This is a genomic window from Metabacillus bambusae (genome assembly GCF_017497975.1).
Lineage (GTDB): Bacteria > Bacillota > Bacilli > Bacillales > Bacillaceae > Metabacillus > Metabacillus bambusae.
Genome location: NZ_JAGDEL010000002.1, coordinates 1 through 57671 on the forward strand (window position 1 = coordinate 1; position 57671 = coordinate 57671).

The 57671-nt window shown below is 36.1% G+C and carries 51 protein-coding genes and 1 riboswitch (1 of these 52 running past the window's edge); of the genes, 13 read left to right on the forward strand and 38 right to left on the reverse strand.

Annotated features, from left to right (window positions below):
* Window positions 1-371 precede the first annotated feature (371 nt).
* Window positions 372-1340, reverse strand: a complete 969-nt coding sequence (locus I7822_RS02695) for a S8 family peptidase (RefSeq protein ID WP_207975249.1) — start codon at window positions 1338-1340, stop codon at window positions 372-374.
* Between the two features lie 153 nt (window positions 1341-1493).
* On the reverse strand, window positions 1494-1625 hold the full coding sequence (locus I7822_RS30140) for a hypothetical protein (RefSeq protein ID WP_260445654.1): 132 nt from the start codon (window positions 1623-1625) through the stop codon (window positions 1494-1496).
* Between the two features lie 511 nt (window positions 1626-2136).
* Between I7822_RS30140 and I7822_RS02700 the strand changes: the two genes are divergently transcribed.
* Both I7822_RS02700 and I7822_RS02705 read left to right on the forward strand, forming a co-directional pair.
* Window positions 2137-2460, forward strand: a complete 324-nt coding sequence (locus tag I7822_RS02700) for a hypothetical protein (RefSeq protein WP_207975250.1) — start codon at window positions 2137-2139, stop codon at window positions 2458-2460.
* Between the two features lie 116 nt (window positions 2461-2576).
* The gene (locus tag I7822_RS02705; protein ID WP_207975251.1) at window positions 2577-3659 is read left to right on the forward strand and encodes a PQQ-dependent sugar dehydrogenase; all 1083 of its coding nucleotides are present in this window, start codon (window positions 2577-2579) and stop codon (window positions 3657-3659) included.
* A gap of 126 nt (window positions 3660-3785) precedes the next feature.
* On the opposite strand, the gene I7822_RS02710 is transcribed toward I7822_RS02705, so the two are convergent.
* Window positions 3786-4109, reverse strand: coding sequence for a hypothetical protein (locus tag I7822_RS02710; protein WP_207975252.1), 324 nt, complete (start codon window positions 4107-4109; stop codon window positions 3786-3788).
* A gap of 62 nt (window positions 4110-4171) precedes the next feature.
* The gene (locus tag I7822_RS02715) at window positions 4172-5359 is read right to left on the reverse strand and encodes an aminotransferase-like domain-containing protein (RefSeq protein ID WP_207975253.1); all 1188 of its coding nucleotides are present in this window, start codon (window positions 5357-5359) and stop codon (window positions 4172-4174) included.
* Between the two features lie 248 nt (window positions 5360-5607).
* Here I7822_RS02715 and I7822_RS02720 point away from each other — a divergent pair, with 248 nt between their 5' ends.
* The 3 genes from I7822_RS02720 (at window position 5608) to I7822_RS02730 (ending at window position 6831) form a co-directional block, all read left to right on the forward strand.
* Window positions 5608-6195, forward strand: a complete 588-nt coding sequence (locus tag I7822_RS02720; RefSeq protein ID WP_207975254.1) for a helix-turn-helix domain-containing protein — start codon at window positions 5608-5610, stop codon at window positions 6193-6195.
* Between the two features lie 76 nt (window positions 6196-6271).
* The gene (locus tag I7822_RS02725) at window positions 6272-6541 is read left to right on the forward strand and encodes a hypothetical protein (protein WP_207975255.1); all 270 of its coding nucleotides are present in this window, start codon (window positions 6272-6274) and stop codon (window positions 6539-6541) included.
* Between the two features lie 113 nt (window positions 6542-6654).
* Complete coding sequence (locus I7822_RS02730) at window positions 6655-6831, forward strand: hypothetical protein (RefSeq protein WP_207975256.1); 177 nt, start codon at window positions 6655-6657, stop codon at window positions 6829-6831.
* Window positions 6832-7313: 482 nt separating this feature from the next.
* On the opposite strand, the gene I7822_RS02735 is transcribed toward I7822_RS02730, so the two are convergent.
* The 12 genes from I7822_RS02735 to I7822_RS02790 form a co-directional block, all read right to left on the reverse strand.
* A complete protein-coding gene (locus I7822_RS02735; RefSeq protein ID WP_207975257.1) occupies window positions 7314-8858 on the reverse strand; it encodes a BCCT family transporter in 1545 nt (514 codons plus the stop codon).
* A 172-nt stretch (window positions 8859-9030) separates the two neighbouring features.
* Entirely contained in the window at window positions 9031-10473 is a 1443-nt protein-coding gene (locus I7822_RS02740) for an aldehyde dehydrogenase family protein (protein WP_207975258.1), read from the reverse strand.
* A gap of 21 nt (window positions 10474-10494) precedes the next feature.
* Window positions 10495-11550 carry a homoserine dehydrogenase gene (locus I7822_RS02745; RefSeq protein WP_207975259.1) on the reverse strand — a complete coding sequence of 352 codons (1056 nt, stop codon included), beginning with the start codon at window positions 11548-11550 and terminating at the stop codon, window positions 10495-10497.
* A complete protein-coding gene (locus I7822_RS02750; protein WP_207975260.1) occupies window positions 11540-12787 on the reverse strand; it encodes a M20 metallopeptidase family protein in 1248 nt (415 codons plus the stop codon). Before I7822_RS02750 ends, I7822_RS02745 begins: the two co-directional genes overlap by 11 nt.
* Window positions 12788-12816: 29 nt before the next feature.
* A complete protein-coding gene (locus I7822_RS02755; protein ID WP_207975261.1) occupies window positions 12817-14019 on the reverse strand; it encodes a cystathionine gamma-synthase family protein in 1203 nt (400 codons plus the stop codon).
* Window positions 14016-15038 (reverse strand): cyclodeaminase, encoded by a 1023-nt coding sequence (locus I7822_RS02760; RefSeq protein WP_207975262.1) that lies wholly within the window; start codon window positions 15036-15038, stop codon window positions 14016-14018. The genes I7822_RS02755 and I7822_RS02760 overlap by 4 nt, the downstream gene beginning before the upstream one ends.
* A 28-nt stretch (window positions 15039-15066) precedes the next feature.
* Complete coding sequence (locus tag I7822_RS02765; protein WP_207975263.1) at window positions 15067-16254, reverse strand: M24 family metallopeptidase; 1188 nt, start codon at window positions 16252-16254, stop codon at window positions 15067-15069.
* 448 nt (window positions 16255-16702) lie between these two features.
* Window positions 16703-17587, reverse strand: a complete 885-nt coding sequence (gene pdxS / locus I7822_RS02770; RefSeq protein ID WP_207975264.1) for a pyridoxal 5'-phosphate synthase lyase subunit PdxS — start codon at window positions 17585-17587, stop codon at window positions 16703-16705.
* 21 nt (window positions 17588-17608) lie between these two features.
* Window positions 17609-19318: a PucR family transcriptional regulator gene (locus I7822_RS02775; RefSeq protein ID WP_207975265.1), complete on the reverse strand. Its 1710-nt coding sequence runs from the start codon at window positions 19316-19318 to the stop codon at window positions 17609-17611.
* Between the two features lie 168 nt (window positions 19319-19486).
* The gene (gene aspA / locus I7822_RS02780; protein WP_243459233.1) at window positions 19487-20923 is read right to left on the reverse strand and encodes an aspartate ammonia-lyase; all 1437 of its coding nucleotides are present in this window, start codon (window positions 20921-20923) and stop codon (window positions 19487-19489) included.
* 4 nt (window positions 20924-20927) lie between these two features.
* Window positions 20928-21932 (reverse strand): hydroxyectoine utilization dehydratase EutB, encoded by a 1005-nt coding sequence (gene eutB / locus I7822_RS02785; protein WP_207975267.1) that lies wholly within the window; start codon window positions 21930-21932, stop codon window positions 20928-20930.
* A gap of 343 nt (window positions 21933-22275) precedes the next feature.
* On the reverse strand, window positions 22276-23103 hold the full coding sequence (locus I7822_RS02790; RefSeq protein WP_207975268.1) for a glycerophosphodiester phosphodiesterase: 828 nt from the start codon (window positions 23101-23103) through the stop codon (window positions 22276-22278).
* A 649-nt stretch (window positions 23104-23752) separates the two neighbouring features.
* Here I7822_RS02790 and I7822_RS02795 point away from each other — a divergent pair.
* Complete coding sequence (locus tag I7822_RS02795) at window positions 23753-24493, forward strand: LysM peptidoglycan-binding and 3D domain-containing protein (RefSeq protein WP_207975269.1); 741 nt, start codon at window positions 23753-23755, stop codon at window positions 24491-24493.
* A 59-nt stretch (window positions 24494-24552) separates the two neighbouring features.
* Here I7822_RS02795 and I7822_RS02800 read toward each other — a convergent pair whose 3' ends face one another.
* Entirely contained in the window at window positions 24553-25179 is a 627-nt protein-coding gene (locus I7822_RS02800) for a metal-dependent hydrolase (RefSeq protein ID WP_207975270.1), read from the reverse strand.
* Window positions 25180-25488: 309 nt separating this feature from the next.
* Here I7822_RS02800 and I7822_RS02805 point away from each other — a divergent pair, with 309 nt between their 5' ends.
* Window positions 25489-25818 (forward strand): MGMT family protein, encoded by a 330-nt coding sequence (locus I7822_RS02805; RefSeq protein WP_207975271.1) that lies wholly within the window; start codon window positions 25489-25491, stop codon window positions 25816-25818.
* A gap of 170 nt (window positions 25819-25988) precedes the next feature.
* Here the strand turns inward: I7822_RS02805 and I7822_RS02810 are convergent, their stop codons facing one another.
* From I7822_RS02810 to I7822_RS02865, 12 genes are all read right to left on the reverse strand, one after another.
* Entirely contained in the window at window positions 25989-26294 is a 306-nt protein-coding gene (locus tag I7822_RS02810; RefSeq protein ID WP_207975272.1) for a hypothetical protein, read from the reverse strand.
* 123 nt (window positions 26295-26417) lie between these two features.
* Complete coding sequence (locus tag I7822_RS02815; RefSeq protein ID WP_243459234.1) at window positions 26418-26618, reverse strand: methionine aminopeptidase; 201 nt, start codon at window positions 26616-26618, stop codon at window positions 26418-26420.
* A gap of 156 nt (window positions 26619-26774) precedes the next feature.
* Window positions 26775-29399 (reverse strand): glycosylhydrolase-like jelly roll fold domain-containing protein, encoded by a 2625-nt coding sequence (locus tag I7822_RS02820; protein WP_207975274.1) that lies wholly within the window; start codon window positions 29397-29399, stop codon window positions 26775-26777.
* Between the two features lie 22 nt (window positions 29400-29421).
* Complete coding sequence (locus tag I7822_RS02825; RefSeq protein WP_207975275.1) at window positions 29422-30066, reverse strand: YesL family protein; 645 nt, start codon at window positions 30064-30066, stop codon at window positions 29422-29424.
* A 109-nt stretch (window positions 30067-30175) separates the two neighbouring features.
* Entirely contained in the window at window positions 30176-31672 is a 1497-nt protein-coding gene (locus I7822_RS02830; protein ID WP_207975276.1) for an ABC transporter substrate-binding protein, read from the reverse strand.
* Between the two features lie 58 nt (window positions 31673-31730).
* A complete protein-coding gene (locus I7822_RS02835) occupies window positions 31731-32615 on the reverse strand; it encodes a carbohydrate ABC transporter permease (RefSeq protein ID WP_372442080.1) in 885 nt (294 codons plus the stop codon).
* A gap of 15 nt (window positions 32616-32630) precedes the next feature.
* On the reverse strand, window positions 32631-33542 hold the full coding sequence (locus tag I7822_RS02840; RefSeq protein ID WP_372442098.1) for an ABC transporter permease: 912 nt from the start codon (window positions 33540-33542) through the stop codon (window positions 32631-32633).
* 498 nt (window positions 33543-34040) lie between these two features.
* Window positions 34041-35186 carry a Gfo/Idh/MocA family protein gene (locus I7822_RS02845; protein WP_207975277.1) on the reverse strand — a complete coding sequence of 382 codons (1146 nt, stop codon included), beginning with the start codon at window positions 35184-35186 and terminating at the stop codon, window positions 34041-34043.
* A gap of 13 nt (window positions 35187-35199) precedes the next feature.
* Window positions 35200-36084: a sugar phosphate isomerase/epimerase family protein gene (locus I7822_RS02850; RefSeq protein WP_207975278.1), complete on the reverse strand. Its 885-nt coding sequence runs from the start codon at window positions 36082-36084 to the stop codon at window positions 35200-35202.
* Between the two features lie 206 nt (window positions 36085-36290).
* Complete coding sequence (locus I7822_RS02855) at window positions 36291-37895, reverse strand: response regulator transcription factor (protein ID WP_207975279.1); 1605 nt, start codon at window positions 37893-37895, stop codon at window positions 36291-36293.
* An 18-nt stretch (window positions 37896-37913) separates the two neighbouring features.
* Entirely contained in the window at window positions 37914-39656 is a 1743-nt protein-coding gene (locus I7822_RS02860; RefSeq protein WP_207975280.1) for a sensor histidine kinase, read from the reverse strand.
* A gap of 279 nt (window positions 39657-39935) precedes the next feature.
* Window positions 39936-40796 (reverse strand): AraC family transcriptional regulator, encoded by an 861-nt coding sequence (locus I7822_RS02865; protein ID WP_207975281.1) that lies wholly within the window; start codon window positions 40794-40796, stop codon window positions 39936-39938.
* 526 nt (window positions 40797-41322) lie between these two features.
* On the opposite strand from I7822_RS02865, the gene I7822_RS02870 reads away from it, so the two are divergent.
* From I7822_RS02870 to I7822_RS02880, 3 genes are all read left to right on the forward strand, one after another.
* Window positions 41323-42477, forward strand: coding sequence for a glucose-1-phosphate adenylyltransferase (locus I7822_RS02870; RefSeq protein ID WP_207975282.1), 1155 nt, complete (start codon window positions 41323-41325; stop codon window positions 42475-42477).
* 242 nt (window positions 42478-42719) lie between these two features.
* Window positions 42720-44255 (forward strand): methyl-accepting chemotaxis protein, encoded by a 1536-nt coding sequence (locus I7822_RS02875; RefSeq protein ID WP_207975283.1) that lies wholly within the window; start codon window positions 42720-42722, stop codon window positions 44253-44255.
* 316 nt (window positions 44256-44571) lie between these two features.
* Window positions 44572-44757, forward strand: coding sequence for a hypothetical protein (locus I7822_RS02880; protein ID WP_207975284.1), 186 nt, complete (start codon window positions 44572-44574; stop codon window positions 44755-44757).
* A 524-nt stretch (window positions 44758-45281) separates the two neighbouring features.
* On the opposite strand, the gene I7822_RS02885 is transcribed toward I7822_RS02880, so the two are convergent.
* Window positions 45282-47273 (reverse strand): methyl-accepting chemotaxis protein, encoded by a 1992-nt coding sequence (locus tag I7822_RS02885; protein WP_307847667.1) that lies wholly within the window; start codon window positions 47271-47273, stop codon window positions 45282-45284.
* Between the two features lie 273 nt (window positions 47274-47546).
* On the opposite strand from I7822_RS02885, the gene I7822_RS02890 reads away from it, so the two are divergent.
* The gene (locus tag I7822_RS02890; RefSeq protein WP_243459256.1) at window positions 47547-47633 is read left to right on the forward strand and encodes a YjcZ family sporulation protein; all 87 of its coding nucleotides are present in this window, start codon (window positions 47547-47549) and stop codon (window positions 47631-47633) included.
* Between the two features lie 135 nt (window positions 47634-47768).
* Here the strand turns inward: I7822_RS02890 and I7822_RS02895 are convergent, their stop codons facing one another.
* The 6 genes from I7822_RS02895 to I7822_RS02920 all read right to left on the reverse strand — a co-directional run bounded on the left by I7822_RS02895 (window position 47769) and on the right by I7822_RS02920 (window position 52278).
* Window positions 47769-48170 (reverse strand): disulfide oxidoreductase, encoded by a 402-nt coding sequence (locus I7822_RS02895; protein WP_207975287.1) that lies wholly within the window; start codon window positions 48168-48170, stop codon window positions 47769-47771.
* An 8-nt stretch (window positions 48171-48178) separates the two neighbouring features.
* Complete coding sequence (locus I7822_RS02900) at window positions 48179-48868, reverse strand: DsbA family protein (protein WP_207975288.1); 690 nt, start codon at window positions 48866-48868, stop codon at window positions 48179-48181.
* Window positions 48869-48905: 37 nt separating this feature from the next.
* The gene (locus I7822_RS02905; protein WP_207975289.1) at window positions 48906-49310 is read right to left on the reverse strand and encodes a DoxX family protein; all 405 of its coding nucleotides are present in this window, start codon (window positions 49308-49310) and stop codon (window positions 48906-48908) included.
* 413 nt (window positions 49311-49723) lie between these two features.
* Window positions 49724-50572, reverse strand: a complete 849-nt coding sequence (locus I7822_RS02910) for a M56 family metallopeptidase (protein WP_207975290.1) — start codon at window positions 50570-50572, stop codon at window positions 49724-49726.
* The gene (locus I7822_RS02915; protein WP_207975291.1) at window positions 50572-50991 is read right to left on the reverse strand and encodes a BlaI/MecI/CopY family transcriptional regulator; all 420 of its coding nucleotides are present in this window, start codon (window positions 50989-50991) and stop codon (window positions 50572-50574) included. The genes I7822_RS02910 and I7822_RS02915 overlap by 1 nt, the downstream gene beginning before the upstream one ends.
* 642 nt (window positions 50992-51633) lie before the next feature.
* A complete protein-coding gene (locus I7822_RS02920; RefSeq protein ID WP_207975292.1) occupies window positions 51634-52278 on the reverse strand; it encodes a hypothetical protein in 645 nt (214 codons plus the stop codon).
* 662 nt (window positions 52279-52940) lie between these two features.
* On the opposite strand from I7822_RS02920, the gene I7822_RS02925 reads away from it, so the two are divergent.
* Both I7822_RS02925 and I7822_RS02930 read left to right on the forward strand, forming a co-directional pair.
* A complete protein-coding gene (locus I7822_RS02925) occupies window positions 52941-53936 on the forward strand; it encodes a S8 family peptidase (RefSeq protein WP_207975293.1) in 996 nt (331 codons plus the stop codon).
* A 275-nt stretch (window positions 53937-54211) separates the two neighbouring features.
* Entirely contained in the window at window positions 54212-55153 is a 942-nt protein-coding gene (locus I7822_RS02930) for an endonuclease I family protein (RefSeq protein ID WP_243459235.1), read from the forward strand.
* Window positions 55154-55235: 82 nt separating this feature from the next.
* On the opposite strand, the gene I7822_RS02935 is transcribed toward I7822_RS02930, so the two are convergent.
* Together I7822_RS02935 and I7822_RS02940 are read right to left on the reverse strand one after the other, a co-directional pair.
* Window positions 55236-55928 (reverse strand): TerC family protein, encoded by a 693-nt coding sequence (locus tag I7822_RS02935; protein ID WP_207975294.1) that lies wholly within the window; start codon window positions 55926-55928, stop codon window positions 55236-55238.
* A 114-nt stretch (window positions 55929-56042) separates the two neighbouring features.
* Window positions 56043-56139: riboswitch (yybP-ykoY riboswitch) on the reverse strand.
* Window positions 56140-56215: 76 nt separating this feature from the next.
* A protein-coding gene (locus I7822_RS02940) for a tripartite tricarboxylate transporter permease (RefSeq protein WP_207975295.1) crosses the window boundary here: on the reverse strand, window positions 56216-57671 show its 3' portion. Its footprint extends 50 nt past the window's final position; the window shows 1456 of its 1506 coding nt (coding positions 51-1506); its start codon lies beyond the right edge, outside the window; its stop codon occupies window positions 56216-56218.

Here is a 57671-nt window from a genome sequence, read left to right on the forward strand (position 1 = left end):
TTCCATTTAATTTCCTCTGGATAAGGGATTCTTGTACCCATAAGAAAAACACCTCCGCTAGAATCATATTGATTAAATACGACTCAGGAGGTGTTTTTTCCTTGTCTCACTTTATGGGGTCACTTCATCGCCTCTATCCTCTCTTTTTTATTGGCTTTGTTAAACTTGGTTGTGATTTCCGCGGGCGGTCCGTGAGCCTCCCGCAGGAGTCTCACGGATCCGTTCCAATCAACAAAGTGCCATAATCATTAACTTGGTTATAGATGTTCTTATATATCGATTTTGAATGTTGTAGCTATTTAGTGCCTTCTGTGTAGGGAAAGTGTAATTGATCCTTAGTTTGATAAGGATCGTCCCACCTTACTTAAAGTTTATTTTGCGGATGTTAAAGGATGATTCTCTGATGGGGTGACTGAACCCGATGCTAAATTTAGAATTCCATTCCCTTGAAAGCGTCGACTATAATCTAGGGAATCGGTTTTTTTAATAAGCTGGGCATAAATCTCAGCCTCTGTTAGCGGACGCTCAAATTCTTTCTCACTTTGTTCAATAATGAGAACTGCTGCTGCAGAAACATGTGGTGTTGCCATCGATGTTCCTGATAACACAGCAAATTCGTTGTTTAAATAGGTTGAAAGAATTTCTTCACCTGGGGCAACAAGATCAATTACTTTATTTGTATTGCTAAACTCCGAAATCTCCTTCTGTAGATTGACTGATCCAACTTGTACAACTTCTGGATATGCACCAGGATATGCAAATTCATCTGTCTCGTTTTTCCCATCGCCTTCATTACCTGCAGCACAAACGACAAGAATATTTTCATCGATCGCTTCTTGAATTGCCTTATGAAGCTCTGGGCTATCTTCACTTCCTCCTAATGACATAGAGATAACTCGTACTCGTTCACCATCTGGTCCAATCCACTTTGTTGCATAGCGGACACCTTCTGTGACCCATTTTGTCTCTCCATACCCTTGACCTGCTAACACTTTCAAGACGAGAACCTTTGCTTTTGGTGCAACGCCGATGACACCCTCATCATTTTCTTCTGCACAAATTGTTCCACATACATGTGTGCCATGTCCGTTATAATCCTCAAAATTTTTAGAATCTCCGTTATCATCTGTTGTAAAATTGTACCCATCAATAATTTGATTTCTAAGTTCAGAATGGGTGGAATCACAGCCTGTATCAAGTACAGAAATGACCATTCCATCACCAGAATACCCTTGCTTCCAAGCAGAAGGTGCATTGATTAGCTCAACACCTGGTGGAATAACCTTTGTGTCTTTTAATACTGTTTGAATGGTATAAGGGACCAGACCTACTTTACTCATTGTGATTCCTCCTTTAAATATAATTAAGGCGACATAATTCCACTTATCCTTTAGTACCAATAATAAATATTTTCAATTTTTTAAATTTTTCCTCATTTTTTGTTAAGTTTTGTATTATAATTTATTCGTAAGCACTTTGTTTTGGCGTTTCCTCTATGGGAAGCGTCTTTTCTTTTTTGTTTTTCTTTTTAAGTCATCGATATTTTTTAACCCTAGTGTGATGGAAGAGAAAAGCGTGGCAGCAGCAACTAACAATTTGATGAGAAGCTCTAACCACTCCAACACAATTATCACCTCCTTTTTACAAAAATAGCCCTACACAGTAATTAGATGACTGGTAAGGCTAGTTTTTTTATGAAGCACAAAAATCCTTTGGGTACTATAAGGATAATTATGGAATATATGTCATTATCATTGTAACATGTCCTATTCTCTCTAGCATTAATATTATGAATTTTCGTACAATAATACTGTAAAATATATTCTCTTGATTTATGATTCCATACTTAATCCCTATGTAAGCATTCCTCATTTGGTAAAAGAGGGAGAATTGTAATAGGTATTGATAATCTAAAGAAACGTGAACTGTTTTTCCGCTGGTAAAAAACTGTTTTAATTTTGGAAATTAATATCCATAACCGGTTAACCTTTACCTGATCGGAACTTGGATATTGTGTTTCATAGTGGAGTTACCCCCATAAAAAAGGAGACGATTATCAATAGTTTATTAGATACATAAAACGAAACTCTATGCATAAGAATGGTTTAATTTAATCGCTACTTAGGAGGGGTAAAATTGGAGTCTGTTGTTAAGGATGCTTTACTGGAATGGAAAGAAGAGATGCTATCACAAAAAATAGAAATTGATGAAGAATACGAAAGGGTCAAATGTGATCTTCAACTCTATTCATATAAATCTGGCATAACCAAGCAAGTCATTCAATCTACAATCAATGACGAAATTATTAATAGTATTAAAACAACTTATCAAATACCATTTGTAGAAAAATACGAAGAGCTTAAACTGTACATAAAGGAATTAGAAGAAAAACGAAAAGTATATCAAATGTTTGTTGATAAGATTGAGAAGGTTAGTGAGACTGGCGAAAATGATTCTTAGACATGAGATAGTCGATGTACGTATTTGTGCACTCGGCTATCTCATTTTTTTGATTCTCCTCGCGAAAATTGTTACTATTATTACAAATAATTTCCAACGATTGGAGACGACATGCTATGTATAAAGGGATAAAAACGCTTATGCTTTTGTTATTCGTTACAGGATGTTCTTTTGGGGATACAACACAAAATAGTAATGACTCTGATAAACAAGTGAAACTAGAGGCTGAAGAAACTATTGCTACTCCAGTAGAAGTTTTAGCAACCAACTTACACATACCTTGGACAATAACAAAAAAAGGTGGAACATTTTTCATAAGTCAGCGCGAGGGTAAAATGATTGAAACAAATCTTGAAACAGGCCTAATAAAAAAACAAGAATTATCGGTTACAAAAGATATTCTTCATGAGGGTGAAGGAGGCTTGCTTGGTTTAGTGCTAGCACCTGATTTTGAATCCTCCGGGCAGGCCTTTGCCTATTATACATATAAAGAGGATTCGGCAACTAAAAATCGAGTTATTGCTCTTCAAAAAGAAGGAGATAAGTGGACAGAAACAAAAGTCTTATTAGAAGGAATTCCAGGTGGCAGAATTCATAATGGGGGCAGAATGAGAATTGGACCAGATGGAATGCTTTATGTTACAACGGGAGATTCTGGGAATCCTGATTTGTCACAAGCCAAAAATAGTCTGGCAGGAAAAATCCTTCGTATGAATCTAGACGGGACCATACCTGATGACAATCCTTTTGAAAATTCCTATGTTTATTCATATGGGCACAGAAATCCCCAAGGATTAGCATGGGATGATGAAGGAAATCTATATAGTTCTGAGCATGGCCAGAGCGCACATGATGAAATCAATCTTATTAAGCCAGGACAAAACTATGGATGGCCAGTTATACAAGGAGATGAAGAAGAACCTGGTATGGTAAAACCTATTTATCACACTGGTGAAAACACGTGGGCACCTTCTGGTATTGACTATCATAATGGGAAGCTTTACATAGCAACCCTGCGTGATTCGAAAATTCGAAGCTTTGATTTATCAACTAAGTCTGTGAACATCCTGCATGAAAATAGTGGGCGAATGCGTGATGTTTACATTGAGAATTCACAATTATATACGATAACAAATAATCGAGATGGCCGAGGTACGCCACAGAAAAATGATGATAAATTGTTAAAAATTGAACTCTAACAGTAAGTAACTGCTAGGATTTGATCACTATTTAGAAAGAGGAACTTTATCATCTTATCTCATTCGAACAATATAAAAAGGATGAACTGAAATTTAAGTTCTTCCTTTTTATTAGAGATATCCAAATTAAATATTAATATGGGAAAATATTAATCCTTCGTTATCTGCAGGATCAAATACTTCAAAAAGTTTCACTATAGGCTTTTTCTCGCTCATTTTTCCAAGATCTTTTTCTAATTTAGGAAGCATCACATTGTTGGCATCTTCTGCATGACTTTTTGTATCCCAATAATTTAATGCTCTATATTCGCTGGCACGATCGTCAAAAAAGTAGACACTGCCTCTAAAGCCCCTTAATTTTCTAGTCTCGGAATCCAATTGCTTTGTTAATTCTTCTGCAGTCCGTCTTTTTCCATTTCCTAAGTTAAAAACCACCAAGCGCGCATACACTTTCCCCACCTCCCGCCTTAAGCATATATTTTAAATATATGTTAGAGTGGTGGGGATAATTCTTAGACCGTTATCGGACTTAGTAAGACATCTACTAAACGGTCCATTCCTAATTTAATTTTTTCAGGTGTGGAATGGCTAAAGTTTAAGCGGAATGTATTGTACTTTGGTTTATCAACATAGAAAGGTGCTCCAGGAACAAAGGCAACACCTTTTTCTACCGCACTCTTGAGCAAAGTTGGTGTATTTAGATGCTCCTGTCCTTCAACCCATAAAAACATTCCACCCTTTGGCTCTTTCCAAGTAAACACTCCTGGCTCTAACTTATTTAAATAGTCTCTCATAATCGTCATTCGATGATAATATTCACTTCTCAAATGTTGTATATGTCCTTCAAGATTAAAGTCACGTAACAAAAAATAAAGTGCCTGCTGATCAATCGAACTTGAATGCAAATCTGCCATCTGCTTAGCCTGTGTCATCATTTTTATGATTGGTGAAGGCCCTGTTACCCAGCCTGTTCGCAATGCTGGAACAACTGACTTTGAGAAAGTGCTCGTATACACTACATGGCTTTGGCCGTGATCAAATGACGCAACTGATGGATATTCTTCCTCGTCATGAAATTTAATATCACCATAAGGATCGTCTTCTAAAACGAGTACATCATATTTATAGCAAAGCTCTAAAAGTTGTTGGCGACGTTCCGTACTCCAAACCTTACCTTCTGGATTTGAGAAAGTAGGGATAATATAAATGAATTTTGGCTGGTAAGTTTTAATTTTTGCTTCCAAATCCCCAAACTCCATTCCGTGTTCATCACTGTTGACCGCAACTACATTTGCCCCATATGATCTAAAAACCTGTAAAGCTGATAGGTAAGTAGGATCTTCCGTTAATACGACATCACCAGTTGAGAGAATCACTCTTGAAAATAAATCAATTGCTTGTTGTGAACCTGTTGTAATCAACATGTTTTCAAGAGGTGTATTCACTCCTTTTCCTTCCATTTTAGTTTTTATCGCTTCTCTTAATGGCTTATATCCTTCGGTTAGTCCATATTGTAAAGACGATTTTCCTGATGCAAAGACTTTTTCATAGGCTATTTGAACTTCCTTCAAAGGAAATGATTCTTCAGAAGGTAATCCTCCTGCAAATGAAATCACATTACCTTGTTGAATAACAGCAAGAATATCTCTAACAGCAGATGATTTAAAGTTTTTTGTTTGTTCTGCAAATGAGTAATTCATAAAAAAGTCCCTTCCTTTTTCGTAGGTTGATAAAATTAAAAATATTCAAATAATTAATCTCGTACTGATGGGAGCTATCTGGTAAAAACTGTACCCATTTCGTATGTTATAATAATATTTCTATATCATATAACACACAATACCAACCTTTCAAGCTTTTAAACAAAATATTCAGAAAACGAATTTCAATAAAATATGTTATAATATATTTAACACATTAATATAACATACATTTTTAGGAGTCTTTTATGGATAAAAACTTTCTATCTAATCAAATTGGTCAGCGTTTACGTTTTTACCGTCAACAACGCCAATTATCTTTAGATGATCTTGCTGAACTAACTGGTGTTAGCAAACCAATGCTCGGACAAATTGAACGTGGAAGTTCTAATCCAACCGTTGCAATATTATGGAAAATAGCTGCTGGGTTACAGATACCGTTTGCTTCCTTTCTTATAAGAGATCCTTCTATAAAGATCCTTAAGGAAGATGAACAACCTTTCTTTAAAGAAGATAACGGTTTATTTGAAACATATAATACGTTTGCTTCTCCTGGAATTCCATTAGAAATTTTTCGAATTCGCATGTTGCCAGGATGTAAGTATATTTCCGCCCCTACTGGGATAGGCGTACTTAAATCGTTAACTGTCCATTCCGGCATTTTGACCATCGAAATTGGGGAAGATAGTGCTATTACTTTAAATAAAGGCGACGCAATGTCCTTCTCTTCTGATGTTTATCAGGTTTATCAAAATCATACTGAAGAAGTATGTGAAATAAACTTGTCAATCTATTATTCCAGCCCACATATCCAGTCTGGACCAGATATAAAATAAAGTGAGACTTCATTCCATATGGTCTTACCGCCCGTTTAAGAATGGGTTAAAATACTTTTTTGAAAGGATGTTACTATTGGAACTCAATGTAGAAACGATCTACTATTTAGAAAATCCTGAGGCAGGTATCATTAAATTCGCGACTGGTTCACAACTAAAATACGGAGATATCGTAAAAGAGGTTTTTGGGGTTGCAGATATAAATGATTTATTAATGATGATTGAATATAATAAATCATTTCAAGAAAGTGTTTGCAAAGCTAAGGGAATTAGAGAAGATGAGATAACGTTGGAAATGATTTTTCGTGTTGCTTCTAAACAAGATTTGGTGCAACTGAAAGATTAAGTCATAGTGAAAAAAATGTTTCGGAATTTAACTGCCATCACCCTACTCCTATTTCTTCATAAAACTCAAAAAAATCTTATAATTTGGAATCCAATATAAGGGGGTGGCTTTTTATGTCATTTATTAAAATATGCAGATCTTGTAAAGGAGAAGGATATATTCGTGATCATTTCTTCTCTATTATTAAAAAGAAGTGTTCTAATTGTAATGGTATAGGAAAAGTTCATGTAGGCTGGGATAATAATCACAATGAATTAAAAAATTTAAATGAATTGAATAAGAATAATTAAAAATCCTAGTGTGGCATCACAAAACATTTATGTATGGTAATAGGATTCAAAATAACTATTTATAGAGAATTTCTAACTATTAATCTTTTTTCCTCTTCTTAAGCTATTTTTATGCAATCAACCTCTTCTATTTTCAACGATCACAACACTTTCACGTGCTCGTTCATTATTATCAAACTCAGTATGTTTTTTTCAATAGGCTGTTTTCGCAAACTTTGTTGCTAAATAACAAGTATTGGGGAGGTTAACTTCCGTTCCAATCAACCTAAAACGGTTTTGTTCAAGAAACTATAAAAAAACAACAATTTTTACCAAAGAGCCTTTCATTATAACAATTTATTTAAATAACCAATGTACAAGTTGGAATATTATTTAATTCAATTGAAAAGGAATACTACCACGGAGAAAAGGCAATACACTCACTTTTCTTTGTTTGTAGTATTCCTTATCATAACGGTCGATATCAAACTATTCTTAACCCCTTATTGGGCTTTCCTTTGCGGTGTTATTTCGCTAATATCTTGTTTATTAGCTTTTTGTTCAAGATACAAGGATTTAAAAAGTGATATACTGATCAAAATCATGATTACTGTAAATGGAAGTGCAGCAATTAATGCTACTGATTGCAATCCTTCTAATCCACTGCTCACAATTAATACTGCTGTAATTGCAGCAATTAAAACTCCCCAGACGGCTTTTACAGCGTTTGACGGATTTTCATTACCATCAGATGACATAATTCCAAGTACGTAAACGGTCGAGTCTACTGATGTGATAAGGAAAATCATAATAAGCGCAAGCATTAGTACTGAAAGTAAGCCGTAAAGTGGAAACTGTTGTAAGAAAACAAATATAGCTGTTGCAACATCCTTCGTAACCGCTTCTGAAAGCGCTGTATTTTGAAACAAATCCATATATAACCCTGTTCCGCCGAAAATGGCCATCCACATAAATGCAATGACAGGAGGGATAATCAATACGCCAATGACAAACTCTCGAATCGTTCTTCCTCTCGATATTCGAGCAACAAACGAACCAACGAATGGCGACCATGTGATAACCCATGCCCAATAAAAAACAGTCCAATCATGTACCCACTTATCACCTGTGTAAGGTGTTAAGAAAAAGCTCATTTCGATAAAATGGTGTAGATAATCACCAACTGCCAGAACAAAGCTTTCTAAAATAAAAACTGTCGGGCCTTTAAATAGGAAAAACAGCATAAATCCAATGACTAATACCATATTCGTGTTACTTAAAAATTTTATTCCTTTATCCAGTCCAGTTATCGCTGATGTCATGTATAACAAAAACATTACGCCAATAATCAAAAGTGGCAGCCATGTACTGTTTGGAATAGAAAACACATAATTCAGTCCAGCATTAATTTGCAAAACTCCCATCCCCATTGATGTAGCAACCCCTGTTACTGTTGCAATGATAGCGAGAATGTTAACAGTCTTTTTTATACTCCTTTTTTTCATGTTGACACCATTAAGCGTTTCACTTACAAGCAATTTACTTTTTTTACGGAATTGAAAATAGGCAAGTGCTAATCCAACGATCGTAAAAACAGACCATTGATGGAATCCCCAGTTAAAAAAGGAGTAACGCATCGCGACACGAGCCGCTTCAGCAGATTGAGGTTCAATACCTTCTAAAGGAGGGTTAGCAAAATGAGTTAACGGCTCAGCTACACCCCAAAAAACAATTCCTGCACCAAACCCAGCGGCAAACAACATACTGATCCAAGCAAAAAAAGAAAACTCAGGCTTCTCATTTTCCTGTCCAAGTTTTATGTTGCCATACTTACTAAAAGCTAGAAATAAACAAAACGCTACAAAGCCTGCAACAGATGCTAAATAAAACCAACCAAATGAATCGTTTATAAACCCCGAGACAGCAGAAGCATATTTAGAAAAGCTTGCAGGAGAGAAGGCTCCCCAAATCGCAAAAAGGACAACGACAATCGCCGATATTTTAAAAACTGGATTGTTAAAAGATATTCGTTCTTTGGTTTTCCTCAAATAAACCACCCTTTATCAGTTTTTATCTAAAAAGGAGCCATTGTAATGAATACTCAAATTGACTATCTGATGTCTGTTTTCGCATTGTGAATATTCAGAATATTTACCGGTTTGAAAGGGAATCATGCACAATTGGCATCTTCCCTCTCAATTCATTAATAGGACATAGTAATTAACATGAAGAAAGTTTAAAACAAACAACCTTCTGTTCTGTCATTTCCTCAATTGCAAATTTGATCCCTTCACGACCAAGTCCTGATTTCTTCGTACCACCGAATGGCATAGCATCTATTCGGTAGTCGCTGCTATCATTAATCATGATCCCGCCTACATCCATCTTAGCAATTGCCTTATAAGCTTTTCTTACATCATTTGTGAAAACACCTGCTTGTAAGCCATAATCAACATCATTTGACTTTTGGATTGCTGAATCAAGATCTGCAACTGCATAAAGTAGAACAACTGGACCAAAGATTTCTTCTTTTGCAATTACGCAATGATCAGGAACATTTGTTAACACAGTTGGTGAGTAGAAAGCTCCATTACGTTCTCCACCTGTTAATAGCACAGCGCCTTTTCCAATTGCTTCATTAACCATATTTTCAACACGAATCGCTTCTTTTTCCGAAATAAGCGGTCCCATATCGGTTAGCTCTGATTGTTTATCACCAACTTGATATTGCTTTGTGCAATGAACGAACGCTTGTTGGAAAGCACCCATAATGCTTTCTTGTACATAAATTCTCTGGACACCTAAACAGTTTTGACCAGCCGCCCAAAAAGCTCCAGAAACCGTTGATTCAACTGCATCCTCTAAATCAGCATCCTCCAATACAATAACGGGAGAGTTGGATCCTAGCTCCATGCTAAGCTTTTTTAAGCCTGCCTTACGAGCAATTTCCTCTCCGGCCTCAAGACCACCAGTAAATGAAATCATTCGAATCGCAGGATGTGTTACTAGTACATCGCCAATCTCATTTCCATAACCAGTTATGACAGATAACACTTTTGAAGGAAGCCCAGCTTCAGCAAATGCTTCAGCAAGTAAAAGAGCACTTAATGGTGTGACAGTTGCCGGCTTTACGATAATCGCATTTCCAGATGCAATTGCCGGCCCTACTTTATGTGCCACAAGATTTAATGGATCATTGAACGGTGTAATGGCACCAATAATACCGATTGGAAAACGATAATAATACCCGACTCGATTTTCACTTCCAGGCATTTGATCAAACGGAATCGTCTCACCATGAATCCGTCTTGCTTCTTCTGCACTTATACGAAGAGTTTGGATACATCTTGCCACTTCCTTCGTGGCTTCGCGAATTGTTTTACTACCTTCTCTTGTGATCGTTCGCGCGTACTTTTCAGTATGCTTCTCGATATAATCCGCTGCCGCGTTAATTATTTGCATACGTTCATGTACAGGCATTGAAGCAGCGATTTTAGCTCCTTCTTTCGCTTCTTCAATGCATGTCATCATATCTTCTGCTGAAGCCGCGGGTACAGTATCGATGATGCTGTTATCCTGAGGGTCACGAACCTCAATCATCCGATCACATTTTACCCAATTACCTGCGAGAAACATCTTTTGACCTGTAAGTTGAGCTGTCATATTATTACCGCCTTTCCATTATTAGATTTTTACTAATTGTTTTTCACGATCAATGGTGATTAAGTCAATTAAGAGGGAAAAACCTGTTTCAACTTTTCCGGCACCTGCACCACTTAAAGTTACAGTGCCTAAAAGATCACATTCGTACGTAATTGCGTTCGTAGCACCGCTGATTGAGGCAAGAGGATCAGTAACATCAACCTTTTCTGGAGCAATTGAAGCAATGACTTCGTTGCCTTCTTTACGAGCCTTGGCTAATAGCTTCCAACGCTTTCCTTCTGCTTTTGCCTCTTCAATATCTTTTAAGGTAATGTCAGTAATCCCTTTGCAAGATACTTCTTCTACTGTTAGTGGTGCATTCATGACATAGTTTGATAAAATAACAATCTTATATCTTGCATCATAGCCTTCTACATCACTAGTAGGATCCGCTTCTGCATATCCCAGCTCCTGTGCTTCTTTTAGTGCCTCCTCGTAAGAGACACCTTCTGTTTCCATCTTTGTTAAGATGTAGTTTGTTGTACCATTTAAAATCCCGCGTATTTCTGTAATCTCATTGCCAGCTAATGTCGTAATCGGCATTCGTAATGCAGGTGTACCACTCATAACTGTTCCTTCAAATCCCCAATAAACACCATTTTTATCGGCAATTTCAGATAGTTCTTTGTAAGCTAGCGCAACAGGGCCCTTGTTTGTCATTACAACATTTTTTCCACTCTCAAATGCAGCTTTACAATGATTGATTGCTGGTTGACCTGTTTTTACATCTGTGTATGAAACCTCAATAATAGTATCCGCGTTTGTATCACGAATTGTTTTGAGACTATCCCAACCAGTCACAAGCCCAGGTGTCTGTGGATAGTTTTCTAAATTACCAGTTTCTTTCAATACTTGTAAAGCCGTTTCGATATCAAGTCCATTTGGATGATAGATTGAGCCTTTCATTAAATCGGAAATTGCTACGATAACAGCTTCAAAATCTTCACCTTGTTTTAATATTTCCTTTTTATCACGTAGGATTTCGGCTAACCCTTGACCTACTACACCAAATCCTATAAATGCTAGTTTATGCGCCATTTGTTTGCACCTCCAAATTATGATTGATCGGTAAGTTTCCTTCACCGTTTAAAAACTTAATAGCAGTTTGTGCGAGGATCACTGCCCCTATTGGCAAGCAAGTCTCATCAATATCAAAAATCGGTGTATGCAAATCTCTTTGCACTCCATCTTTTGGTGCACACCCTAGAAAAAACATAGAGCCTGGAAGTTTCTGTGTTACATAGCCGAAGTCTTCTCCACCAAGTCCAAATGGACGTTGCGTGATCTGAATTTCAGGATAGATCTCAAACATAGCTTCTCTAATCAAGTGATTAACTAGTGGACTATTATTTAGGGCAGGTTCTCCTCTTTCAATATCCAGTGAATATCCACCACCTAGGTGATCAACAATTGAAAACGCTTTCCTTAATTCCGATGCTAATACATCACGAATTTCGGGTGAATAGCTTCGAATCGTGCCTTCAATCAATACCTCTGTCGGGATGATATTACTTGCTGTTCCTGCATGGATTTGACCTATGCTAACAACTGCTGGATCTAAAGCAGAGACTTTCCGGGCAACAATCCCGTGTAGTGCTTGCATAACAGGTCCAAGCATCCATATCGGGTCTGTACCAAGTTCTGGATAGGCTCCATGACCGCCTGTTCCGTATATTTTTGCTTCAAACACATCCACATTTGCCATACTGTACCCATCATTCATTTGCACTTCACCAACTGGCAGCCACGGACACATATGAAGCGCAATAGCAGCATCAACTTTGTCATATACGCCTGCCTGCACCATATAAGGGGATCCAGAAAGTCCGTGCTCATCTGTACTTTCCTCTGCAGGTTGAAAGACGAATTTAATTGTTCCTTTTATTTCACCTCTATTAAACTGATCAGTTAGTATAGTAGCGGCACCTAGTAAAATAGCAGTATGTGCGTCATGACCACATGCATGCATTACACCAGCGAGTCTTGAGCGATAATTAGTTGTATTTTCTTCATGAATCGGAAGGGCATCGATGTCTGCTCTGATCGCAATTGTTGGTCCTTCACCCGAAGTTAATGTGCCGACTACACTTGTTTTAACACCGATCCCTCTTTCCACCTTCATTCCGTCCAGCTTTTCTAACGTTTCAGCAACAATTTGAGAGGTCCCGAACTCCTGAAAGCTGAGCTCGGGATGTTGATGAAACGTACGACGCCATTCAATAAGTTGATTAAACAAGCTACTTCCTTGTATAACCATAGGATGCTCATTTAACATTCACCATTCACCTCATAGAAACTAGTCATCTATTTTACTTGCAAAGTACTCTCAACGTGATTAAATGCTTGTTCAAAGTCTGCAAGTAAATCCTCAATATCCTCAATTCCGCAAGATACGCGAATGAGTCCTTCTGGAATTCCCATTGCCGCACGCTCTTCTGGTGTACATTCAACATGGCTAGTCGTACGAGCAGGTCCTACTGTTGTTTCAACAGCTCCTAGATTTGCTGCACGGTTTGCAAATTGTAATTTGGGTAGAAGATCTCTTACTGTATCTACTCCACCCTTTACTGCAAAACTAAGCATTCCACCGAAATCCTTCATTTGTTTTTTTGCAATATCATGATGTGGATGTGTTTCAAGCCCTGGATAGTAAACAGCTTCCACCATTTCTTTTGTTTGTAAGTATTTTGCAAGTGCCATCGCATTAGCACATTGCTGGCGCACACGAAGGTGAAGTGTTTTCATCCCACGTAATGTTAAGTACGCTGCCATTGGATCCATAGTCGCCCCATTAATTTCACGGAAATGATAAATCTTTTCAACAAGTTCATGTGAGCCGCACACAACACCGCCCAGTGCATCTGCATGACCACCAAGGAATTTCGTTGCACTATGAATCACTAAATCTACTCCTAAAGAAAGCGGGTTTTGGTTGATTGGGGTCCCGAATGTATTGTCAACAATGACAAGTGCTCCTGCATCACGTCCAGCTTTTGCCATGCGCTCAATGTCAGTAATTTTAACTGTTGGATTTGTTGGTGTTTCCAAGTATAAAATCTTACAACCTTTTGCCACTTCTGCTTCAATTGCTTCATGGTTTCCTGTTTCACAAAGAACAACATCAATTTGTTGACGAGGAAGGAACTCAGTAAAGATTTTATTCGTGCCACCGTATGTATCTTTAATGGATACAATACGATCACCAGGTAATAAAAATGTAGACAATGTGTTGCTGATTGCAGCCATTCCTGTTGAAAAGCTTGTTGCTGCTTCTGCACCTTCTAGAATTTTTAATTTATCTTCAAATGCTTGAACAGTTGGATTAGTGTTACGCCCATAAATATGGCCTTTTTTCTTTCCAATCGCAACATCATACCACTCATCCATATCATCATAGTTGTAGGCTACACTTAGAACGACCGGTACTTGTGTTGCACCATGTACTAAATATTCTTTTTCTCCTGCCCATACTGCTTTCGTACCTACTTTAATGTTTTCGTTTGTCATATGACCACTCCTCTTTCGTTTTTTAATGATAATGTCTTATTTTCAACGTTTAATCCTAAATTACGTTTGACCATTTCATTGTAAGCAAACAGTGCGATCGCTGTATCTTGCACCCCTGTTCCAGTTAAATCAGCAACAGTAATTTGATCTTCATTTTCACGGCCTTTCAACTCTTTTGCTGTTAATTGACCGAGTTCAATAATGGACGATTCGTTTGTTACTACACCACTAGTTAAGGCGTGATGCAATTCTCCAAGTCGTGCACATTGTGCTTTCGTGTCACACACAAGCTTATCAGCTCGTGCTAGTACTTCAGCTTCTAACTCTTGCTTATGTTCAGCGTCAGATCCCATTGCAGTTATGTGAAGGCCTGGATGCAGCCATTCTGCTTTGACAATCGGCTCTTTTGCTGGCGTTGTCGTTATGACTAGATCACTGTTTCGAACAATCTGTTCGGCACTGTCTACCACTTGAACTTCAATGCCAATTTCTGCAGCCATGTCTTCTGCGTATTTTTTTGCACGTTCAATTGAACGAGCATACACAAGGATTTTCTTAAAATCTCGTACTAGTTTTAATGCTTTGACCTGGAATCTTGCTTGACTACCAGCTCCAATCACCCCAACTGTTTCAATCTTTTCCCGTGAAAGATAGTTAGCAGCAATCGCTCCCGCAGCAGCTGTTCTAACTTCAGTTAAATAACCATTATCTAAAAGAAGCGCCTGTGGAATACCTGTTTGGCTACTAATCAACATCATAAGCCCGTTCCCACTTGGAAGACCAAGCTTATAGTTATGAAAGAAGCCAGAAGAAACTTTAATCGCAAACATGTCTTTGCCTTTGACATATGCTGTTTTTACGTCTACTTCACCATTTTGATCGTGAACATCAACACGCATAATCGGGGGCATTTCTACTTCATTGTTTGCTAGTTTTGTAAATCCTTCCTCCACAACGGTGATTGCTTCTTGATTTAATTTCACATATTGTTTAAGCTCCTGCTCAGTAAATATAAGCACGGTTCTGCTTCACCTCCTTTAACGATTTCTAGTTTTTTGTTAAAATCCCATCCTTGATAAACAACTCTCTTGGAAGATTTGCAAACGTTTCACAGCCAGTTTCTGTTACTCTTAATGCTTCACTCGCTTCAAATCCGTATTTATCTAACCAAATACCTGGAATAAGATGGAATGTCATATTCGGCTGAAGAATCGTTTTATCTCCTTTTCTGATACTCGCTGTATGTTCGCCCCAGTCAGGTGGATAATTAAGTCCCATTGCATAACCAAGTCGCGATTCTTTTATAATGCCGCTTTTTGCGATTGTTTTTCTCCAAGTCTCTTCAATTTCTTCACACACGATGCCTGGCTTAATCATGTCAAGGCAAGCGTTTAATCCTTCGACAACAACATCTGAAAGCGCTTTTATTCCATCGTTAGGTTTACCGATATTTACTGTTCTTGCTAGTGGTGAGTGGTAGCGTTTATAACAACCGGCTAATTCTAAAATAACTGTATCTCCTTGTTTATAGCGTTCATCTGTCCACGTTAAGTGAGGAGTTGATGTTTTCTCTCCAGATGGAAGCAGTGGCATAATCGCTGGATAATCGCCTCCGAACTCTGTTGTTCCAGTGACTTGTGTATGTAAAATTTTCGCAGCGACATCACATTCACGAACACCTTCATTGATTAACCCAATCCCATCCATCATCGCTTTTTCAACGATTAACGCTGCTCGCTTCATATACTCAATCTCTGTATTGGACTTTACAATACGAACCCAGTTTACTAAGAGAGTTGCATCCTGAAATTTAGCATTTGGTAATCCTTTTTGCAGCTGTTGATAACATTTTGCAGTGAAATAATAGTTTTCCATCTCAACACCGACGGAACGGTTATCTTGGCCAATTTGTTTTAAAATATCGGCTACAAAATCCATTGGGTGTTTTGTATCTGATTGAACATAATCTTCTGGGTAAGGAATGATGTTTTCGTGATAAAGCCAAGTTGTTACTTTAGCTCCGTTTGCATCCTGGGTTCTTCCGATCCAAATCGGTTGATCTTCGTCATTGATAATCACTAACATTTGATGTACATAAAAAGACCAACCATCATAACCGGATAAATAGTTCATATTAGCTGGATCTGTAATAAGTAATACTTCAATCCCTTGTTCTGCCATTCTCTCTTTTGTTTTACGAATTCTCTCTTTATACTCTGCTGTTCCAAATGACATGGGAACATTCCCTCCTAGTTCAACAACATTTTAGTTTTTTGAATAATAACTTTATGAGTTCATTATAGTAGCTGAGTGAAAAATCTATCATCTGCAAATATGTATGAAGATTCTAATAAGTTTGTAGTCAAATTATCAAAAAGGTGTTAATTTGTATGAAAATGCTCAGGACGTGGACTAAATTGACGGGATAGATGAGAGTTAAGGAGACGAGAGATCAATTTGACGGGACGATGTTGTAGTTTGACGCGACTTCATGAGAATTTGACGTGATAAAATCCATAATTGACGGGACGCAACACTAAATTGACGGGACAATCACCATTATCGACGCGAGCGTAGTGAAAAGAAATGATACTTCTTCCCAAAATCAAAATAGACCATCATAAAGATCCTTCGTTACAGGATTTTTTATGTTGGTCTATTTTTTTACAACTTGTATGATAGATTACCAGCCGCGCTCTTGCATGAGTTCTGTTCGATCTAAAGTGGATATTTCAATCCCTTTCATCGGATTGCCAAGCCCTTTTGAGATTTGAGAAATAAGCTCATAGTCTTGGTAATGGGTCGTTGCTTCTACAATTGCTTTTGCAAATTTTTCTGGGTCTTCTGATTTAAAGATTCCTGATCCTACAAAGACTCCGTCAGAACCAAGTTCCATCATCAATGCAGCATCAGCTGGTGTTGCAACTCCACCGGCTGCGAAGTTTACAACAGGTAGTCGGCCTGTTTCTCTAATTTGAAGTAAAAGTTCAAATGGTGCCTGTAAATCTTTCGCTTTTGTCATTAATTCATCATGACTCATATTAGCAACTTGACGAATTTGTGATTGGATAAGACGCATATGACGGACTGCTTCAACAATATTTCCTGTTCCTGGCTCACCTTTTGTTCGCAGCATAGATGCCCCTTCACCTATACGTCTCAATGCCTCGCCAAGATTTCGGGCACCACATACAAACGGTACAACGTATTTACGTTTATCAAGATGATATTCTTCATCTGCTGGTGTTAAAACTTCACTTTCATCAATATAATCAACGCCAAGAGCTTCCAATACACGAGCTTCGACAATATGCCCAATACGAGCCTTTGCCATTACCGGAATGGACACAGCTTTCATAACTTCCTCAATAATCGTTGGATCTGCCATACGTGCTACTCCACCTGCAGCACGAATATCAGCTGGCACACGTTCAAGTGCCATAACAGCAACTGCACCCGCTTCTTCAGCGATTTTTGCCTGTTCTGCATTGATAACGTCCATGATAACGCCACCTTTTTGCATTTCAGCCATACCACGTTTAACAAGATCTGTCCCTTTATTCACCATATGTTTCTACCTCCGAAATTTTCATTGATGTACTATTTTTTCCGATGCTCCCATTTTCCAAGTCTTTATGCTCAAATCCAATAAAAATAAATCATCTGGATCAATAAGTGAAAGTCCTGTCAATGATTCAATTTTTCTTAAGCGATATAACAATGACTGTCTATGTAGATTCAAAGACCTTGCCGTTTGGCTTACATTGCCATGAAACTTGTTATAGGCACTAATTGTACCGATTAAATCCATATTACGCTGATCGTCATAATGGACAAGTGGTTCAATAGTTGACATAATAACTTCTTTCATTTCGTTATTCTGAGCTAGATTTAAGAGCACGCGGTCAACTCTTGTATTTTCATACATCATACGATGCCCTGTCCCCTTTTTACGTCTACCAATTTTTAAAGCAATGTTTGCATGTTGATAGCTTTCAGCAAATCCTTTAAAACCTTCACGGTAGTTTCCTATTCCCCAAGATATAACAACCTCTGGTAGCAAATTTCCTAAACGTCGTTCTACTAAGTCTAAAAAATTTGTAGCGTTTTCATTTTCCGTTTTGCAAGGAATTTCAAGAAAAATTAAAAGCTGTTCTCCTTGGTATGTCATCATTACTTCTCGTTTAAGAGATTGTGCCGCATAAAAAATTTCTTCTTCGATATATCGAATCATACTATCGAGCCAATGCTCAAATGAATCATAATCTCGCTTACGCTTCCGAAAAAATAACTCTAAGTTTTCAGGAAGTCCTACAATGCAAACGTATGGAAGTTTTATATTGTATCCTAGTAATTTTGCCCTTGAGTCAGCCTGATCGTAGGAAAGAAATTCTCCTTTAGCAAGCTCTTGTACAAAATCACTGCGCAGACGCATTTTCGTTTCCTCGATCGCATTTTTCCTTGAAAGCCAAAGAGCTATTGTTGTTGCTGAATGCTCTAATACGTTCACACGATACTGAGTTAAATAGGTTTCAACAGATGTGTTAGTAGGTAATAGTACAAAAATATAGCCCTGTGCGTCCCCTAAAACTTGCAACACGGGGAGCTGAAGTATCTTCTGACCTTCTATTTCAACTATTTGAAACTTCTGAAACATTGGATCACGCGTTACTAAGGATGTTTCTTTTTTTGCTGGAAGGATTCCTTGTAGTACGTAATTCTTCCATTTTTTAATAACATCTTGAGTATGACCGCTTTTTTCTTGTATAGTACCAGTTCGGTCGGTAATAATAATAGAACAACCAATATGCCTTTGGATAAATTTTGAGATATGGTTAAGTTCTGTTTCTTTTAGAATTAACTTTAAAAGCTCCTGCTGTACTTTCTCTGATTTTTTTCGTTCTTTGTACTGAATATCGTTAATCTCTTTCATAACCTCTTCGATTATACTTGCAAAACGAATTTCCCATGGTAGTTCTATAATTATAAAATTATGTTTTTCTGCTAAATCTATGACTTCAGTTGGAATATCGAATATATACCTTCCCGTAGCGATCATAAGTGCTGATGCTTCAGAATCAATAACATCTTTTACAAACGTTTTTAATGCTTCGACATCGTTGTTGCATCCAATCGCAGTCGTTAAAACAACCTCATTTTTACGAACAAAGTTTTCAACTGGCATTTCAATGACAGAAATCCATTGAACATATCGTTCGTTCACATGATTTTTTCCCGTTATCATTCTAGCATTTTTCATAATCTCGTAATTTAAAACATCATTTATTGTTAATCTCATGTTGTCCCCCTCTGACCACCTAAAGATTAAAACGATTTAAAACTACTAATTATAGAAAAACATATTAAATAGAAATCGTCCACTATTAATTGAATTTTCTGCTCAAATTATACTTTATTACTATAGTAATTTACTCTTAATGAGGGGTGGCTAAAATACAAAGTTGATTCATTCTCTATCAAAAAGAGCTCCCCCAGCAATGCCTGGTTCTGTCATTTCATAAGGGTTTAAAATAAGTTCAAGTTCTTCCTCTGTTAACACGTCGTACAACAAGCAGAGCTCTCGAACAGATTTTCCATTTATAATTGCTTCTCTTGCAATACGAGCTGCTACTTCATAGCCAATATGAGGATTAACCGCTGTAATAATCCCTACACTTTTTTCTACATATGACTTCATACGATTTTCATTTGCTTCAATTCCCTCTAAGCAGTAACTTGTAAAAACACTGAACGCATTGTTCATGATGCTAATCGATTGAAGCAAATTAAACACAAGTACAGGCTCCATTACATTTAATTCAAGCTGCCCCGCTTCAGAGGCCAAGCAAATTGTATGATCGTTCCCGATTACTTGAAAAGCGACCTGGTTAATCATCTCAGGCATAACCGGATTTACTTTACCCGGCATAATGGACGAACCTGGCTGCCTTGCTGGCAAAATAAGCTCACCTAGCCCCGCCCGTGGACCAGAGGCCATAATACGAATATCATTTGCTATTTTTGACATATTCATCATGCAAACTTTCAGTGCAGCTGAAACTTCTGTGTAGGCATCCGTATTTTGTGTTGCATCCACTAGGTGTTCCGCTCCTGTAAGCGGCAAGTCACTAATTTCAACCAAGTGTTTGATTACCTGTTTAATATAGCGAGGATCTGCATTAAGTCCTGTCCCAACAGCAGTTGCACCCATATTTACCTCATATAAATGCTGACGTGATTGTTGAATACGCTTAATATCACGTTCAACCACACGGCTATACGCTTCAAATTCCTGACCAAGACGAATAGGTACCGCATCTTGAAGATGTGTTCTTCCCATTTTTATCACATGATCAAATTGATCTGCCTTTTTCTTAAAGACAGCAAGCATTCCCTTCATTGTATGTTCTAATTTTTCAAGAAGATTAAGGGTTGCAATATGGATAGCCGTTGGAAATACATCATTTGTTGATTGCGACATGTTTACATGGGTATTTGGACTTAGTTGTGCATAGTCACCTTTTTCTTTACCAAGTAACTCTAAAGCACGATTAGCAATTATCTCGTTTACATTCATATTCATCGATGTACCCGCACCGCCCTGGATGGGATCGACGATAAAATACTCGTGCCACTTTCCTCCAATGATTTCATCTGCTGCTTCTATAATCGGCTCACCAAGTCCTACATATAATCGTTTTATATCCATATTGGCTAATGCTGCAGCCTTTTTAACAATAGCTAACGCTTTAATTAACTCTTCGTGAATCTGGTAGCCTGTAATTGGAAAGTTTTGGGTAGCTCGTAATGTTTGAATGCCATAGTATGCTTCCTTTGGTACTTTCTTCGCACCTAAGAAATCGCTTTCAATTCTTACGTGATCAATACCAGTGCGATTTGACATCGTTTCACCCTTCATTTCCATCAGTGTATTTTTGAATTAATTGAAGTAGTATGGAAAGATCTACATTATGTCCACTAATAATAACTACAAGATCACCATCTTGATCAGGGATTTTGTTTCCTAAAACTGCCGCAATACCTGTCGCTGCAGCGCCCTCCATTATAATTCTATGTTTGTCCATCATATATGCCATACTATAGGCAATTTCATCTTCAGAAATAAGCAACACATCATCCATATACTGTTGAACCATTTGAAATGTGTATTGATTATCAAGACCAATTCCACCTAATAAACTATCTGCAAGTGTCACACTTTCTTCCAACTTTACTGGTTTGCCAGCTTTTAGACTTTCATACATGACAGCAGATTGTTCCATTGAGACACCTGTAATTCTGATGTCAGGATTATTTGCTTTCAAGGCCAAGCCAATCCCAGAAAGAAGACCTCCTCCTGAAAGTGGAACAATTACATCTTTTAAATTTGGTAGAGCCTCTAGCAATTCTAACCCAATTGTTCCTTGTCCTGCTATAACATGAGGATCATCAAATGGCTGAATCACCGTTAATCCTTTCTGTTTCTCGAGTTCATAGCAGCGCTCACCCGCTGCATCTTGACTATCGCCAACAATCTCAATTTGAGCTCCAAGCCTTTTTAAGGATTCGACTTTTGCTTTTGGCACCCGATTTGATATGCAGACAACAGCATTAACTCCAAGCCTTTTTGCTACAAATGCTACAGCCATGCCATGGTTACCCGTTGAAAACGTTGCGACCCCACGTTTTTTTTCTTCATCACTTAAGCTTAGTATTTTATTCGCTGCTCCCCTGACCTTAAATGCTCCAACCTCATGAACATTTTCAAGCTTTAAATAAACGGAACGACTAATTTTTTCTGATAAAATAGCGGAATAAATTAATGGTGTTCTATTTACAATAGGAGCAATCCGCTTTTTTGCTTCCCAAATATCACGGATCTTCATCACTTTTCTTTCTGTAGTAAGGTTCATATAATCACGCGCTCCCCCCTCAAATGTAATCTTATTATTCATAAGATAAATACTAATACCTTTTTCAAGAGATATCCATTGTCAAATCTGCCTATAAAACGTAGATAGTTTTCATACAATTTGATCAATAAAAACTATATTGGACCTGTTCTTCTTACATTTAATAAAAGGCTGCTTTCGCAAACTTTGTTGCTATTTACCAAGTAATGCAGTCTAGTTGATTTCCGCTGCAGGCATTCGCTTTCCGCTCCAATTAACAAAGTGCCAAAAACAACAGTGAGCTTTAACAGAGCGAATAAAAAAAGCAGCGAAACTTAGGCTGCTTTTTTCAAAATAAAGTATATTAGTTTCTAGGATCAACATAATCAGGATAATCTGTAATAATCGCATCAACATCCATTTCTAAAAGGAAATCTGCCGCCTCTTGGCTTCGAACTGTCCAAGATGAAATTTTCATTCCGATTGAGTGGACTTGATCTACTAAATCTTTTGTTACAATACCATAGCTAGGGTTAAAGTAATCTGCATAAGTTGAGAACTCTTGTAATGCTTCTGGTGTTGTGTGTAATTTTGATGATGTAAGAACTCCGATTGGTACTTTTGGAAGTAATTGATTCATCATTTTCATAGATTCAAAGTTAAATGATTGGATAATAATTTTTTCATTTTGCGGCACATCTAGGTTTCTAGCTTTTAATTCCTGGGCAATACTTTCTTCTATCCCTGGATAAAGCTCTGGTGCTTTTAGTTCGATTAAAATCCCAACCTTACCATGATAACGATCAAGGATTTCAGCAAAGGTTGGGATTTTTTCTCCCTTAAATTGTTCACCTTTCCAGCTTCCTGCATCAAGGCTTCTAAGTTCAGCAAACGTTAAATCTCCAACTTTCCCAGTACCGTCTGTTGTTCTGTTAACCGTTGTATCATGAATAATAACTAATTCTCCATCCTTGCTTCTTTGAACATCGATTTCAATGTAATCAGCTTTCATCTCTACTGCTTTATCAAACGCAGCTATTGTGTTTTCTGGTGCATATCCTGCTGCACCCCGATGAGCGACATTATCAACCTTCCTGACATCACCTATAGATTCTGCTGCAAATGTTTGGTGCAGTGGACTAAATAGCAAGGTGAATGCAACACCTGCTCCTATCATTAATTTCTTGTTCATTTTAAGTCATCTCCCAACTAAAATATGAGTACTGAATTTATTTTAGATAAGAAATGTTTATCTAATATGTATTTATGATTACAACTAAATAATGATTGTGTGAAGGGAAATAGGATGAATTTCTTAAATCTATTTACAACCCTAATACTCGAGATAGCTTGAGTACAAATAATCTTCTCTATTTATAGAGTGAATAAGGGGATTATTTTAATATAAATCAATTTCTAAATCGAAGTACATTCAGTATAAACAATCGTAATTAGTACAAAAGTTGGGTTTTACTTTCAAATTCAAGTCTGATCATCCTAAAAATAATGGGTTCATCTCTACATTCTACTATTCCTATTTAATCAGTTCTCTCTTATTCCATTATATATATATATATGACTAATTACCGTTTAACCAAATCTATCACATGTTTTAAAGTAACGTATTGAACACGGATAAAATTTCATTTAATAGATATTATCGGTAAAAATTAACCTATATTGGATATATTGGTGAAATATGGTACTGTTTGTAACCTTTCTATTACATAATTGTAACAACGTAAAGGAACTGTTAACTGCTTGACCTTTAATAGACTGTTTTTCATGTTAAGATAGGACTCATTGATTAGCATAAAGCAAGCTAACAAGGAGGAAATAAAATGAAAAAAGGCATTTTATCAATCATAACAGCTACGGCATTGTCAGTAGGCTTTGCAGCGAACGCTTCTGCAGCAGTAGTTACGGTAGAAGAAGGCGACACTCTTTGGGATCTAGCCGATCAAAAAGGTTTGTCAGTTGAAGATATAAAAGAATGGAATGACTTATCAGGTGATATCATTCATCCTGAAGATAAATTAAAGCTTCAAGAGCACTATGAAATTGTAGAAGGCGATTCTCTTTGGGATATTGCTAAAGAAAATAACGTTTCTATTAATGAGTTAAAAGAGTTGAATGAAATTGACTCTCATATTATCCATCCTGGTGACGAGTTAATCATTGAAGATGTGAACACCGAAGATGCAGAACCAGAACAAACAAAAGCTACACCACAGCAAAAGGTAAAGTCGAAAGTTGAAACTGATTCAAAAGCATCAACTGAACAACCTGTTGAAGAAAAGTTAACAGTAACGGCAACAGCTTATACTGCAAACTGTGAAGGTTGTTCTGGTACGACGAAAACAGGTATTGACTTAATAGCAAATCCAGATAAAAAGGTAATTGCTGTTGATCCTGATGTAATCCCATTAGGTTCTAAAGTGCATGTAGAAGGTTATGGTGAAGCCATTGCTGGGGATATTGGTGGTGCAATAACTGGTAACAGAATTGATGTATTTATTCCATCAGAATCAAAAGCAAAAAAATGGGGACGAAAAAAAGTTGAAGTTAAAATTTTAGATTAGATTTGACAAAACCCTTAGTTATTTTTCATGAACTAAGGGTTCACTTTTATATCCTATCCTCAAAATTCCTTCGAAGAGAAAGGCAAGAAAAATTTCACCCCACGCTTATTAAAAGGTAAAACCTTCATATCGGCAACTAAATGACTACTATATCCGATTAAACATGTAAGAAAAATCCCCTCGATTGAAATAGCTTGTTCTAAATAATGAGCGACGAAGGCAAAATAACCAATTCCTAATAGTGAGTGAGTATAGCTTCGATGTGGAACAAAAGAAGCGATCACGATATAGATCCCAAGTAAGATCAACCAGATTTCTTGTAATGAAACCCCTCCTGCAAGCACTCCAAGACCAGTAATTGTTAGCATATGCCGTTGCTTTATAAAGGATGAGATGACAATAATGGAGACTCCAGCTCCAATCCCCATCCATTGCTCTGCACCTGTTCCTTCAAGTAAAATATAGATGATCATCATAAAACCAATTAATTGTGCAACTGATCGAATTAATTTGTGTGATAACGTAATTTTGTTGCTTAATTTCCCATCAATATCAATGTCTGGAATCAGTCCTGCCACTCCACCCATTCCTACTAGTAATAATGTTGTAGTTGGATCAGCATGAACTGTCTGGGAAACGATAAAACCGGCTCCAGCCCCAATTGTTGCATGTGCAGTTCCGTTCAATTCATCCACCTATTTCTATGTAATTTACATTCAAAAGTCTAGTATACATGAAAATTAGTGGGAAAATGGACGTGTTTTCTTTTTTTAGGATGTTTTCTCTAACTTTGTTGCTATTTACCAAGTAAAGCGGTTTGGTTGATTTCAGCGGGCGGTCAGGGAGCCTCCTGCAGGAGTCTCACGTATCCTTTCCAATCAACATAGTGCCAAAAGCAAAGTAATTCTACTATATATGATTTTCCCAATTACGCTGTCCTTAAAACCGTATGAATAGTATTATAAATTATTATCTTAATGAAAGAGGTAGATAACATGCTTTCTTTTACTGAAAGAGCAATCACCATCATCAAAAACATTCCAACAGGGAAAGTCATGACATATGGACAAATTGCAAGATTGGCAGGAAGTCCAAGAGGTGCACGGCAGGTTGTACGAATCCTTCATTCCATGAGCGCTAAACATCAACTTCCATGGCATAGAGTCATTAATGCGAAAGGGGAAATTGGTTTTAGAGATGATGAATCTTTTATTACCCAAAAAGAATTTCTTGAGGATGAAGGAATTGTTTTAAAGAATGATAATACGATCGATTTAAAAACATATCAATTTCATCCAGTGGACGTAGAAGAGACTATGTATTAGTGTCTCAATCTTCTCTATATTAAATAATTCAATTGTTAATTCTCGAATATAATTTCTAGTACGTTTAGTTTGGCTAGGAAACCATAAATCGATATGTATTATTCTAAATTTATAGCAAAAGACTATCTGTAAAAAAGAAAAAGCCCTCAAGAGAGGACTCGCTAATATACCTATTCATCTTTATTATCATTGTCACCCATATCTTCCACATCTTCAATTGGATCTTCAGGGTCAGTGTTCGCATCATTTTCATCGTCTTTGTTGATTGTATCATTTTCATCAACACCAGGTACGTTTTCTTCACCTTCGATTATATCGTTAGCGTCATTGTTTGCACCATTTTCATTCGTACCATTTTCATTGACGCCAGCGTCATCTTCTGGAGGTGCTGGATCTGGGTCCACATTGTTACAGCCTACTGACACCATCGCTGCTAATAAAATACTTGTCATCATGAGATACCATTTTTTATTCATGGTCATTCCCCTTTCCTATTTAATATAAATCTTTGCTTATCATCCCCTTTCTAGAAACTTTTATGCAGGACAAAATAAAAAACTTCTAACTTAAGTCAGAAGTTCTCAAAAAGGTTCATTTGTTTATTTGTTTTTCTCCCATTCGGCATACAAGCCAGTTCCATTACACAAATGGCAGTCAATTGCATTTCCTGCATAAGGACTAGTTATTGTAGCAAAACCATTCCCACGGCATACAGGACACTTTCCCTGTTCTTTCATTTTGGCGATGTGTTTCTCCTTATAAGCATGATACCAGTCAGTAAAAAACTTAACTATTTTCACCTGCATCACCCTGTTGTATTTTTCCTACAGTATATTCGAATGCAGAGGACAAGGTGATAACTAGAATGTCTAAATTTATTTTAAACGTCATGATTATTATCAAGAATAAACGGAAACGCTAAGTAAGAAGTTTTTAGAAGTACTTTTTTACTAATTCTAGTAGAACAAACGAACCGGTCCTAGCAACCCACTGGGCTCCTGTTGGACAAATCGAGAAAGGAAATCCCTTTGTTCCTTTACCAAAGTATTTGTTACTTCGATTGTAAGTATATTCTTACCTTCATGAACCAATTCTCCAATATCTACTTGATATGGTGGACATATACGTGTACCTGCAGATTGTCCATTTACAGTTACTTCAACGGTTTCAAAAACAGCCCCGAGATCAAGTAATATTCTCTGTGCTTCTTCCGTCCATTCAAATGATGTTTCGTAACGGAATGTTCCTGAAAAAGTCGGTAATGCATCAGCCTGACTAAAATCTTGTAAATAATCAAGATTTTTTAACTCTTCAAAACGAGGATATTGTTCTGATGTGGCAATCGAAATGTTCCAAAAGCCACCTAGTGCTTTTTCCTTTATAACTGTTTCTAGAAATGAAGCTTGGATGTCTTTTACTCCTGCTCCCGCTACTACCAATACTGATTCATAAGGACTAAGGCATAAGGAAATACGTTTTCCCTCATGTTCTGTTACAACACTTGCCTCAAGTGTTGTATTTGTAAAAGCATCATAAAACAGAACTCGATCATTAACAGGTAATAATACCTCTGTTTCTATCCTTTCACTCGGATGCTCGTTAGAAAACATAAATACATCCATATCAGTATGTTCCACCTGGTAGAATCTTAAATAAGGCTCATTTCCCTTTACTTTTATTTTATTAAATTCCTTCTCCTTTATTAAATTCGCTAGATTTTGAAGTGAAACAGTCCAAACAAGCTTATGCGTAGATAGGCTTTCAAGTACTTCAGTTACCTCATTTCCTTCACTTGAGCGCACAGGTAAACGCTCGATAAATAAGACAGGTAATCCTTGATCAACCAATTCTTTTAAATGATGTAAAAGTCCACTCGGTAGAGCTTCACTATAGGGAATGATTAAACAATCAAAGGACTCGTTATTTACAAGGATCTTGTTGTTCGACACTGGGAGTGATTCTAAGATTAAATCAGCCGGAATCACGTCGCAATCAATCTGATTACGCATCAACTCTTTAACTGGCTTATGAAAATACATGTATTCACCTGACCATTCAGCTTCTGCATGATATAAAACTGCTGCTGATGCGATATGCCTTCCACCTGACAATAAATGACTGACACGGTTTGTGTAATGATTTAGCTCTTTATAATATCGGAATTGTGGGTTTTTCCCACGCGCATACATATGTGGCGGACAATCAGAGTCAGGAAATTCCTTTGGTGAAAACGCATGTGGTACAAAGTAATTTACACCTCTAACTAGCATGTGATCTGTTAACCATTTCATTAACTTTAATCCTTCAGCCCATCCATAAGCTCCAAAGACCTCAGCCATTGTTCTTCCTTGTTTTTTTGGATCAATATGTCCGAGAGATGTAGCTAGTTTAGCTAAGCCATAGTGGAAAAATTCACTGTCTGTTTCACCAGCTATCCATGTAAACGGAACTTCATCAAAACCCGGTACAATCTGCCATAGAACAACATCTAAGCCTGACATATCCTGTCCCCACAATGCACGGAAGAAGTGCCCTGCTCCACTACCTAAACGAGTATGTACATTATTATCTTCAAGTACATGCCCGATGTATTCGACACCATGATTCCGGCACCAGTCGCCGATTTGTTTTGTAAACCGCTCCGCATATAGCTTGCTGACAATATTCATATAGGTATATCGAATAGATGACGTCTTACCTTTCCCCTCATGCCATAACAGTGGAAGGTAAATCTGATAATCTAAGCCTAGCTCCTTCTCTAGTAGCTCTGGTAAGTCTGGACTCCAAGGAAGGGGAACACCTTTTTTCCCAGGCTTTGAGTGAAAATCAAAAGTCTCTTTATCATTATAAAATCCTGGTTCATCTGAAAAGAATCCTGCAAATGTTTCACCAAAATCCTTGTGATAACGCAGGTAAAAGGCTTCATACACTGTATCAATTAAAATGCGGACTGATCCCTCAACAAGCGGATTGAGATAATCATTTTGACCTTCACTTCCACCTGTCCTCGTTTCAATCAGCCTAAAAATTCTCCAATATCCTTCGGGTATGTCCCAGTATAGTGTTCCCTCTTTTACGTAAGACGCGAGATCAATACACTCACCAGTAAGCTCACCGTTACTGGAATCACGTTTTGCCGCAACAACTCCTACCAGCTTTCCCCCACCACCACTAAAAAAGCCAGGATTCATTGATTGAACATCAACGATAAAGGAAGAGTTTTTCATTGGGCCTACTGCATCAATATGGCTCTCAGTTAAAAATAAACGTTGAAGCTCTTCTGGAGCATCTTTTACTCTTCCAGCAGCATGACCGGTCGGAAAGTGGTCATCATCAAGAAGCCAAACTCGCATCCCACGTTTTCTTGCCTCATCCATAATAATGTCCATATCATTCCACCACTTTGGACCTAAAAAATCTGGATGAGGTCTTGCTTCAACACAAACTGCTTTGATTCCTGATTCAAAAATACGTGCTATTTCTTCACGTAAAATAGCCTCATCTTCTCCATGTTGCCAAAAAAACGGCAAAATATAATTCGCTTCTTTTCCCTCCAACACTTCTCTTAACCGACTATTCATTCTTTACACCTCTTCGCAATTTTTACTCTGTCATTCCTAAGTGAGATGGAGAAATCCTAGGAGCAGATTTACTTTCCTTCTCAAGTCTTGTAAGCTTCTGACCTGCAAACCAATACGTCATAAAAGCAGAAACACTAAAAAAGAAAAATAGAAGAAAAAAGGAGTATGTCAGTGAAAAATAAAGCCAACACGATAACACAATTAAGTTAGCCACAGTCATTGAAAATCGATAGAGACCAAACTTAAAAGATGTAAAGATGAGGTCTTTTAAACAGTAATGACTATTTACCATTAAAGGAAAAAGATAAAGTATCGTAACAAATAGGCAAAAACTAATAAGACTTACACTACTAAAAATAAAAAGATTCATGCTTGTATTTAGTTTTGTTAATAAATAAAAATCCCCTATCAAAATCAAGCTTATTAGAGTCATTAAAATACCAACAGTAAAGCTTTGTTTCAAATTCTCCTTAAATAGGTCTCGATAGGTTGAGTAAATTGGTGGTTCTTTTTTATTCACCCATTCTCTAACAACACCAAACAAGGCAGCTGTAGCTGGATATATTGTGATTACTGGTAAACAACTGATCAGAAATATAATATTGAGAAAAAAGAAAGAATAAATCCATGTACATATGCGATACAGTTTTCCATCTATTCGTACCATACAAAATTCACCCCGATAATAAAATAGTCTCTGTAGATAGTCAATCCGACACTACTCTAAAAAACAGCCCTAAGGATCGATTTCCTTAGGACCGCTACTACTGGAATCGTTAATTATTCTTAACCCATTCATCTAGCTGATTTTGCTTTTCTTCGATAACTTTATCAATTCCTGCATCCTTAAGCGCTTTAATGAATTTTGGTAAATTCTCTTCAGGATCTAGCGTACCTGTTTCAAGTCCACGTTGATATTCTGTCACAACATTATTGATGGCAGCTAATTCTGTTTTCACAGGTTCAGGATTGTATGTGAAACCAAGCGCTTTTGATCTTACTGCGTTCTTATTAAACTCTTCTAGCTTCTTATAAATATCAGGGTCTTCTCCATTAAAAGTGTAAGAAAGCAATTGATTTCCGAACATCCACCCTTGATTAATACCATAAGGTGGTTTTGCAGGATCTGTACCTTCTGGATAATCGATTACATTTTCAGACGTTTTCACATAATGCTTTCCTTCTACACCCCAGTCAAATAAGTTAATAATATCCTTGTCGGTGTATAGTAGATTTAAGAATTCCATCGCTTTTTCTGGATTTTCTGAGTTTTTTGCAATCGAGAAATTAATCGCTGTTACTTGACTCGTCGTCATGACTGGAGGCAATATTTCCGCACTTGTCATTGGTTTTGATGTAATGACTGATTCCTGTCTGTCAGCACCTGGCTTTAAGTTTGCTTCCCATGAAAATCCTGTATCTGCCTTTACAAAAGTTGCTGCTGGTTTTTGGTTTGTTGCTGCATCCTTCACAATATAACCAGCTAAATACCATTTTCTCATCGTATCTAATAATTCTTTATACTCTTCAGTTTCAAACCAGTTAACCACTTTCATGTCATTGTCAAAATCAGGTAGAACACCGATTCCGTCGCCTAAACTGTCATACATACCTGGCATGAAACGGGTCAGAGGACTATTTGTACCATCCATTACAAGCGGAGTCATGCCTGGTTCATTTTCTTTAATTGTTTTAAAAACAGCTTCTACTTCATCAAGTGTTTTCACAGTCGTAACGTCAATTTTATACTTATCTAAAATGTCTTGACGCATCATGAAACCGTAGGATGCAGCCATATCACGTATACTAGGAAGAGCGTAAACCTTTCCATCAACAGAAGCTGCCTTTAAGTAATCAGGATCCATTGCATCAACAACACCTTGGCCATTGCTTTCTAATAATTCATCAAGAGGAAGTAAAAACCCCTTTGATACTTGTGTGCCCAAAGTACTTGAAAGTGTCATGATAATATCTAACTTATCACCACCAACTAGGGCTAGGTTACTTTGTTGTGTCCAGGCAGCCCAGCTTGTTGTTTTTATATTCACAGTTGCATTAATTTTTTCCTTTGTGATTTTATTAATTTCACTTACTACTTCTTCCAAACCTTGTTCTGTACCATTAATCGGGAAAAGCATGTTGATTTCATATGGTTCACCTGAATTGTCACCGCTCTCACTTGATGATGAATTTTTTGAACAACCTGCTAGAACCATTGTTGCAGCAATACCGATTACGAGGACGAGCTTTAAGCTTTTCAATATCTTTCTCATTTCAATCCCCCTGTTTTTTATTTATTTTTATGCTTACCGGTTTTATACCGAGTATAGCTTATTTAACTGCACCAATCGTTAATCCTTTGACAAAATACTTTTGGAAAAATGGATAAGCAATCATGATTGGCAAAACACCTACAAAAGCCATTGCCATTTGCACAGTTTCTGTTGGAATATTCGAGAGTGCCTCACTGGCTGCTGAGGATCCAAGGCTGCTGCTGCTTAAAAACTGAATATCTAACAAAATTTTATTTAATAGGAACTGAACGCTATATAAATCTGGGTTGTTAATATAAATCAAACTATTGAACCAATCATTCCAATATAATAAAGCCTGGAATAAGCCTACAGTTGCCAGCACTGGTGTCGAGAGTGGTAAGATTATCTTCGAAAAGATCTTAAATTCTCCTGCTCCATCCATGTAGGCTGATTCTACAAGAGAAAAAGGAATCGATTGTTCAAAGAATGTTCTCATTAAGAATACATAAAACGCATTCATTAAGAAGTTCGGCAAAATAAGCGCCCAGATCGTATCCTTAATATCTAGCAATTGTGTATAGACTAAATAAGTTGGTACTAGGCCTCCATTAAAGAGCATTGTGAAAAATACAAACATCGCTAGATATTTACGTAACGGCAAATCCTTTCTTGATAACGGATAAGCGATCAAGGAAGTTAAAGCAAGACCTAGGGTTGTCCCAATAATGGTTACTAAAGCTGTAATTCCATAAGCATTTCCTATCATTGATAGATTAGCAAATAAAAATTCATAGGCATCTAAACTTAGTTTGCTAGGAAAAAATGTATATCCCTCTTTTAGAAGCATCTTTTGGTCTGTTATAGATGACATAAATAATAGTAGGAACGGTAATATACACGCTATCACGGCAACGATTAATACAGCATGTGCCAGCCAAGGTGTTTTATTCAATTTGTTCAATGGTAGCACCTCCTATTAGAATAAAGCATTTTCCTTACTTCTTTTCCTAACAATATAGTTAGAAAGCATTACGAGTATAAAACCTACTAATGATTGATACATTCCGGCAGCCGATGACATTCCGATATCACCAGTATTTAATAAGGCACGATATACATAAGTATCAATAACATCTGTCGTGGACTGGATTGCACCTGCATTGAGTGGTACTTGGTAGAACAAGCCAAAGTCTGCATAGAATATACGACCGATTGCTAAAAGTGTCATAATTGTAATAATAGGAGTAATCATCGGAATTGTGATGTAGCGGATTTGCTTCCATTTGCTCGCGCCATCAAGATCAGCAGCTTCGTAGTATTCTTTATCAATTCCAATAATAGCTGCTAAATACACGACACATAGATAACCGATATTTTTCCACATGTTTACAAAGGTAAGGATATATGGCCAATATTGTGACTCACTATACCAGGAGATGGGATCCATTCCTACTAAAGGTAGCAATGTTTTATTTACAAAACCGTTTTCCACACTAAGTAATGCAAATACTAAGAATCCAACAATAACCGTTGAGATTAAATGTGGAAGAATGACAACGCTTTGGTAAAAGCGTGATGCTAGCTTATTTTTAATTTCATTTAAAAAGATCGCTAAACCTAATGCAAATATAGTATTTAGGAAAATAAAAGTAGTATTATACAGAAGTGTATTTCTCGTAATAATTAATGCGTCCTCTGTTTTGAAAAGGTATTCGAAATTTTTAAAGCCAATCCATTCACTTCCGAAAAAGCCATCTATCGCATTATAGTTTTTAAATGCAATGACTACTCCGAGCATCGGCAAATAATTGTTAATAAGTAAATAAATGATACCAGGCAATGTCATTAAAAAGAGAACCCTATATCGCTTCACCTTTTTTAGCTTCATACCACGTGTTACACCAATCTCTTTTTCAGAAGCGAACAACCCCATCTTCTTTTTCTTAACTAATAGTTCTGCCATATCCCTTCTCCCTTCTTATTAAATTACTTTCTTAACTATCCCTATCATATAAGAAATGTAAGCCCTTACCTACCGTAAAGATGACATTATGCTACCACTTTTCAGACCTATCAGGGGTGGTTCGAAAACGAGGGATAGAACTTCTCTCAAACTATGAATTCCAATACATCCTAATCATTGGTTTATCCTTTAATAGCGCACAAGGAACAAAAGCGCAAGCGCCTTGATCAACCTCAGGCAAATAAGATGATTTAGAATAGAAGGCGTTCTTTGCCTTCAATTCTAAATTAGCTTATGACCTCGAGGGGCTAGGCGCTGGAGCTGGATGTCGTGAGCTTATCCACAGTTCAAGAATTTTATAATTTCCTAAACGATAAAAAAAAATGATTGAAACCCCCGTAGGATCTCAATCATTTTTTTGTTTTATACATTTATTGAATAAGAGGTACTCGTTGACAATTTTTCTTCAGTAAATTCAATCGTCTTTCCTGTTTTCGCAGAAGTATAAATGGCTTCTAAAATTTGCGTTACAACAAATGCTTGCTCTGGTTTCACTAGTGGTTCTGTATCGTTGATAATACATTCTAACCATTGTCTCGCTTCTAGTACACCAGGGTCTTCTGCACTTGTATCAAAATAAGCGATTCCCCCGCCAGTCGCAGGTTTTGTTTCAACTAACTTTCCGTATTTCGTGCTATTGAAAACTAGTTCCCCTCCATCTGCCGAAGGGTTTCCTTTCATCTCTGCTCCACCTTCTGTTCCACACAAGGTTGTCATGGCTTCCCGTACGTCTGTTGTATTTAAAGCCCACGAGCATTCCAGTATAATGGTTGCTCCGTTTTGCATCTTAATAAACCCAAATGCAGAATCCTCTACACCAAATGTGTCCACATCCCAAGGACCAAATAAGTTCCCTTCATGCTTATTAGCTAGCTTATGAAATACGGAACCCGTTACAGATTGAGGCTTATAGTTGTCCATGCACCAAAGAGTTAAATCTAATGCATGTGTACCTATGTCAATTAAGGGCCCACCGCCTTGTTGCTCGACGTCAAGAAACACACCCCATGTCGGTACTCCTCGTCTACGAATCGCATGTGCCTTTGCAAAATATACATCACCAAACTCTCCTGCGCGAGATGCTTTATAAAGCACCTGTGAATCATCACGGAAGCGATTTTGATAACCGATTGTCAACTTTTTACCTGTGCGATTTGCAGCATCAATCATATCCTGTGCTTCTTTAGAATTGATCGCCATCGGTTTCTCACACATGACATGCTTACCTGCTTCAAGTGCGTCCACCGTGATAAAAGAATGTTGAAGATTAGGTGTTAGGACATGAACAACATCGATTGCGTCGTCCTGTAATAGCTCCTTATAATCTGTATACACCTTTGCATTTTTTGTACCATATTCCTGTGCTGCTTTTATCGCCCTTTCTTCTACAATATCGCAGAATGCTGTCATTTCACCTAAGTGACTAACTTTTGCAAGTGATGGAAGATGCTTTTGATTGGCGATCCCACCACAGCCTATAATCCCAATATTCAATTTATTTTTCGACATATAGCTTCACCCCTTATTTATCAGCATTTATATATCCTTGCACATATTTCTCCATTACGTCTAAGTCACTCGCAATACTTGTCAGTTTATTACCCACTGAACCTTCATTTTCCACAATGGCATACTTGACGATTCCCATTTCATTTATCTTCTGATATGTTGTGTCAAAGTCTACAATACCTGTTCCAAGATTCACGAAATCAGTTGGCTTCACAACCTGCTTATAAATCTGCATCGTATCAATGTCTTCTTGGCCGCGAATTGCTGAAAAGATATTAACAGGATCTACATGTAATCCTAAATCCTTTTGATGGATCATATCACAGCGTGCACCAAGTGTTTCAAGTAAAGCGATTGGATCATATCCGCCTCTTGTTACCCAAACGAGGTCAAGTTCAAATTTCACATAGTCAGGATCTGTATTTTCTACTAGTAAATCGAATAATGATTGATCTCCTACTCTCTTAAACTCATGTGCATGGTTGTGATAGTAAAAATCCAATCCAGCAGCCTTACATTTTTCACCAATCGAATTAAGGTCTTTCGCTGTTTGTAATGTATCTTCACTGCTGTTAATAAATGCCATTGGCATGACAATGGCACTGCAACCGAGCTCTGCATTTTCGTCAATAACCTTATCCCAATCACAGTCAATTAAAGCTTTACCTGGTGCAACACCTTCATGGGCTGCAAATGCATGTAAACCTAGTTCATCCAATTTCTTTTTAATAACTGGAACAGAGAATGTTTTTGTATACCTTTCACCCGTAGAAAAATTAGAGGATATTAGCTCCACGTTTTTGTAGCCCATTTCAGCTACCTTTTCCAAAGTTCCAAAATAATCTTCATTTAATTCCTTAAAAACTGAAAATAGATTAAGTCCGATAGACATTACCATTTTTACTGCACCCCTCTCTTAAACTTTGAAAGATATTTTCATAAAGAGTTTGCCTATGTAAACCCCATACCACTATATTAAAGCGTTTTCATTTTTTGAACTACTGTAAAACCGACTGTTTACTAGCACTATTAAGACTTCTTGATTTAATAAATAAAACCATTTAAAAAGGACAACAACCCTTGACTGGGCTACTGTCCTCTCTTTTATGCATGTACCTGTTTAAACTGTCGAAAATCTTTTGGGTTCATATTTGTTGATTTTTTAAACGTCTTTGAGAAATGTGAGAAATTAGAATATCCTACCTCTAATGCGATATCCTTAACGGTCATTTCTGTTTTTCTTAGCAATTCCTTTGCAATTTTCATTCGTTCCTCAATCAAATAATCCGAGATCGATATACCTGTTTCTTTTTTAAACAGTCTAGATAAATAATCTGGATTTAAATAAACATAATTGGCAAGATCATCTCTTGTAATGTCTTCATTAATATGTTCATTAATATATGCCTTGACTTTATCTACAACAGATTGGTTTGTTTCCTTATCTTCTAAATAATCCGCAGTCTTAATCACGATTTCCTGCACCCATTTGTGAAGATATGTTACAGAACGGGTTACTTCTTGAAATGCCATATTTTCAGAGAAAATATTATGTGCAGGCATCCCTTTTACCTTTAAAACATAATAGATCATTTGTAGGAAATTTTGCTTAAATTTATGTAAGTACTCAGCATCCAGCCCTTCTGATTGCTTTGCCTTTTGTAAACATGAATCAATTTCAACAAGTAGACTTTTCTTACATCCTTTTTTAAGCATGTCTGACCAAACACTCATATCGGGTAATTGGATTGTTATTTCCTTATTTTTTCGTGAGCTCATTAGCAGCACCTGGTTAATGCATGAAACATTGTGACTCTCACATCTTAGTAATGAATCTAGAATAGTTGGCATGTTATGTATCGCAACCAGTTCTCCAATGTAACAAGATAGATCACAATATAAATCTTGCCGACAAAAATCGATATAAGCCTGGCAGTCCTTTTTGATTAAATCTAAACTAGTAATGTCTTGATCTTCAATTGGAAGAATCGCTACTAAAATTCCCTTTCTTATTTGAATCACCTGAGCTTGTTGGTCTCCCTTAATAAGAAAGCTACCTGCTACATCACGAATTGCAAACTCCATTATTTTTTCATCTTGTGGATTTAATTCATTATGCCAGCGTTGAATGCTTATTAAGATCGGTAAAAATTGTAATGATTCTTTATATGGGATTTTTTTCTCTTCAAGTATTTCTCTAATTTCATATGGATCTGCAGCAATCTTTTCAGAAAGCAAATCCATCCAAAAACGTTCGATAAGGAGCGGTTCATATAATGACCAAAGCTGTAGGTAATGCTCATACGTCTCCTTGTAATCGTCGAATTCTTTGGCTGTTTTTATCTTATTAATTGCTTTTTCAACTACAGCTTGCAATTCATCAAAGCGGGCTGGTTTTAGCATGTAATCAAGACTACCTAATTGAATTGCTTTCTTCGCATATTCAAAATCAGCGTGGCAAGTTAAAAAAATTGATTCTGTGAAAGGGGACTCCTCTCTAACCCATGTTAAAAGTTCAAGACCATTACCTTCAGGCATCTCTATATCGCATATCATGACGTCTATTTTATGTTTTGCAAATACTTCTTTTGCCTGACGAATATTATAAGCAATATGGACTTTTGAAATCCCTAGCTCTATCCATTCAACCCCTGCCTGAATGCCTCTTGCTGCATATATTTCGTCATCTACAATTAGTAATTGATACATCCCTATCATTCCCCCTTTTCAATGCTCTATCTGTAATGGAAATTGAATGTCTACATTTGCTCCACCTTCCATACTATTTGAAAATACGATAGTAGCCTGCTTTTCGTATAACAAACGCAATCTCCGCTGTACATTCCAAATTCCGATATGCTTTCCTTCTTCTTTATAAATCCCTTTTTCTGATTGTAATTGTTGAAGAATTTCCTTAGAAAATCCTTTTCCTGTATCATGAATTCTAATTTGTAAATGCTCTGGATCTAATTCAGATAACTTGACATTAATGCTTATATGAATTGAACCATCCATTGTGACTGCATGTTTGATCGTATTTTCAACAAACGTTTGAATGAGTAGTGGTGGGACAGCACAGTTCTTTAAATCGTCTGGAAGCGAAATGTCATATGTTAAATTGTCCGGGAACCTCATTACCTGAATTTTCAAGTAATTTTGTGTATGCTCAATCTCTTCGTCTAGTAAAACAAAGTCTGAATTGCTGCGAAACATGTAGCGAAAATAGTGAACAAGGCAAAGTGCCATTTCCTGAATTAAATTATATTGCTTCACTTGAGCAAGCGTGTAAATAATGTTTAATGAATTCAAAAAGAAGTGAGGGTTAATTTGCAGCTGCAAATGTCTTAATTCTGCCTTTTGACTATTTAACTGCTCTTCATAAACATTAATCTTTAATTCTTTTATTTCAGATGCCATACTGTTAAACGTTTTGTTCATCACTTCAAACTCATAGGAAGAATGAGATTGTGGTATAGATGTTCCTAAGTCACCATCCTTAACCTTTTTCATGGCAGCAATTAAACGGTTCAAAGGAAGAAGAATCGTCCTTCTTAAGAATAAATAAAGAATTGGTAAAATAACGAGTAAACCAAATGATATAAACCAGATGACTTTTTGAAGATAGGGAAGCTTTTCTAAAACCTTTTCATCTAATATAACCGTCACTAAACTAAAATTGCCCTTAATCGATTTCGCGCCTACTACTAAGTAATCATCATGATCACCTGTCAGATTGTATACACTTCGTTCATAATTCAAGCTGATATTATTCTTTTTAAAAAAATTCGCATCATCCATTGGTTCATAATTTTCAGTTGTAAGGACAGCTCTTCCCTTTCCCGCTATATCTACTGAATCCAAGGGAGTCATTAATCTTCTCGCATCTGTCCATGCTCCTAAATAGACATTCCCTATCTTTACAATACGAAATAAAAGAAACTCCTTATTAACTTGACGGGGAAACCACATATCCATTGTCTCATGATTTATTTCTTTATTTTGAAACAACTGAATAATATCTTTCTGGATAATTTCAGTTGATAGATAAGCCTCATTATAATTCTGAGCAGTTATCAATTCTTGATTGTTAGCTGAATAAATAAACAGTCCATCAATTATTTTATAATCATTAACATCCTTTGCTATCCGTTCATTTAAGCGAATTTTCGAAAAATAGTACTTTTGATTATTCCCCTTTTCTGATAGTTCTAGGTTTAATAAATCAAGATCTTTTGCTGCCAAGCTATATAAATAATCATCGACAGTTCCTAAGCCGTAATCAATTTGTCCCATATGTAGTGCAACCATATTTTCATTCGATTGGGCAATTTGATTGCGCACAACATGAATGGCATAGAAATTATTGTAAATTAGAAACATAATAACTGGCATTGTTATGATCAAAAAGCCTACTATAAGCTTAAACTGTAACGATTTAAATAGAAGTTTATATTTACTGTTATGTCTCATTTTCTATTGACCCCTCTTGAAATAAATGACTAATCGAACAGCTCTTTTTCATCTTGTTCTACTATTATACAAGATTTTCAGAAAGGGAGATTTGATAATAAGATGTATTTGTTAAATACGACTAGAAAACGCTTACAAAGAGAATGATAAGTCTTCCTTTTATTCTTTTCTACCGCAAATATGACTTTTTCCTATTACTTTCATGACCTATAATGAATCACTTTTATTCTTCAAAAATAAAAATGAGGAAATATCTTCCCTCATTTTTTGATAAACTACTTATTTTTTTATAATTGGAATCCAAACTTCCGCACGATAATTCTCTGAATTTGGATCACCTTCAGAATAACTTTCAAATTCAGGTCCATTAGCATGCTCATATCCAGTAGAAGGAAACCATTCTGAATATATTCTTTTCCAGACCAGTTGTATAGAGTCTGGCATTGGTCCTATTGATACAAACACTGCCCATGTTAATGCAGAAATTTCTCTTACTTCCCAATCAAGCGAGTGGTTTTCTATTGTTTTCTCAGCGCCAATAAAATAAGTAAATTCATTTTCTTGATGATTAAAGTCTAAACAAACCCCCAATAAACCTAAATCACCAGCTTGCTTTGCAAGAGCTTCTGAAAATCCATTTTGATTAGATTCTCCCCAAAGTAATGGGATTTTCTTATTATTATCACCATTTTCCATTGAAACTCTAAAACTCTTGCCAATAATAGTAAATGCTTCCTTTTGGATTATTTTGTAATTCATTTCCTCATCTCCATTTATTTGAATTTGAAAGGATAGCTTAGGATATGCCTTTATGTTTTTACCTATTTGTTTAGCTTCACTAGGGCTTATATCATGTGCTTTCCGAAATGCTTTTGAAAAGGCCTCAGGACTTTCATATCCGTATTTTAATGCGATATCTAAAACACGAACATTTGCATGCGTTAATTCCTGTGCTGCTAATGTTAGCCTTCTTTTCCGGATATATTCAGCTACCGTCAATCCAGTAATCAGTTGAAACAGACGTTGAAAATGGAATTTTGACATACAAGCAATCATAGAGATTTCTTCGATTCTTAATGAAGCATCAAGATTGTTCTCAATATAATGAATCGCATCATTCATTTTCCGTAGCCCTTCCATATACTTTCCCCTTTCACTACAACATTACCAATCTGTAAAAAGAAATTCCTGTCATTTTCTGCTTAATGAAGACAGAATGAAATGAATTTAATAATTGAGTGATCTCTATTTACCATCTTAACACTTGTGAAAGAAGAGAATGATTAACCAATAATCTATATCTTTCAAATAAGTTTCGACAAATTTATAAAGAATTAGGTTAATTTCTACAAGATTATCTAAAATAAAAACAGCTAATGGTAGTTATTTCCTCCCATTTGTCGAGACTGATCTAAATTAGGCGTAATATTTTGATTATTTTAATAGATGAATTTTGTTATGATAAAACCTGTTAATTCATGTTAACCAGGACAACTTAGAGGAGGATTTCTATGGAAGAGTTCGTTTATTCAGTAATCCATGATGAGGAACATAAACAAGTTCCCATCGATGAGGAAGAGCTTGAGTACTTTTATAAGTTGTGGGAAGAAGATCGCTTATAAAAGCTTAATATAAAATCAAGAAACGATTTCAGGAGGGACAATATTTGAAGAAACAATGTATTGCAATGCTATTAGCTGGTGGAAGAGGAACAAGATTAAAAGACCTAACAGAAAACTTAGCAAAACCTGCCGTTCCCTTTGGCGGGAAATATCGAATCATTGATTTTACATTAAGCAATTGCAGAAATTCTGGAATCGATACAGTTGGAGTATTAACCCAGTATCACCCACATGTTCTTCAAAGTTATATTGGAGATGGAAAGGAATGGGACTTAAGCAAAAGAGAAGGTGGTTTAAGTGTACTCCCTCCGTACCAATGTGAAAATGGAGAGCGTTGGTATGAAGGCACTGCACATGCTATTTATCAAAATAAACATATCATCGAACAATATGACCCTGAACATGTACTCGTTATTTCCGGTGATCATATTTATAAAATGGATTACACAAAAATGCTTCAACAGCATGTGAAGTCTAAAGCAGATGCCACTATTTCGGTTATCGAAGTTCCGTGGAATGAAGCTAGTAGATTCGGAATCATGAAAACGGACGAAAATACAGGCCAAATCATAGATTTTGCTGAAAAGCCGAAAAATCCTACATCAAATTTAGCTTCCATGGGGATCTACATTTTTAATTGGAAGACATTAAAATACTATTTAGAACAAGAAGAAAACAATCAATTCTCCACGAAAGATTTCGGGAAAGACATCATCCCTACTATGCTTCAAAATGACCTTAAACTATTTGCCTATGAATTTAATGGCTACTGGAAAGACGTTGGAACGATTGATAGTTTTTGGGAAGCAAATATGGATTTACTTAAAAAGGAAACCAATATTCTCCTCAATGAAAAGGATTGGAAGGTATATACGGTTGAACAAACCCACCCTCCACAGTATCTTGATGTAGATGCAAAAGTGACACAGGCGCTTATCAGTGAGGGATGTGAAATTTATGGATCTGTTGAGAATTCCGTACTATTTAATGGCGTAAAGGTAGGAAAAGGAGCTATTATTAAGGATTCTGTCATTTTACCGAATGCAGTGATTGGAGAAAATGTACGTATCGAAAAAGCTGTGGTTGGATCAGGAGTCTTGATAGAAGATGATGTTATCCATACCTCTAATGGCATTACTTTAGTTGGTGAAAATATTCATAAACAACAAAATAAGCGTGTTTTATCCAGTGTAATTTAATACATATCATTTACATAATAAAAAATACCTATTACCCACTCGATCCAAGTTGGGTAATAGGTATTTTTTATTATTACTCTCTATTATTATCTTCGATCTTTCCCTGTAAAACTTAAAAAAACTCTCTTTTTTCAAACTTTTTTCTTAAATTCTATTGAAAAGGAAATTTTTAAAAATATAATTGATTTAAGGACTATATTACCATTTTTTGTTTAATTACTAGTAGAAAGAGGAAAAACATTATGATAGGTAAAAAAAATCACCTTATGCTCTTGATCACAAGTTTAGCTATTCTTTTAGTCTTTGTTTCTAATATTTTAGGCCGCTTATTTCATTTATTTGATCATTCTCATGGACTTGATCACATTGTGTCTTCTTTTCAGATTGAGGAGAACTTTAGTCTTGCTCTTAATATCCTTGTTCTGATACCAGTATTATTACTTGGAGTAAGCTATGTTTTATTTAAGCTAAATAATAACAACCCATATATTCCTTATTTACTAACGTTAGCACTAACCTTTGGTAGTATTTCAATTATTTCAGGTGGTAGTGGGAGAGTAGAATTTCACTTTAGTATTTTCATGGTAGTCGCTGCATTGGGTTATTATCAAAATATTAAATTACTATCTTTAATGACATCTATCTTTGCGGTTCATCATCTTTTAGGTTTTTTCTTCTTCCCTGAAATTGTGTTTGGGGTTCATAGTTATACATTTTTAATGTTAATCTTACACGCTACCTTTCTAATTCTTACTTCTAGTGCAGTCATTTGGCAGGTGTATTCTAGTAAAAAAATTGAAAATGACTTATTGAAAAAACAAGAAGAGCAACGAAAAAGGATTATCGAAGAAATTGTTGACCGTTTATCTTTTACTTCAAATCAAATCGTTACTGTTTCACAAGCTTTGTCCAGCAATGCAAAAGAAACAACTGACGCTAGCTCACAGCTTTCACTTTCGATTGCACAGGTGGCAAGTGGATCTGAAACCCAACTACACACTGTAGGAAATAGTGTAAAAATTATTTCTGAGATCACGAAAGGTATACAAGGTATAAATCAAACCGCCCAAGTTGCTTCAGATAAAGCTCATCAATCAGCACAGCAAGCTAATAATGGTAGTGAGCTGATTGGGAATTTGTCCAAACAAATGGGGGATATAAATCAGTATGTTGATGAATCATTTGCAACGATTACTCAGCTCAACAGTAGCTCAAAAGCGATCGAAAATATCATAGAAGTCATCTCTTCCATATCTGATCAAACAAATTTATTAGCCTTGAATGCTTCCATAGAGGCAGCACGAGCTGGTGAGTATGGTAAAGGCTTTTCCGTTGTTGCTAGTGAGGTTAGAAAGTTAGCAGAGCAGTCTTCAGCATCATCTAAACATATCGCAGAGCTTATCAAACAAAATTTAGATCAAGCAAAGCAGTCTGTCGAATCTATGAAAAAAGTAAAAAACTCAACTGAGGCTGGATTAGATATCGTACATAATTCTAATATTGCATTTACACACATATTTGATTCCTCAAAAAGTGTTGCAGATCAAATTCAAGAAATTTCATCACTTGTTGAAGAGTTAAAGAATTCATCTGATCGTGTTAATGATTCAATGTTCGAAATGACCACAATTACAGAACAATCTGTAAAAAGCACTTTACAGGTGGCAAGTACAACAGATGAACAACATAAACTGACAGAAAAGACATTTAAAGTTGTCAATGATTTAAGCAATCTAACGAGTGAATTGGATAAAGTCATAAATAGATTAAAAGAATAGTTAGTTAAAAAACACTTCTTAATAGTAAACGAAATTAGTCTGCTGGAATCCTGACCTTTTTTATTTCCATCTTCATTAAATATACGCTTTTAAACTAGTATTTTATAAACACTTTTTAAATACCTAAATTATAAAAACATAATTTTCCGTCGTTATTTGTTAAAAAAACAATATTCTTCACCTTTCTTCATACAATCTGATGATAGATGTAGATAAATTTTGTCTGCTACATGCAGGAAAAAGCGATCCTCACCGTAAAATATTAAAGAGGACAAAATATTAGTCTATCAAATTTAAGGAAAGGTGGTCGTTGTTGTTGAGAGACGATATGACCTTACAACAAATCGCTGAAGGTCTTCCAAAGTCCGTTTTAAATGCATCTGATAAAGACTTGGAAGGATTTCAAAAAATTATAGAAGAAACAATTAGATTACGTGAAGGACATAGAAATTTACAAAAGATGATTAAAAGTTATTCTACTTCTGGAATTCAGCGCAGTTAATTGGAGAACCTATAAAAGAACATGTACCTATCTGGTAGGTCTTTGATTATAGCTCATTTCATAAACAGAGAGTTATAATCAAAAACCTACCCAAATGGTAAAATGTCATCCTTCACATTAATAATCACCTGGATTCTAAAGCGTTTCTCTCATGCCTTTAAAAACGATAATAAACCAGAACGATGCTATTACATCGATCTGATCCATTTTAAAGGAAGGCTAATTTCTTACACCATTAGCTATTTACTTCTGTATTTAAGCTTGGCTTTCCTAATCCTAAACTTTTGAACATTTTACATATTTTAACTACTCACTGCTTATTGTATTATAGATATCACGATTGATTATTTCAACTATTATTTCACAAAAATGAAAGAATGGTCTTACAACAACTATTTAGCGTTACAGAATAAGCTATTATAAATTTCATCGTTATCGAAAAATAATAAAGAGGCTAACCCAAAGTCTTCACATGAAGACTTTTGGGATAACCTCTTCTAAATTATTAGTCTACGTATTCTCTTTTAATATTTATATTTTTGGATCACACTTTGCAATTCATCTGCCATAGTTGAAAGTGACTTGGCAGAGTACGTTATTTCTTCCATTGAAGCTAATTGTTCCTCAGTAGATGCTGCTACTTCCTCAGATGTTGCAGCATTACTTTTTGCAACATCCGCTATTTCATTTGCCGTTGCTTCTACTTCTTGCACCCCTGCAGACATTTGTTGAGCGGTTGCTGAGACTGATTCCATTTGAGGGGTTATTTCTTTCATGCTTGATAAAATTTCTTGGAACTTTTGTATAGCTTCATCTGATACAGTTAACCCGTCCTTAACATCATCAGTTACTTTTGACATTTTGTTTACAGTATTTTTAGTGTCTTGCTGAATCGCATGGATGAGTTGAACAATTTGTTGGGCGGAAACATGTGACTGCTCTGCAAGCTTTCTGACTTCATCTGCCACAACTGCAAAGCCTTTACCTGCTTCACCAGCTCTTGCTGCTTCAATTGCAGCATTTAATGCTAATAAGTTTGTTTGATCTGAAATACCTGTAATCACTTCTACGATTGAACTAATTTCCTTAGACCGATCTGAAAGGGATTGAATCATATCATTAGATTCCTTGACTGAATGAAAAATAGAGTTCATTTGCTCCACAGTTTTCTTTACAGATTCTCCACCTTCTTCAGCTTTAAAGATCGTTTCTTTTGTAAGATCTGTTACATTTAAAGAGTTCTGAGCAATTATGCTTGCACCCTGTGAGATTTCCTCAAGAGAATCAACATTTTTATCGATACCATAGGTTTGTTTTTCAGCACTACTTGCCACTTCTTGAATGGCAGTTGCAACTTGCTGTGTAGCAATACCTGTCTGTTCAGCACTAGCCGTAAGTTGCTCTGCAGCCGAAGCAACCTGTACCGAATTATCTTCTACTGTTTTTAATAGTATACGAAGGCTAGATTGCATATCACTAAATGACTGTCCTAAATCACCAATTTCGTCTCTTGAGGAAATTTTGATATTTTCAGTTAGGTCACCTTCACTTATTTTTTTTGCTTTTTGCTGCAAATCTTTTAGTCTTCTTGTAATAGATAAAACAATAAGTACTACTATTGCAGCACCAGCAATGACTGATATAAAGATAATAAGTATGGTTGTATTTAATATTGGCTTCGCTGTATCATTTACCTCTTTGGAAAACATTGTTCCTGCTACTTTCCAGCCTGTGAGTTCATTTGTGAGGAAGTACATTTCCTTTGCCATTCCATTTAATTTATATTGAAATTGTCCTGATGGTTCTGTGTAGAGATTATTATAAAATGTTTCTTTTACTTGTGAGCCGGTTTCCGCTATAGGACTTACAATAAAGTTTTTTTGTGCATCTAAAAGGATCGCATAGCCTTCTTTTCCAATTTTCACTTCTTCAGTTGTTGCTTTTAAATTTTTTATATTTAAGTCAATACCGATTACACCAGAATCATCATTTAATGTTTTGGTTATTGTTACTACCATATCACCCGAATCTGCATCAGTGTATGGACTTGTAACGATACTTTCTCCCTTTCTCTGCTCTGCTTCTTGATACCATGGTCGTTCTCTAGGATCAAAATCACTCGGTAACTCTAATTTAGGATACGTGATCATTAGTCCATCAGTAGTCCCAATGTAAATTCTCTGAACCTCTGGATGTAAATCAATATACTGTTTTAATTTTCTTATTACCTCTGAGTTTTCACTCCCGTTATCATAGAGCTGTGCACTAATTTCTGCTGAGAAAAAATCTGTATCATGTATTTTAGGTGAAATCGTATTATTAATATTCGAGTTAAGTAGCTTAACATTATCTTCAGCACCATCTAAGAGTTCTTCTTTTAGCTGATCTTTCGCACTATTGTATGCTAAGAGACCAACTACTAAGGTTGGTACAATTAGAATTACTGCGAATGTTGTATATAATTTTGCTTTCAAATTAAATTTTGTTTTTGATAACCGATATTGTTGTTTTTTCACTTTATAACCTCTCTTTTTTGTATTTTGCATTAGATGTCTTATATGAGTATATATCGGCGTTTTTCTATAAATTTTAACTTTTTTATTTCTCTATAATCTGAATACCCTTTAAATTAACACTATTTTGGATTTGATTTTAATCTAGTTCAAGTTAATTAAGTCCCCTATTCACACAAAAAACACGCCCATTTTTTTCATCTCCATGCATGTACCTTTCAAAACAAGCACCATGTTCATAAGATGTATTATCACTTAATAAAGGTGGTGAACTTTATGGGCTACTATGGTGGAAACAGTTTCGCTTTAATCGTTGTTTTGTTCATCCTATTAATTATTGTTGGTGCATCATTTTACAACTAATTAAATCTTGTAATATCCTCTTTTAATCCCCTACTATTAGTTACACTATCCAATCACTACTAGGAAGCGAGAATCTCCTCTCGCTTCTTTTCAATGAAAAAAGGAACCTTTATAAAGATTCCCTTAAATATGTCCTCAGTGATTTTTTCTAAGGACGAACATCATTATCGTAATGATACTAAATGCAATTAACGCTAAAAACGGGATCGTGATAAATCCAAATACATTTATATACTCGCCTGAGCAAGGGATACCACTCGTGCACATCTCGAACTTTTTCAGTACTGGGATTTTCTGCAATGAATAATGGTAGGCTGAAATAATCATTCCTACCATTGATATCGGTAATACATATTTATACACTTTACGATCCCCATAATAAAATGCAATTCCTAGTATAAGTGTTAATGGATACATCAAAATCCGTTGATACCAGCAGAGGGTACAAGGAGTATAATGTAAAACTTCACTAAAAAACAGACTTCCTAATGTCGCAATGAGGGAAGTAATCCATGTGACTAGCAATGGTTTATTCATCGTGTAAATTACTCCCCTTTTGCTGCGTTTTCAACCATTTCTCTGAAATCTTCATAGCTATTACCTTCAAATTTTTTCCCGTTCACAAAAAGAGTTGGTGTTCCGGTTATTTCTAATTTGCTGGCTTCTTTCATATCAAGATCCCAAGCAGGCTCAGACTCCTTATTTTGAAATGATTCTACTACCTTTTGCGCTTCCTCATCAGAAACAATTTCCTTTAATGTTTCTTCAAGAAATTCATCTGTAAAAATATCCATTCTTTCATATTTTAAATCGCTAGGTTGTTTGTTAAATAGAAGCTCATGAAACTCCCAAAAGGTTTCATTTCCTAGCTCATTATAAACAGCCTCTCCAAACTTCGCAGAACGAATTGAATCAACGTTAATAAACGAGTAATTCATAAAATAAAATTTTGCCTTCCCAGTATTAATAAAATCCTTTTGGATTTGGGGAAGAAATGACTCATTAAAATTCTTACAAATTGGGCATTTGTAATCACCGAACTCAACAATTTGAACGGGTGCTGATTCCTCACCTAGAAACGGTTGTTTATTGTAATCAATTGCCTCAACTTTTGATGTTGTATTTGATAAAAAAAGTAAACCTCCCATACAGATCGCAAGTAAACCTACTATCCAGAAAATGATCTTTGGAGATTGCCTTTTAGATTGTTTTTTACTTTTCTTTCCTTTTGACATGTGGACACCTTCTTATAAATTGTGCGTTCTAATTAGCTTAGGCTGCTTCCTTATTTACTAGCTTTGCATCAAGAGATAAAGGTGACTTCCAATTTAGAAAGAGGAAGAAAGCAATCACTGCAAATGCTAAATCTAATTCATAGCCTGCACCTTGACCATTCCCCATAAATCCAGCTGATATTTTCACTTTTACTGTGGCAGCAATCATGATTACAAAAAGCAACGCAGATATATAGCGAGTGCCTAAACCTATAATTAACAGTAACCCTCCAAGCAACTCAATCCCAGCAACTATGTACGCCATAAATCCTGGTATGCCAATGCTATCAAACCAACCTGCCGTATTTCCAATCCCACCTTGAAACTTTGCTAAACCATGAATGACAAATGATAGACCTAAAAAAACACGTAGAATAAGTGTACCAACCTCAAAAGATTTCATTGTATTTTTCTCCCTTCATATTTTAATAAGGCTGTTTTCGCAAACTTTGTTGCTATTTACCAAGCTGTACGGCGTGGTTGATTTCCGCTCCAGATGCTCGCTTTCCGCAGGGCGGGCGGTGAGCCTCCTCGGCGTAAACGCCTGTGGGGTCTCACCTGTCCCGCTACTCCCGCAGGAGTCTCGCACTTCCGCTCCAATCAACCTAAAACAGTTTTCGTTTTAAAAGAAACAATCTCTTAGAAAAGAGCCTTTAATAAAAACAACACCCACACACTACACTTTGTAGTGTAATTGTGTAAAAAAGACGCTGTTGCTTATTTCATGTATATATACACTACACATTGTAGTGTATATATACATATTGGTCAAGACTTAACAATTTTACTATCAAGTTAACTACTAAACTAAACACCTCAAACAATAACCATTAAAACCATTAAGAGCAAGATCATGTTAATCGAGATAAAAACTGATTTTGTCTGTAACTTCACAGGGATTGACGGCTCTGGCTCAATTAATTGCTTTATTCGAAAGTCTACAGTTCCATCAGCAAAAGGGACAAAGGCAGGAGTTGAGTTCCCACTTAAACGGGTTTTTACAAGTTTAAGAAGTGCACTACCAAGTCCTAGTTCTGAACCCATTCGATTAACCGCAGATTCATCAGCAGCAAGTTCTATCATAATTTTATAATTTTGATACGCCCATTTCGTAAGTGGAATATACCACATAACCTCAGAGATCATTTGGAGAACAAATACCATAAGTGGATCAAAGTATCTTTGATGAGCAGATTCATGATAAATAACAGCCTCTAGCTCTGCGTGATCTAACATCTCAATAAGTTCTGTCGAAAGAACAATTGTTGGTTTAAAAAATCCAAAGGTAAACGCAACATGCTCATGACAGTTTATTACATGAATATCCATGTGCTTACGATGATATTTTACATTTATTTGCTTAGTCAACTGACTATTTTTCAGTAATGCAATTTTTTTCTTAACTCTATTTATATCAATTATTTGATGAACTACTTTTTTGCAAAAAATGAAACAGGTATAGGCAATAAAAGTATTTACACCTAATAAAACAGAATGATAAACAAATGTATTTCCCCTAAATAAACTTATGCAAAGTTGAAAGATATTAAGATTGATCATTGTTCCTAACAAATGATTAAGGACATACATCCCCATTTGAACACACAGTAAAATCGCAAAGAAAAGACCTAGACCTAAAACGACTAGTGATTTATATCTCCACATTATTTACTTTTTCCTTTTTTTAATTGATCAATTTTTTGTTCTAGTCGATCGAGTAGAGTTTGATCAACTTCTTTCAAGGAATCGAGCATATGATTGACAACTAGTCCGCCAAATTCATCTAGCAGATTATCTGTTAGTTTTTTTGATTGTTCTTCAATGAATTCATCCTTCGTTTTCACAGGCTTAAAAAGCGATGTTCTACCTTCGGCTCTTTTTTCAAGTATTTTCTTTTCAACTAGCCGATTCATTACGGTCATAACTGTATTAAAATTCGTCGCTTTTTCTTTTTCAAGCTGCTGTTGAACCTCTTTTATACTCTTTTCAGAGCCTTCCCAAAGAATGTCCATGATTTTTGCTTCTAAAGGACCAAAAAACCGATTTAATCCAACTTCATCATAGCGAAAATTGTTTATGTTCATTTTTATCACCTTCCATTACATATTGTAGTGTAAGGAGTTTTTTTAATCAATGGCTGTTTTCGCAAACTTTGTTGCTATTTACCAAGTAATGTGGTGTGGTTGATTGCATCTCCAGTTGCTCGCTTACCGCGGGGCGGGCGGTGAGCCTCCTCGGCGTAAACGCCTGCATGAGTCTCACCTGTCCCGCTGCTCCCGCAGGAGTCTCGCAATCCGTTCCAATCAACCTGAATTAGTTGTTGTTTTAAAAGCAACAATCTTTTAGAAAAGAGCCTGTTACAAAGATTAAATTTGTCTCTATTCAAGAGAGCTCCTGCCTTACATTTATCTATCACTTGTCCGTTTTTCATCAACATGATCTGATCTCTCCTAAAACTTACGGCAGCAAGGTCATGAGAGATAAATAAATTTGTTCTAACATACTTTTACGCTTTCGTAAATAAACAATTGGAAGAATTTTTTCACCTTTAATTTCAGCTAGACTTGTAAACTTAGAAAAAACAAACAAAAAAGCATCTGATAAATTGTTAGCAGATGCTTTTTGATGGCAAGGAGAAACTTATATGTATATATGTTTTTTAGCTTTTGATATGTCTTCTAAACAAATAAATAGTAGATTGTATTTTAACAATGAATTATTTATTATCATTTGATGCTATTTCTAAAATTATCGTAATCTGTTTTAATATAATGAAATAATTTTGTGTTGCCTCCATGATCGGGATGGGTAAGTTTCAGTAATTCTTTATAAGCTGATAACACATCATTACTGTTCGCCATTTTTGATAGTCCAAATTTTTGCAAAAGATCATTTTGGACAGTATTGTAAACCTTGTCATTTTCGCTATTTTTACCTGTAAACCCTTCTTCTTTTAATTTTATTAATTCTTCTCGTAATTGAATATTTTCTTTTAATAAATCCATTGTTTCACTGTGTAATTTTCTTTTTTCATTCTTTAAGTGGATTATTTCGTTAGTTAACATATCTCTTTGGTGGGATAATACTTTTGTTGCTGATTTATGTAGTTCTTCTACCCCTTCTATATATACATCTTTTTCTTTTATTTTTAATTTTAAATAGCGGATGATCTCATCTTTATCTTGATCAGTTCTTTCCTTAACTAGCGATGAAGTTGCATTGTCAAAAATCGAAATGGATTCGGGATTCCTACTCCCAGTTCCATCATATTTAACCTTCCCTTCATGTAGCCAACGTCTCACTGTTTTAATGCTCCTACTATCTGATAATCCTGCTTCCTTTAACATGTAAAATGCTTGATCTGTGTTCACAATTTTCCCTCCCTTCACTTCTTTTCTTTAAATTGCTTCGCTTTGTTTTATATAGGCACTTATTATATATATAAGCTTCATTGAATCTTTTTTTGTTCCAGATTTCAAAAATGAGTAATTATTCATAAGTAAATCATGTTGATTTAAGAAGGCTGTTTTCGCAAACTTTGTTGCTATTTACCAAGTAATGCGGTGTAGTTGATTGCATCTCCAGTTGCTCGCTTACCGCGGGGCGGGCGGTGAGCCTCCTCGGCGTAAACGCCTGCATGAGTCTCACCTGTCCCGCTGCTCCCTCAGGAGTCTCGCAATCCGTTCCAATCAACCTAATTAGTTTTTGTTATAAAAGCAACAATCTTTTAGAAAAGAGCCTTTAAGAAAGATGAAAGATAAAAAGCTACCATCTCGGATATTTCTATCGATATTTTGTCATTCAACAGTAATATTTAGCATATTTCTAATGTTAGAATCTAGGAGAATGGGAAAAAAGTGAGCTAAATTAATAATATAAGTTGGATTATTAGTTCTTTTTCCCTTGATTAAGCGACTTTATAAGGCTAATTAATCAAAAATGAGAAAATGATTTCTTTTCATTTAAAAACCATCCACAATTTGGTATACATAAAGAGTAGGGTCAGTTAAAATTTCACAATCGGGAGGTAAACATGACTAAAACACCGTTACAAGTCAAATTGGTTCCTTATACGATTAATTCAATTGTCGAAAACACAAATGAAACTCCAGAGGGTGTCCGTTTAATACAAGCACCTAGGATTTGGGAGAAAAGTAATCAAGGTGAAAACATTGTAATTGCAGTTATTGATACAGGTGTTGACAGGAATCACCCAGATCTAAAGGATCAAATTATCGGCGGAAGAAATTTCACAACTGATCATCATGCAAATCCAACTATTTTTAAAGATAATAATGGTCATGGTACACACGTAACAGGTACCATTGCAGCTAGTTTAAATAATAAAGGTGTTGTAGGGGTTGCACCAAAAGCAAAAATTTTAAGTTTAAAAGTTTTGACAGGAGAAGGCTCTGGGGATTATGAATGGATCATAAATGCCATCAACTATGCTGTTGACTGGCGAGGTCCACAAAACCAAAGAGTTCGTGTCATTTCAATGTCACTTGGCGGTCCACATGATGTTCCCGAACTTCATAAAGCTATACAAAATGCGGTTAATCATAATATTTCAGTCGTTGTTGCAGCAGGAAATGAAGGTGATGATAGAGAGGATACGTTTGAGTATTCTTATCCAGGTAGTTATAACGAAGTCATTCAAGTAGGAGCTGTGAGCAATGATTTAAACCTTGCACCATTTACGAACACAAATGCAGAAGTAGATCTTGTCGCTCCAGGTGTTGAAATCGTATCAACATATCTAGAAAATAAATATGCGTCACTATCTGGAACCTCTATGGCGACTCCACACGTAGCAGGTGCATTAGCTTTACTTATTAACTTAAGTGAAAAAGAGTTTGGTAGACCTCTTATTGAAACTGAAATCTATGCACAGCTAGTCAGACGAACTTTACCTTTAGGAAATCGTAAAAGCTCTGAAGGTAACGGTTTCCTCTTACTCGACTTAGTAGACAAAGTACGTGAAATTATCAATGTTGCAAGGATTAATCTCATTGAAACAAAAAATTAATATTTTGGTAGTAAAATTGAGTAAGACTAGAAACTCAACTTTTTATCATCCACAGCGAATAGTCTAGTACACTGTGGTTTCCATTTATCTTGACGGGCAGCGATAGAATATCAATGTCCGTTTTGTTTACAGTTTAGGAAATTGAGAAATTCTAATGCTGTGGATAAACACTAGGCATCTAGCACCATGAGCTTTTGTTCCTGAAAACTTGACTGTCAAACACCTATTTAATCACTTTGTGCTAAAAAGTTTCCATACCAGAAGGAGGAAGCATTTTGAATAATCGCGAGAGATTGGACACTAGTGAACACGTAGAATTAAAAAGCGCGTTAATTGAATTGGAACATAATAAAAAAAGGATTGAAAATGAGAACGAATATTATGAAGAAGAAAAGGATCAAACTTTAATCAATAGCTATTACCAAGACATAGATTTTAGTGGAGTGGACAAGCAGGAATTGTTCCAGCAATTAAATCTGTTAGTAACTAATACACATCTTAATCAGCTATCTTACAATGCAAAAACAAGAAATTATCTTTATACTTGGGTAGACCTCCAATTAAACGGAAAATTAAAAAGCATCTACTCAGGAGGGGATAAGGAACCTGAACAAGTCATGAAAGAGGATTTCGAAGCAGACTTGAAAAGAAAAGAAGCTTATCAAATTTTATTATCCAATGATTTAAAGGATCTGATGAAAGTCCAAGAGACGATTGCGTCAATTGAAAGTGAAAATATGTATAATTGTGAACATGTTGTGCCCCAATCATGGTTTGAAAAGGAAAATCCGATGAGAGGAGATTTACATCATCTTTTTACTTGTGAAATAAAATGCAATTCATCAAGATCTAATTTTCCTTACCATGATTTCAAAGACTATTCCCCTAAAATGAAGATAGAAGAAATCAGAGCAAATTGTGGTAAATACGAAGATAATAAGTTCGAACCAGAAAGAGGCAAAGGTGAGGTTGCGAGAGCAACATTGTATTTTTTATTAAGATATCCGGGTGAAGTCAGCCAATATAGTAATGTAGACATTGATTTACTTATAAAGTGGCACAATGATTTTCAAGTCTCAATTTATGAAAAACATCGCAATATGGCTATTTTCGCTATTCAAAAAAATAGAAATCCCCTGATTGATTTTCCACAGTACGTTGAAAGCATTGATTTTTCATTAGGTTTAGGAAAAAAATATTCAACTAACCCGAAATAATAGGGTTATGTTCATGATCCTATTATAAATAAAAGACGGTCAAACCTCACGAAACACACAAGGTTGACCGTCTTTTTCTAGTTTAATTTGATCCAGCTTTTAATAATACTGTTTCCTCTTGCTTATTAGCAGCTTTCTTCTTTTGCGCATATTTTGCAGTTAAGATAACACCTGCAACAACTAAAATTTCAAAACCATATTTCACAAAGCCATTAGCAAAAAATCCGCTTAAGAAATGTTCTCCTACGATCATTTTTGATGCTGTCCATGCTAATACAGCTGCACCCAATGTAACAATAATTGGGTATCTATCGATCCATTTTAGGATAAGAGTACTTCCCCACATTACAACTGGAACAGAGATTAATAATCCAATTACGACTAGAAGCATGTTCCCATGAGAAGCACCAGCTACTGCTAAAACATTATCAAGACCCATTAATGCGTCAGCGATAATAACGGTACGAATTGCTGCCCAAAAGTTATCTCCAGCTTTCACATCACCGTGATCATTGTCATCTACTAACAATTTATAAGCAATAATGACTAATAAAAGACCACCGACTAAATGAAGACCAGGGATTTCTAATAACCAAACAACCGCTAATGTTGCTACGATTCGAATTGCAATTGCTCCTACTGAGCCCCATAAAATAACCTTCTTTTGTTGGTGTTTTGGCAGATTTCTTGCCGCAAGCCCAATCAAAATGGCATTATCTCCAGCTAAAACTAAATCAATCACTATAATAGACAAAAGTGCAGTGAGAAAATCCATTTGTGTACCTCCTATAAAAATTATATTTTACTACTTTCAAATTCTAATAAATTCAAAAATAGTTATTCACCACAAAAATAAAGAGACCTTTGCCATAGTGGCAAAGGTCTCGCTAAGCACAATAATATGCCAACAAAGCCGATGAACAAGGTTCATGTAATGACGACTTTGTTTCAGGATAATCCTGACGCTACTCCCCTTTACGGTGGAAGTTTCTTATGGTTCGTTCTTTTATTTAATTTCATTATACTGCAATAAATGGGCTTTTGTCTATATTTTTTCTTATTCTATACTTCAACATCCATAAAATTATCTTTCTTTTGCTTAATACCAGCGATGATACTAAGAGCTATTGCAATAAAAGAAAGAACAATTAAAGTACCTGAGATCGGCCTTGAAAAGATCGCTAAAAGGTTGCCATCAAAGAGATTTAATGATTGTAACAGTGATTCTTCCATTAATCCTCCTAATATAAAGACTAAAGCAATCGGAGCGACAGGGATATCTGCCTTTTTAAACAAATAACCGATTATGCCAAAAGCAAGGAACCCGCCAACCTCCCAAAGACTATTACTAATAGAATATGTACCTACAATTGAGACACTAATGATGATTGGGAAGAGTAATTTAAACGGAATATTTGCAACTTTTGCCCACAATTTCGCCATCGGTAAATTCATAAATAACAACAGAGCGTTTCCTATAAACATACTTGCGATAACTGCCCAGACAAACTCAGAATTTTGAACAAACATAGTCGGACCTGGAGTAAGGCCATGTAGGATAAAGGCACCTAATAGCACTGCCATCGTAGCAGAACTAGGAATACCTAATAAGAATAACGGAATAAGTGCTCCTCCACAAAATGAGTTGTTAGCTGTTTCAGGTCCAGCTACACCTTCAACTGCACCCTTACCAAATCGAGAAGGATCCTTCGCCAGCTTTTTTTCTAATGAATACGACATGAGAGCGGGAACAACTGAACTTGTACCAGGGATTAATCCGATAAAAAAACCTAAAAGTGTACCTCTTCCCATTGACATAAGTGAGGGCTTCCATTCGTTTCGTTTGGGAAAAAGTCCACCCATCTTCGGAGGATCATCAGGCTTTTTAAGTTGCTGTTCGGCACTTAATAAGATTTCAGATAAACCAAACAGCCCCATCGCTATCGTAACAAAATCAAAACCATCTAAGAGATGTGTAGATCCAAAAGAAAAACGGACAATACCCGATCCAGGAGCAATACCTACTAAAGCTAATATTAGTCCTATCGTTACTGCAATTGCACCTTTAATTATTGATTTCCCTGCTAAACCAATGACCATTGTCATCCCAAAGATGATTAAAGCGAAAAATTCAGGAGGGCCAAATGCTAATGCAAAATCAACTAATAATGGTGCTACAATGACTAAACCAATAATTGATAAAGTTCCTCCTATAAAAGAGCCAATTGCTGATAAACCAAGAGCAACTCCAGCTCGCCCCTTCTTTGCCATTGGATAGCCATCCAGACTTGTAATAACAGATGCTGCCTCACCTGGTACATTTACTAAAACGGTTGTAATTGTACCACCATACATTGAGCCATAAAAAATACCAGCCAACATAATAATTGCAGGAATTGGGTCCATTGCAAAGGTCATTGGAATTAAAAGCGCTGTCCCTGCACTAGGACCTAAACCTGGTAGGATCCCGACCAACATCCCAACTGATACACCAATTAAACAATACAATAGATTTTGC

What these genes read in the sequence shown, in the direction of transcription:
- I7822_RS02695 (WP_207975249.1), bottom strand. Translation starts at nt 1,340, where the DNA reads ATGAGTAAAGTAGGTCTGGTCCCTTATACCATTCAAACAGTATTAAAA.
- I7822_RS02705 (WP_207975251.1), top strand. Translation starts at nt 2,577, where the DNA reads ATGTATAAAGGGATAAAAACGCTTATGCTTTTGTTATTCGTTACAGGA.
- I7822_RS02715 (WP_207975253.1), bottom strand. Translation starts at nt 5,359, where the DNA reads ATGAATTACTCATTTGCAGAACAAACAAAAAACTTTAAATCATCTGCT.
- I7822_RS02720 (WP_207975254.1), top strand. Translation starts at nt 5,608, where the DNA reads ATGGATAAAAACTTTCTATCTAATCAAATTGGTCAGCGTTTACGTTTT.
- I7822_RS02730 (WP_207975256.1), top strand. Translation starts at nt 6,655, where the DNA reads ATGTCATTTATTAAAATATGCAGATCTTGTAAAGGAGAAGGATATATT.
- I7822_RS02740 (WP_207975258.1), bottom strand. Translation starts at nt 10,473, where the DNA reads ATGACAGCTCAACTTACAGGTCAAAAGATGTTTCTCGCAGGTAATTGG.
- I7822_RS02745 (WP_207975259.1), bottom strand. Translation starts at nt 11,550, where the DNA reads ATGGCGCATAAACTAGCATTTATAGGATTTGGTGTAGTAGGTCAAGGG.
- I7822_RS02750 (WP_207975260.1), bottom strand. Translation starts at nt 12,787, where the DNA reads ATGTTAAATGAGCATCCTATGGTTATACAAGGAAGTAGCTTGTTTAAT.
- I7822_RS02755 (WP_207975261.1), bottom strand. Translation starts at nt 14,019, where the DNA reads ATGACAAACGAAAACATTAAAGTAGGTACGAAAGCAGTATGGGCAGGA.
- I7822_RS02765 (WP_207975263.1), bottom strand. Translation starts at nt 16,254, where the DNA reads ATGTCATTTGGAACAGCAGAGTATAAAGAGAGAATTCGTAAAACAAAA.
- pdxS (WP_207975264.1), bottom strand. Translation starts at nt 17,587, where the DNA reads ATGGTGAATAAAGGGACAGATCTTGTTAAACGTGGTATGGCTGAAATG.
- I7822_RS02775 (WP_207975265.1), bottom strand. Translation starts at nt 19,318, where the DNA reads ATGAGATTAACAATAAATGATGTTTTAAATTACGAGATTATGAAAAAT.
- aspA (WP_243459233.1), bottom strand. Translation starts at nt 20,923, where the DNA reads ATGTCAAATCGCACTGGTATTGATCACGTAAGAATTGAAAGCGATTTC.
- eutB (WP_207975267.1), bottom strand. Translation starts at nt 21,932, where the DNA reads ATGAACCTTACTACAGAAAGAAAAGTGATGAAGATCCGTGATATTTGG.
- I7822_RS02790 (WP_207975268.1), bottom strand. Translation starts at nt 23,103, where the DNA reads ATGAACAAGAAATTAATGATAGGAGCAGGTGTTGCATTCACCTTGCTA.
- I7822_RS02795 (WP_207975269.1), top strand. Translation starts at nt 23,753, where the DNA reads ATGAAAAAAGGCATTTTATCAATCATAACAGCTACGGCATTGTCAGTA.
- I7822_RS02805 (WP_207975271.1), top strand. Translation starts at nt 25,489, where the DNA reads ATGCTTTCTTTTACTGAAAGAGCAATCACCATCATCAAAAACATTCCA.
- I7822_RS02810 (WP_207975272.1), bottom strand. Translation starts at nt 26,294, where the DNA reads ATGAATAAAAAATGGTATCTCATGATGACAAGTATTTTATTAGCAGCG.
- I7822_RS02820 (WP_207975274.1), bottom strand. Translation starts at nt 29,399, where the DNA reads ATGAATAGTCGGTTAAGAGAAGTGTTGGAGGGAAAAGAAGCGAATTAT.
- I7822_RS02825 (WP_207975275.1), bottom strand. Translation starts at nt 30,066, where the DNA reads ATGGTACGAATAGATGGAAAACTGTATCGCATATGTACATGGATTTAT.
- I7822_RS02830 (WP_207975276.1), bottom strand. Translation starts at nt 31,672, where the DNA reads ATGAGAAAGATATTGAAAAGCTTAAAGCTCGTCCTCGTAATCGGTATT.
- I7822_RS02840 (WP_372442098.1), bottom strand. Translation starts at nt 33,542, where the DNA reads ATGAAGCTAAAAAAGGTGAAGCGATATAGGGTTCTCTTTTTAATGACA.
- I7822_RS02845 (WP_207975277.1), bottom strand. Translation starts at nt 35,186, where the DNA reads ATGTCGAAAAATAAATTGAATATTGGGATTATAGGCTGTGGTGGGATC.
- I7822_RS02850 (WP_207975278.1), bottom strand. Translation starts at nt 36,084, where the DNA reads ATGGTAATGTCTATCGGACTTAATCTATTTTCAGTTTTTAAGGAATTA.
- I7822_RS02855 (WP_207975279.1), bottom strand. Translation starts at nt 37,895, where the DNA reads ATGTATCAATTACTAATTGTAGATGACGAAATATATGCAGCAAGAGGC.
- I7822_RS02860 (WP_207975280.1), bottom strand. Translation starts at nt 39,656, where the DNA reads ATGAGACATAACAGTAAATATAAACTTCTATTTAAATCGTTACAGTTT.
- I7822_RS02865 (WP_207975281.1), bottom strand. Translation starts at nt 40,796, where the DNA reads ATGGAAGGGCTACGGAAAATGAATGATGCGATTCATTATATTGAGAAC.
- I7822_RS02875 (WP_207975283.1), top strand. Translation starts at nt 42,720, where the DNA reads ATGATAGGTAAAAAAAATCACCTTATGCTCTTGATCACAAGTTTAGCT.
- I7822_RS02890 (WP_243459256.1), top strand. Translation starts at nt 47,547, where the DNA reads ATGGGCTACTATGGTGGAAACAGTTTCGCTTTAATCGTTGTTTTGTTC.
- I7822_RS02895 (WP_207975287.1), bottom strand. Translation starts at nt 48,170, where the DNA reads ATGAATAAACCATTGCTAGTCACATGGATTACTTCCCTCATTGCGACA.
- I7822_RS02900 (WP_207975288.1), bottom strand. Translation starts at nt 48,868, where the DNA reads ATGTCAAAAGGAAAGAAAAGTAAAAAACAATCTAAAAGGCAATCTCCA.
- I7822_RS02905 (WP_207975289.1), bottom strand. Translation starts at nt 49,310, where the DNA reads ATGAAATCTTTTGAGGTTGGTACACTTATTCTACGTGTTTTTTTAGGT.
- I7822_RS02910 (WP_207975290.1), bottom strand. Translation starts at nt 50,572, where the DNA reads ATGTGGAGATATAAATCACTAGTCGTTTTAGGTCTAGGTCTTTTCTTT.
- I7822_RS02915 (WP_207975291.1), bottom strand. Translation starts at nt 50,991, where the DNA reads ATGAACATAAACAATTTTCGCTATGATGAAGTTGGATTAAATCGGTTT.
- I7822_RS02925 (WP_207975293.1), top strand. Translation starts at nt 52,941, where the DNA reads ATGACTAAAACACCGTTACAAGTCAAATTGGTTCCTTATACGATTAAT.
- I7822_RS02935 (WP_207975294.1), bottom strand. Translation starts at nt 55,928, where the DNA reads ATGGATTTTCTCACTGCACTTTTGTCTATTATAGTGATTGATTTAGTT.